Here is a 45,571-nt window from a genome sequence, read left to right as displayed (position 1 = left end):
CTCGCCGTACTTGTCGCGGGCGCTCTCGCCCGCGTAGACGCGCATCCACGCGATCGACCGGCCCGTGGCCTCGGCGGCCGCGTCCAGTACCTTCTGGGCGGCCGGTCCCACGTCCGACCCGATCCCGTCGCCGTAAATGATCGGGATAATCGGGTTCTCCGGCACCGTCAGCTCTCCCGTCTCCTCGTCCGCCAGCTCGATCGCCTCGCCGTCCGCAGGGACGTCGACCTTCTCGTAGCTCATGAACGTGCGTGCGTTGTCGGACCCGCGTAAAGTGCCTGCCGCTTTGCCGCTTGGCGCTCGAGCGCCGGAATCGGCGGGCTTTGCCGGCCTTACGCGGGGACCGGCCTCGAGGGCGACCCGCCGTCACACGGGGCACACCGCCACGTCGAACAGCGACCGCCATCGGTAGCGCCGGCCGCCCCAGACGAACGTCCGCCGCGCCAGCGCGTACGCGAGGAAGACCGGCGAGACGAGCGCCGAGGGTCCCGCGAGCAGGAACGTCGTCCGGCGGATCCCGAACCGGGCGTACACCGCGGCCGAGGTCGCGGTGACGAGCGTCACGCCGACCACCGGCGCGAACAGGCACAGCGCGGCGAACGCGACCGCCAGGGCGACGTTGAACGCCGCCGCGCGCGGGGCGTGGAACCGTACGATCCGGAAGAACCGGACGAACCGCTCCAGCGATCCGCGGAGCGACCCGCCGCAGGGGACGGTCCGCGTCCGGTCCGCGGCGGTCACGTCGACGTACTCGGAGAGGGTCCCGTCGTCGCTGACGGTCCGCCGGAGGTCCGCGAGGAGCGCCGCCGCCGCGCCGTCGGCGGTCGCGGCGGCGTCGGAGACCGACCCCGGGCGGTCGAGGTCGGCGCGCTCGAAGACGACCGCGCCGCCCCAGGCGATCCCCCCGGCCGACACCGCTGCGGTCCCGCCGATCGCGTACGCGGGCTCGAACAGGCGGGCGAGGGGGTCTTCCCCGACGAAGACCGGAACCTCCGTCGTCGGTCCCTGTCGCTCGTAGTCGGCGTCGAGCGTCGCGAGCCAGTCGTCTGGATGCGCGAAGTCGTCGTCAGTCCAGACGATCCGGTCGTGTTCGGCCGCCTCCATCCCCGCGGCGATGGCGTTCGCCTTCCCGGAGCAGCCCTCGGGCTCGCCGGCGGGGACGATCCGGACGCCCTCCGGCGTCGCTCCCCGGCGGTCGGCGACCGGGTCGTCGGCGGTGTCGCAGATCACGAGCAGCTCGTCGCGGGCGCCGAGCTGTCCGGCCACCTCGTCGCAGGCGTCGGCCCAGCGCACGGTCGGGAGGAGGACGGAGGTCGGCGTGCGGTCCTGATCCGTGCTGGTCACGTCGCTCGGTTCGCGCGCGGGACTGATAAGTGGTCACACGGCCGTCCGAGCGCTCCCGCTCGCCGACCGTCGGACGCCCCGATCTTCACCGGCACTCGCGCGTCCCGATCTCCCTGACCCGGACCTTCTCCCGGACCCGGACCTCGCCGCTCCCCGTGACATCGACCTCGACCGACGCGAGCGTCATCGACGCCGTCTCCTCGCCCGAGAGATCCGCCGCGCGGTCACAGAGATACGCGAGCGTCGCGTCGACGCGCTCGGCGTCGATGCGCTCGGGCTCGTCGGCCGACAGCAGCGAGAGGTGTTTCCGCCAGCGGGCGGTGGGGTATCCCCGAGCGTCCGACGTGGGGCGGTCGGCCGCGACCGGGTCGCCGTACAGCGCGTCGACTCGGTCGCCGTCCGCGGTCGTCGCGGTCGCGAGCACGAGCGAATCGGTCGAGGGCGGCGAGGGCGCGAACATGTCCCAGTCGCTGTCGCCCGGGTCGGACACCGCGGCGACGGGCTCCGGCGCGGCGACGACGCCGAGTCCCATCGCGTTCCACGCGAGCAGCGAGACGAGGAGGAGCGCGGCGACGGCGGCGAGGGCGCGGGCGCGGGTCGGTCGGTCCGGGAGGAGTCGGGACGGCGGGTCGATCGCGGCCGGTCCCTCGCTCAGCGACCCTGAGATCCCCGCGACCGCCGACCGGAACCGTCCGGCTGTCGGCGCGGCCAACGACTCGGTCCGGTCCCAGACGAACGGTGGGAAGAAGGGTAACAGACCGATCGCCGACACCGCGGAGAAGACGCCGATCTGGAGCGTGAACGCCATCGAGAGGTGGGCGGCGACGAGGGTTCCGGCCAGCGCCGCCCGGAGCCGCCCGGCGGCCGCGACGAGCAGCGGCGAGGCGACGAGCAGCCCGAGCCAGCCGTAGGTAGCGGCCGCCATCAGGGCCGGGCTCTCCGGCATGAGCCCCCCGAGTGGGCCGTGGAGGTACGTGAGTCGGAACACCCGCTCGACCGCCTCGCCCGCGGGCCACGCCTCGCCGCGGAGCTTCACGACCGCGTTCGAGACGTACACCCCGACGACGACGGACAGCAAGAGCGCCGAGGCGGGGCCGGCGAAGCGGGCGTTTCTGGGCGGGCTCCCGTCGTCTCGCGGCGCCCCGCGCCGCCTGACCGCGTCCGCCGACCAGCGCGCCCCGAGCGGGCACAGCAGGCCGGCGCCGAGCAGCTGCCAGAGCAGCGTGTCGCCGGCGTTGAGCACGAACGGGTTCCGCGCCTGCAGCGACGCGAGCAGGGCCAGCGAGACCGCGGCCGAGACCCGGGTCCGGTAGCCGACCGCGAGCGCGACCGCGGCGACCGCGGCGACGACGAACAGCACCCCGGCCGCCCACGCCTCGCCGGAGAGCGCGTACAGCGAGAACCGCGCGAGCGGGTACGACTCAGCGAGGAGGTCCCGCGGGAGTACGCCGGCGTCGGTGTAGAAGGCCGTCAGGTTCCGGGCGCGCAGCGCGAGGTCGACGAGGAGGACGGCGCCGAGCGCGAATCGGAACGCCGCGAGCGCGCGCGGGTCGACGCCGATCCGAGGCCGGAGCGCGGCGCGGAGGCGATCGGCGGCCGGGAGGCCGCCAACTGCCGGCCCGGAGTCGACGGCGGCGTCTCGGCGTTCGGCCACGATGGTGACGACTCCCCGAGCGGCGACGATAGGTCTTGCGGCGGCGCGGCGGGGTTGCGCGGCGGGGAGGAGGACGGAGGGAAGGCCCTCGCCACGGCTTTCCGGGCGCTTATTGGGGCGCCGCGAGACCCTCGCGTATGCGCGTTATCGCTCACGGCGGCGCCGGCGGGCGCCCGGACGAGCCGGCCCCCAGACAGGAAACGCTCGACGAGGCGACCCGGCGCGGCGTCGACGCCGAGACGCCCCTCGCCGCGGTCGAGGCGGCGCTCGGCGTCCTCGAATCGGACCCGCGGTTCAACGCCGGCGTCGGCGGCGCGGTGCAGTCCGACGGGGTCGTCCGCACCGACGCGGGCGTGATGACCTCGGATCGGGAGGTCGGCGCGGCCTGCTCGATGCCCGGCGTCGAACACGCGGCGAGCGTCGCCCGGGTCGTCCACGCCGAGACGCCGCACATCTTCGTCTCTGGCGAGCACGCGGTCGAACTCGCTCACGAGTTCGGGATCGAGACGGAGGTCGACCTCCTCACCGACGAGAAACGGGAGCGCTACGAGGCCGAGGACCCGCCGCAGGGCGGGCCCCGCGAGCACCTCGACTGGCTCGCGACGCGGTTCGGGTCCGGCGACGATCAGGCGGGGGAGCGCTCAGAAGGTGAAGCGCCCGACCACGACACCGTCGGCGCGGTCGCGACCGACGGCGAGACGTTCGCCGCGGCGACCTCCACGGGCGGGCGCTCGTTCGCGCTCGCGGGGCGCGTCGGCGACGTGCCGCAGGTCGGGTCGGGGTTCTTCTGTACCGAGGCCGGCGGCGCGAGCGCGACGGGCGCCGGCGAGGACATCGCCCGCGTGACGCTGTCGCGGCGGGCAGTGGGGTATCTCGAGGACGGGCTCGAGGCGCAGGCGGCGGCCGACCGAGCGATCGACGAGTTCGAGGCGATCACCGGCTCGGGGGCGGGCGTGATCGTGCTCGGGGCGGACGGCGCCGGGAGCGCGTTCAATACGGACGGAATGCAGACGAGCATCGCTTATAAGTGAACGGCGTGATCCCTTCCGGCAAATCGGGAGGTTAACCCTCCGATTTCGCTTATAAACCGCTGATCGGCACGAACGCCTCCGAAGCCCCAGCCGCGAGGGCGGCGCACGCTCGCTGCGGTCCTCATTCAGTCGCTAACGCTCCCTCGTTGCGGTTCTTGCGTCGTCATCAAAACGCTTCGCGTTCTGATTGGCTCACGAGAGCCCCGCTCTCGTGAACGCCTGCGCCGCCCTCGCGGCTGCCCCTTCGAATCCCGCCCCGCAACCGCACCTCACACCTCCCCAGCCTCGTCGGTCGGCGCTTAAAAAGCGCCGACCGACTCCCTCGCGCGTGCGGTTCGCGGGCCGCTGGCCCGCTCACCGGCACGCGCCGACGTGAAAGATCGGTCGAGCGTCGTCGTTCGATATAAAACGATCCGGTCGGTCACTCGTCGTCTCCCGTGTTTCGCCCTACCGCCCGCAGAGGCGAGGATACAAATCCGCCCGCCGTCTTCCTCGGGTATGGTCACGTTCCTCGCCGGCGGCACGGGGACGCCGAAGCTCCTCGAGGGGGCGACCCGCGTGTGGGACCCCGACGAGATCGCGGTCGTCGCCAACACGGGCGACGACGTCGAGCTCGGCGGCCACCTCGTCTGCCCCGACGTCGACACCGTGCTGTTCGCCGGCGGCGGCGTCCTCGACCGCGAGACGTGGTGGGGGATCGCGGACGACACGACGGCGACCCACGAGGAGCTCCGCCGGCTCGCCGAGGCGGTCGGACGCGGGACCGTGCCCCGGTACCTCGACGACGAGGCGCAGACGGCGGGCCGCGAGATCGCCCGCTGGCGGCGGTTCTCGGGCGTCGGCGAGTTCATGGAGATCGGCGACCGCGACCGCGCGGTCCACGTCACGCGCACGAGCCTGCTCGACGAGGGGCACACCCTCACCGAGGCCGTTCGGACGCTCGCGGACGCCTTTGACCTCGACGTCGACCTCCTCCCGATGTCCGACGACCCGGTCGCGACGCTGATCCACACCGAGTCGGGGGAGACGATTCACTTCCAGGAGTACTGGATCGCGCGCCGGGGCGAGCCCGCGGTCGCCGACGTGGAGTTCCGGGGCGCGGACGACTCGGAGCCGACGCCCGCCGTCGAGGACGCGCTCGCCGAGCCGGTCGTCGTCGGCCCCTCTAACCCCGTGACGAGCGTCGGCCCGATGCTCGCGCTCCCGGGCGTCGAGGCGGCGCTGGCGTCGACCCCCGTGGTCGCCGTCTCGCCGTTCGTCGGCGACGAGGTGTTCTCCGGGCCCGCCGCCGACCTGATGGACGGCGTGGGGAAGGAGCCCTCGACCGCGGGCGTCGCCGACGCCTACCCGTTCGCGGACGCGTTCGTCCTCGACGACGACGACCCGACCGAGCTGCCCGGCCGACACGTCGAGCGCACCGACACCCGCATCGACGACGCCGACGACGCCGAGCGCGTCGCTCGGGCGTGCGAGCGGGCGCTGGGGGCGGTGGAGGCAGTGGCGGACCCGGAGGAGATCCGATGAGCGAGCGCGATCCCTTCCTCGTCGCGGCCAGCCTCAGCGGCGCGGCCGACGCCGACTGGGCGCGGGCCGCAGCCCCGTACGTCGACGCCGCAGTCCTCGGCGGGATCGCGCTCGACCCGGCCAGTCGGGCCGCGGCGCGCGACCTCGTCGCCCGCGACCGCTCGGAGTTCCTCCCCGCGGACCCGCTCGCGTGGATCGACCGTCAGCTCGGTCGGCTCGCCGACACCCCTCTCCGCCCCGGCGTCAACGTCCGGAGCGCGACCGTCGGTCCCGTTCGCGAGGCGGCGCGGGTCTGCGCCGAGCGCGGCGCGGTCTGCGAGGTGAATGCGCACTGCCGACAGCCGGAGCTTCGCGCGGTCGGCTGCGGCGAGTCGCTCCTCCGGGACGCCGACCGGCTGGCCGAGTACGTGAGCGCCGCCGCCGAGACCGGCGCGACGACGAGCGTGAAGGTCCGCGCGGAGGTCCCGGGCGTCGACCTCGCCGCCGTCGCGGACGCGGTCGCGGACGCGGGCGCCGACTGGCTCCACGTCGACGCGATGGACTCCGAGGCGGTCGTCTCGGAGCTGACCGGCGGCAGGGAGCGTCGGGAGGCCGAACGCCCCCGCGACGGTCTCACCGTGATCGCCAACAACGGCGTGCGGGGGAGAGCGACCGTCGCTGAGTACGCCGCGTACGGCGCGGACGCCGTGAGCGTGGGGCGGCCGAGCGAGCGCCCGGCCGCCCTCTCTCGGGTCGCCGACGCGGTGGCGGCGTGGCGAGAGGGAGAGCTGCCCGGTTCTGGCGGCGCGGAGCCGCCGGAGGCGCCGCCGTGAAATCGAACCCCGTCGACGACGCGACGCTCGCGCTCCTGCTGGAGGTGGCCGGAACCCCGAAACCCGGGAACGTCGACCGGCACCGCGACCTCGACGACCTCCGGTTCGAAGCGTTCCTCGGCGGGGCGGTCGGCGCCCGCGAGGGGCTGGAGCTGGCCGCCGACGGGGTGACCGGAATCGGTCGCGCCTTCGAGCGCGGCGTCGCGGGGATGGCGGAACGGGCCGGGACGAACACCCAGTTCGGCTGTCTGCTCCTGCTCGTGCCCCTCCTCCGAGCGACGGTCGCGAGAGGAGTCGATGACGGGCTCTCTCGGGAAGCCGCCGACCGGGCGGCCCGAGCGACGACCGTCGACGACGCGGTCGCGTTCTACCGCGCCTTCGAGCACGTCGACGTCGCGGTGGCGGACCCGCCGGCGGACGCCGCCGACCTCGACGTGCGACGGGGGAGCGACGCGGCCCCCGCGCTTCGCGAGCGGGGCACGACCCTGCGGGACGTGATGGCGCTCTCCGCGGATCCCGCGGACGCCGGCGGTTCCGAGGACGCTGACAGAGTCCCCGACCGCAACGCGCGGGAGTGGGTCGAGGGGTTCCCGCGGACGTTCCGCGCGGCCGAGTGGATCCGGAGCGACGAGGGGCCGCTGACCGACCGCGCGGCCCGGGCGTACCTCGGCCTGCTCGCGGCCGAGCCCGACACCCTTGTCGCGGCGAATCACGGCCCGGAGACGGCCCGCGAGGCCAGCGAGCGGGCGGCCGCGGTGTTGGGCGGAGCTGACGGGAACCCCGACGCGCTCGTCGGGCTCGACGGAATCGACGCCGCGGCGGTCCACGGCGCCGACCTCGACGACGCCGAGGGGCTGGCGACCGCCTTCGTCGACGAGGGGATCAACCCCGGGACGACCGCCGACCTCACGTGCGCGGCGCTGTACGTGGCACTTCGCCAGGGAGCCGAATCGGAGGGGGCGCCGTGAGCGGGAGCGACCGCGAGGACGGTTCCGACGCCGTCCCCGAAGGGTGGCCCGTCGCCCTCCGCGGCGTCACCGAGTCGGTCGTGACGACGCTCGGGCCGAACGACCGCTGGAACGTCGCGGCGCTCGGACTCCACGCGCCGGACGACCCGGACGAGCCGGTCACCGCGCGGACGTACGGGCGCACTCGGACGTGGCGGAACTTCGCCGAGCGCGGCGGCGGCGTCGTCCAGTTCACGACCGACCCACGGACGTTCGTCGACGCCGCGCTGACGGTCCGCGAGGTCGACGAGCCGGTGCTCCCGACCGCCGACGCGTGGGTCGAGGTGACCGTCGAGGAGGTCGGGAGCGAGACCGACGACGACACGACGATCCGGACGTGGGCGCTCGACCCGGTCGAGGGCGCGGTCGTGAGGGAGTGCGTCCCGACGGTCAACCGCGGGTTCGGCGCGGTCGTCGACGCGACGGTGGCCGCCTCGCGGCTGGGCGTACCCGGATTCGACACGGACGAGCTCTTGGACCGGCTGCGGTACTTCGCGGACGTGGTCGAGCGGTGCGGCGGCCCCGCCGAGCGCGAGGCGTTCGCCGCGATCGACGAGGTGACCGGGTGGCGGGAGCGGGCGGACGAGCGGTGACGAAACCGAGCGCCCCCGACGCGAACGCGCCTGCGGCCCGCTCGCGGCGTAACGAACCCTTTTAGTTCGGGCCGGCGGTATCGCTCGGTATGGCCATCAAGCCCAAGTACATCAAGCAGCTCGGGAACGTCCTGCTTGAGCGGTACCCCGACTCGTTCAACACGGACTTCGAGACGAACAAGGAGAGCGTCACCGCGCTGACGACCGTCGAGTCGAAGGGCGTCCGCAACCGGATCGCCGGCTACGTCACGCAGAAGAAGTCGCAGGCGGCACAGAAGGCGTAAGCGGGTTCGAGTTCTCCGCCGATTCGCTCCGTCACCGTCGAGCCGCGGCGTCGGCGGTCGGCGTCGGCGGTCGTCGACCGTTCGTCTCCGGTCGGTCGTTCGCCTCCCCACGTTTATTCCCGAAGCCGCGGCCACCTCGTCGCGATGGACGCGCTGGTCCGACCGGTCGTCGACCCGGGGTTCGCGGCGGCGGCGCTGGCGTTTTTGTGCGGGGGCGTCGCGCTCGGGACCGCGAGCGGGCTCGTCCCGGGGCTCCACGCCAACAACTTCGCGCTGCTTCTGGCCGGGCTCGCCCCCTCGGTGTCGGCCGACCCGCTGCTCGTCGGCGTCGCGATGCTCGGCGCAGGCGTGGTCCACTCCTTCCTCGACATCGTGCCCGCGCTCGCGCTCGGCGTTCCCGACGCCGCCACGGCCGTCGCCGCGCTCCCGGGCCATCGACTCGTGATCGCGGGGCGCGGTCGCGAGGCGGTCCGGCTCTCCGCGGTCGGATCGGGGCTGGCGGTCGCGCTCGCGGTCCCCCTCGCGGTGCCGATCACGTGGGTCATGGTCCGCGGCTACCCCGTCGTCAGACAACACCTCCCGCTGCTTCTGGGCGGCGTCGTCGCCTTCCTCGTCCTCACCGAGTCGTCGAGGCGGGCCGCGCTCGGCGGGCTCGTCGCGTTCCTCGCGAGCGCCGCGCTCGGCCTCGCGACCTTCGATGTCGACCCGTCAGCCCCGCTAGACGCGGGCGGCGTCCTCGCGCCGCTGTTCGCCGGGCTGTTCGGCGCCCCGGTGCTCGTCGACGCGATGGGCGGCGGGGGCGTGCCGCCGCAGGCCGACGCCCGGATCGCGATGAGCCGCCGCGGACTCGGTCTCAGCGCGGGCGGCGGGTCGCTGGCGGGCGCGGTCGTCGGCTACGTGCCGGGCGTCTCCGCGGCCATCGCGGCGGTCGCGGCGCTGCCGGCGGTCCCGCGCGAGGAGGGCGACCGCGGGTTCGTCGTCGCCACGAGCGGGGCGAACACGGCGAACACGATCTTCGCGCTGTTCGCGCTCGTCGCGCTCGGGACGCCGCGGACGGGCGTGACCGTCGCGATCGACCGCGCCGAGGTCCCCTTCGCGCTCCCGATCCTGCTCGTCGCGGCCGCGACCGCCGCGGCGTGCGGGTTCGCGCTCGTCCTGCTGGTCGGCGACGCGTACCTCCGCATCGTCGGGAACGCGGACTACACGCGTCTCTCCGTGGGCGTGTTGGGGCTGCTCGCGGGGATCTCGTACGCGTTCGCGGGGGCGTTCGGCGTCGGCGTGTTCGTCGTTTCCGGGTCGCTGGGGCTCGTTCCGCCACGGGTCGGCGCGCGGCGGGTCCACCTGATGGGCGTGTTGATCGGCCCCCTCATCGTCGGGTGAGCCACGGTATCTCGTCGCAATCGGCCGTACGAAGGGCGAGGGCAAAGAACAACGGTTAAAAGTCGCGCGGTGGTGGTTTACTGTATGAGCGAGAGTGAAACGCAGGGCACCCGGCAGTGTGTCTCCTGTGGCATTCAGGTGGCCGGGATGAACGCCGCGCGGTTCTCCTGCCCCGACTGCGGGGAGACGATCCACCGGTGCGCCAAGTGCCGGAAGCAGAGCAACCTCTACGAGTGTCCCGACTGCGGCTTCCGAGGGCCCTAACCATGGGGGACGTCGCAGCCAAGATCAAGGTCATGCCGGACAGCCCCGAAGTGGACCTCGACGACCTGCAGGACCGACTGGAGGAGTCGCTCCCGCAGGGCGCGAAGATCCGCGGGTTCCAGCGCGACGACGTCGCGTTCGGCCTCGTCGCCCTCCTGCCCACCGTCATCGTTCCCGACGGCGCGGGCGGCACCGAGGCCGTCGAGGAGGCGTTCAACGAGGTCGACGGCGTCGAGTCCGTCGCGGTCGAGAACGTCGGTCGCCTCTAAGCGACTTCGTTCTCCCCGCGGACGACGCGAAAACGCATTTTCACGACCGACCCCGATCGGAGAGCCACGGCTCTCCGATCTGAGGACTGGTTCGCGACGCGAGCCTCACGCGAGGCGATCAGTGATCCACGCGGCGAGGTCGTCGCCCGGGATGAACCCCTCCGCGCGGCGCGCGACCGGCTCGCCGTCGACGAACAGCACGAACAGCGGGACGCTCCGCACGTCGAACCGCTCGACGAGCGGCGGGTCGTCGCGGGGGTTCACCGTGGCGGCGGCGAGGTCGAGTTCGCGGGCGACGTTGCCGAGGACGGGCTCCATGCTCGCGCAGATGCCGCAGCCGTCGGTGTAGAATTCGACGAGGGCGGCGTCACGATCGGCGACGAACGCGTCGAGCGCGTTCTCGTCAGCGAGAGACGCCGGCCGCCGGACGTCCGCGGAGGCGTCGTTCTCGGAGGCACCGCCGGCGGATCCGCGCGTCTCTGATCCAGTATTGGAGTTCATACACACTATTGCCGCCGAACGCTGATAAAGGCTCTCGTCGGAACCGCGTCGGAGGCGATCTCATCGGTCGAGGAGCCGTCGCAGTCGCCGGCGAACGATGTCGGCCGGCCACGAGCTCGTCGTCGTCTCGCGCGCGACGCCGAACGTCTCGACGGTCCGGCGGACCGTCGCGTCGGACGCGCCGCGCTGCTCCGCGAGGAACGCGTACGCCGCGATCTGGAGCTCGTACCGGCGTCGGGTCTCGCGGGTCGGCTCGGCCAGGGCGATCTTCACGTCGGTCACGAACCGGTCCCCGTCCGGGTACTCGACGACGAAGTCCGCCCGGCCGTGGATTTCGACCTCGAGGTCGCCGACCTCGGCCAGGCCGTCCAGCGGGCGTTCGACGGCGACCGCGGTCGCCGGGTCCGCGATCCGGTCCCACAGGTCGGAGTCGAGAAAGTCGCCGAGAACGGTCTCGAAGAACGCGAACATCCCCTCGCGTTCGGCCTCGCCGACGCGTTTCGGGAGCGCGGTCACGGCCTCGTCGAACGCCGCGCGTACCTGCGGTCCCGTCGTCCGGATCGCCCGCTCGTCGACGCCGCGAGCGACCAGCTCCGTGAGCGCGTCGTGGAGACACGTCCCCACCGACTCGGGGCCGAGCCGGTCGAATCGGAGCGGGAGGTCGTCGTCGACATCGTTCGCCGTCGTGTGCAGCGGCTCGTTCAGCAGGTGGGCGAGCGCGTACCGGTCCGCGTCCTCCGTCAGCGGGTACATCGTGCTGGGGCTCAGGAACCGGGGGATCCACGGGTCGAGCCGGTCGCGGCGCGGCGGGGAGACGGCGACGCGGTCGCGCCCGGTTTGAGGCGCTGGGTCGTCGCGGCCGGCAAACAGGTCCACGTCGTTGACGCCGATCTCGATCGCGTCTCGGTTCGGGTCTCGGTCCTGGCCCGCGTCGAGCCGCAGCTCGTAGGAGTCGCCGCCGTCGCGGGGGAACGCCAGCCCGTCGCGGAGCGCGTCGAGCCACCGGTCCCGCGGCCGGTCCTCGCCCCCGTCCGAGCGCGGAAGGGGCACGACGAGGTGGTCCCGGGCCCGCGTCAGCGCCACGTACAGCAGCCGCCACGCCTCGGCGCGCTCGTTCTCTGCCACGCGGCGGAGCCGCTCCGGGCCGACGAGGGCGTCGCGACCGGCGGACTCGGCGGACCCGGCAAGGGAATCGGCAACCGAGTCCCGCCAGCGGGCCGTCACCCAGCGGAGCCCGGCGTCGCGGCCCCAGCCGTCCCCGGCGCCGTACAGCCCGCCGTCGAACGGCGGGACGGCGATGTCCTCGGGCACGTCCGTGTCCGTCGGCGGGGCGAGCCCTGCGATCTCCCCCTGCGCGACGAATCGCCGAGTGTGGGGCCCGCGCGCCCAGACCTCGAAGGCGGGGTCGGCGACGACGACCACGTCGTCCTGGTCCCCCTTGGCCCGGTGAACCGTGCGGAACTCGACGTCGTAGTCGGCGCCGGCCGCGCTCGGCTGCGCCGGGCCGACGCTCGGGTCCTCGCGAAACGGCTCCGCGAGGTCGACCAGCTCGGCGGGTGAGAGACGGGCGTCACCCTCCCACTCGGCGACCGTCTCGACGAGCGCGTCCACGTTCGCGACCCGCTGGGCCGGCTCCGTCTCGTCGACGCACCCGTTGGGGTCGGCCCGCAGCGCGAGCGCCTCGATCACGTCCTCGACGTACGCGCTCGCCGGAAGCCGGTCGACGGCGTCGCGCCGGTCGCGGAGCCGGACGAGCCCGCGGACGACCCGTCGCTGCGCGTCCGAGAGGTCGGCCGAGTCGTCGTCGAGCGCCCGATCGAGGTCCCACGAGCCCGCCTCGAACGGGGCCGAGTCGAAGGTGCCGCTCAGCGGTGACTCGGTGAGTAGTTCCGCCGTGCGCTCCGGGGATCCGGGCGCGATCAGCCACTCGCAGACGGCGAGCACAGCCTCGACCGCGGGGGAGTCGAATAACGCGTCGGTCGCGGTGCGGACGCGGAGCTCCTCGGCGGCGAACGCCGCCTCGTACTCGGGCATCCGCGTCCCGCGGCGGAACAGCACCGTGACGCCGAGCGGGTCGCCGTCGGCGTCGCGGAAGGTCCCGTCGGCGAGTCCCCGCGAGACGTGGGTCGCGAGCACGTTCGCCTCCCCGGTCGCTCCGTCGGGATCCGCCCACGTCGCGGAGCCGGGACGGCCGACGCCGGCGAACGACGAGACGTGGACCGCGGGGGAATCGCCGTCGAAGTCAGCGTCGCCGTCGAGATCACGAGCCCCCTCGCGGGCCGCGTCCAACCGCGGGTACGAGGCGTCGAGGTCGCCGAGCCCCCCGCGGGCCGGGTCGGTGAACACCGGTTCCGCGATCGCGTTGATCCCCGCGGCGACATCGGGTGCGCACCGGTACGTGGCCGTCGCCGTCCGGTTCTCGTGAACGTCCCAGTCCACGCCGAGGTAGGTCCCCTCGGTCGTCGCGGCGGCGAACCACCGCGGGTCGGCGTGGCGCCACAGGTAGATGCCCTGACGCACGTCGCCGCAGGCGAACACGCGCGAGTCGTCGGTCACGACGTGGGAGAGTGCGGCGTGCTGGACGGCCGAGACGTCCTGCGCCTCGTCGATGACTAGGCTCCGGATCCGCGACCGGTACGTCCGGAGCACCCGGTCGCGGTGCGTGGCGTCGACCGCGCGGAGCGGATCCGGAACGTCCGGCCGCTCCTCCGGGTCGGCGAAGTACGCGTCCACGAGGTACGCCACGTCGGTGTGCGAGACGACGCCGCGCTCGCGGACCGCCTCGCGGTAACGAGCCCGATACGCCGAGAGGACGGCACAGAAGTCGTCGATGCGCGCGTCCCACGCGTCGTACAGCTCGCGGTCGGCGGCGAGCAGGCGCTCCCGGTCCGAGCCGGTCACCGCCTCGCGGACGCGGTCGGCGGCGCCCCCGTCTCTGGAGTCCTCGCCCTCGACGCTCTCGCTCTCGCCCTCGACGAACCGCGCGACCGACCGCGCGATGTCGTCGAACGAGTCGGGTTTCCCGTCGGGGTACACGGAGTCGCGCGTCCGCGTCAGCGCCGACCGGAACGCCTCGGTCGAGAGGCGTCGGTCGCGGCAGTACCGCAGCGCGTCCGCGAGCATCTCCTCGACGCCGGCGTCGTACTCGCCGTCGGGGTACGCGTCTTCCAGGCGGCGGAGCCGCCGGGCGTGGTCCGACTCGCCGCGGAGCGACTCGTAGCAGTCGCGGTGGACGCGCCGCAGGAGCGCGTCGTTCCCGACCGACGGCACCTCGTCGAAGCCGATGTCGGCGGCGAACTCCCGGAATATCCCGCGCAGGAACCCGTCTATCGTGCCCGCGTAGGGCGCCTGTCGCACGCGCTGCTGGAGGTATCGCAGCTCCGCCTCGCTGACCTCGGCCGCGGCGGGGACGAGGTCTCCCTCGACGATCGCCCGCAGCCGGTCGCAGATCGCCGGGACGATCTCGGCCGCCTCGTCGCGGTTGAACGAGACGACCGCGACGTGTTGCTCGGGGGTCCGATCCCCGGCCGCGTAGCGGCGGAGGAGGTCCTCGGCGGCGACGTGGTGGGCGACGACCGACTTGCCGGCGCCCGGAACGCAGTCGAGGGTGAACAGCCCGGCGTCGGACGCGACGTACGCGTCCCGGATCTCCCGCTGTGCGCCTCGTAGCCTGAGGGGGCCGTCGTCGCCGTCCTCGCCGTCATCAGCCATCGTCCCCCTCCGTGTCCCCGTCGACGATCGCCCGAAGTTCCGGCGGAAGCTCCGGATCCGTTCCGACCAGTCGCCGCCGGGACTCCTCGGAGACCCGCCGCGTCTCGACGTGGTCGAGCAGGGGGGACCGCGCTACGTCGTCGCCGCTCGGGGTCCGGGTGTGACGGGTGACGACGACGCAGTCCCCCGCCGTCCGGAGCGCGTCGACGAACTGGTCGCGGTCGCGGCCGCCGACCCACGCCGGCTGCGGCGCGAGCGCTCCCGTCGGGCCCTCGCCCCGGAGGACGGCCTCTCGGAACTCCGGGGGAAGCGCGGACTGCGACGGCCGCGGCCACTCCTCGGCCGTCAGCCCGACCGCGATCACGTACGGGACGTCGAGCGCCCAGAGATCGTTCGCCTCGAAGATGTCGAGCGCGCGGGCGTTCGAGTGCTCCCGCCGACCGGGCCGCTGCGTGGCGATGACGCGGGCGAGGTCGGCGGCGTCGGCCCACGAGCGCTCCAGCGTCCCCTCCGCGAGGCGGTCAGCGAACTTGTGGCGCAGCTGTCGGACGAGGGTGCGGACCCGCACGACAGCCCGCGCGTCGGTCTCGGTGTCGAGCAGCGCCGGCGAGTCGGCGGCCTTCGTCTCCGGGAGCCCGCGGTCGGCGTACCCCTCGATCGCCTCGCCGAGCACCGAGGCGACCGACGCCGGCTCCGGCTCCGGGGCGGCGTCGAGCCACCCGACGAACCGGCGGAACCGGTCGTCGACCCCGGCGCTCGAATCGATCGCCTCGGTCCACTCGGAAACCGGCCGCGCGCCCTCCGGGAGGGCCTCCCGAGCCCGGTGGACCGCCGCGGGTTCGATCGGCCACGCCGCGGACCCCGGATCGGCGGCGGAGGCGGCGGCCGGGGACCACCGGAGTTCGAGTGGGCGGAGGAGCGTCTCGCGGTCGACGGCGTCTCCGGCCAGCGCCTCGCACACCGACTCGACGAGGGCGTACGGCCGGGTTCGAGTCACGCGGAGCTGCGTCCAGAACACGGGCGCGATCTCGTGCTGGATCGCCGCCCGGAACAGCGGCTCCTCGTAGGAGTCGAGGTCCCGGACCGCGACCGCGACATCCCGGACCGGAACGCCTCGGTCCCGGAGCCCGGCCGCCGCCGCCATCGCACTGCGGGCCTCGTCGCGGCGGGTCGGGGAGGCGACCTCGATCACTGGTACGTCGGGCGCGTCGATCGTCGCCGAGAGCGCGAGCCGGTCGGCGCCCGTCATTCGGATGCCTCCGTGCCGGAGAGCGCCTCCGCTTCCGAGAGCGCCACCGTCCCGGGATCGTCGACGGCGAGGAGGTCCGGGACCCGGCGCCGGAGATACTCCCCGGTCCCCGCTCGGAAGTGGACGTGGACCTCGACGGGAGTGGCGGTCAACAGCGCGTTGACGAGGTCGGTGTGCGGGGCCGACAAACTGGAGAGCCCGAGGAGCGTGAGCCGCTCCGCGTTCGGGTGCGCCTCCGCCCACGCCGCCCCGTCCGTCGCGGCGATCGACCGCGTCGCGCGGCGCAGGAGCGCCGTCTCGGAGACGGCCTTCGCGGTCCGGTCCCGCAGCTCGCGCTCGACCGCGAGCGCGGCGTCGAGGAGCTCCCTCGCTTCGTCGTCGATCGGATCGTCGACCTCTCCCGCCGTCTTTCTCCACGCCGCGATCCGCTCCGGGTGGAAGTTGGTGATCGCCTCCGCCTCGGTCCGGATCTGCTCGACGCGCTGCGGATCGCGAGACGACGGCCCCGTCGGGAGGGAAAGGCCGGCCGGCGGGTCGTCCGGCGAGTCGGCCGGCTCGTCCCCGAGCATCGACCGGATCAGCGCGAGCCGATCGACGCGGTCCACGGCCGCGGTCGGGCGGCCCGCCGCCTCCAACACGCGGAGACAGATCTCGACTGGGTCCGCGAAGCGGAACGCGTCCGCCGGCAGCCGCGCCTCGCGGAGCCGGCGCTGGACGTTCCGCTGGTGGAGTTCGACCGGAGAGACGACGAGCTCGTTCGGGTGCGAGCGGGTTCGGGCCCGCTCGAACAGCCGTTCTTCGTCGCCGACGTGAAGCGTCAGCCGGTCCGGGAGTCCGTCGTCGCGTGTGCGCGTTCCTTCCATATCGAGGTCGACGATTCGTTGAGTCCGGGTACTGCGTCCACCTTCGAACCGTTGTCGGTCGCGTGATCGCCGATCCCTGACGCCGTCGACGACGGACCCTCTCACTCGGTGACAGCCGGCGTAGACAGTACGGGAGCGGAAGCGATCGATGACGGGAGTGAGCCGTGCAGAGCCGTGGGTACAACAGGATATTTAAGGAAATGTGAGTGACGGCAACGATCGCTTATAAACGAACAAGTGCAGTGGCGCGTGCCTGCGAGCGGCCGACAGGCCGCGAGTCAGCACGCGCGAGGGACGCGGCGAACGCGAGCGGCGAAGCCGCGAGCCGTGAGCCGCGAGGCTGGGGAGGCGTGAGGTGCGGTGCTATGCTGGCCGGGAGGGACTCAAAGGGGCAGTCGCGAGGCGGGCGCAGGTGACGTAAGGACCGCAAGGAGCGAACGTAGTGAGCGACTGCGGACCGCAGCGAGCGTGCGCCCGCCTCGCGACTGGGGCTTTGGAACCGTCCGTGTCGATCAGCTGTTTATAAACAACATCGTACAGCCGAGCGACTGAGGGGTTGGAAGTGCTCGCCGCAACGCTACTGACTGGTTATAAGGACCCGACAGCAACGCCACCCGGATACTTATAAACGCCCGAACCACCGCCTCGGTATCCCTACTCCCGCCGTTGATCAAGACCCGGCTTTCCGGTAGAACCCGATTTCACTGATCGGGACGGAACGACGGACCTCAGCGGACTACTCGTCGCTGTCGGCGGCGTCGAGATAGGTGATCGCGCCGCCGAGCAGCGCGAGGTTTTTCAGGAAGTTGATCTTGTTGTCGTGGCGCTCTTTCCCTTCCATCGTCCAGAAGTCGTGGATCGCGGGGGTGGTGCCGAGGAAGAACGTGACGAGCGCGCCGGCCGATACTCGGGGCAACTTCCAGAACACGACGCCGAGGTTGGCGACGAACAGCATCCCGGTAACGAACGGGACGAGCAGGTCCGGCATCGGCACGCCCTTCTCTTCGGCCACCTCGACCCGCTTGTCGTTGTTCTTGAACCCGTCCACCGCCATGTACGCGAGCACCCCGCCGTACAGCGCGCGGCCGATCGCCGACGGCGGATCGCCGCCCGCGGTCGCGTCGGCGGCCGACTCGGGCTCGTCGGCCGACTCCACGTCGCTCACGCCGACACCACCTCGATGCCGTCGGGATTCGCGGCGAGCCCGCCCCGGTACGATTCGCTATCCGTTCCGTCTAAGAGTATCATACACCCGTACGTGTGCCCGAGGTGGCTAAAGTTTTACCGGACCGTAAAACGCCTGTCGTCCGATTCGCCCGCGGATCGCGGCTCAGATCGGCGGGCCTACAGGTCGATCCCGGCCTCGTCGATCAGGCGCTCGCCGGAGGCGACGAACCGGTCGAACTCCTCGCGGACCTTCGGGTTCGTCAGTTCGCCGTCGCGCTTGACGACCTCGCCGTCGACGAGGACGGTGTCGATGTGCGAGGTGTCGGTCTGGAACACGACGGTCTCGACCGGCGAGTGCGAGGGGGCCGTCAGGAAGTCGTCCGCGTCGAAGCAGACGAGGTCGGCGCGCTTCCCGGGAGTGATCGTCCCGATCTCGTCTGCCAGTCCGAGCGCCTTCGCGCCCTCGATAGTGGCCATTTCGAGGGTGTCGCGCGCGGCGATGCTCACCTCGGTGACCTCCTCGTGGCCCTCTAAGACGGCCTGGTTGTCGAACATGCGCTGGAGCTGCATCCCGATCCGCATCTGGCTCCCCATGTCACCGCTGACGTTCGAGCAGACGTCGACGCCCCACGACGGGCGACCGCCCGCCTCGAGCACCTTCCCGGTGACGGGGATGCCGTGGCCCATCTGCATCTCGACCTCCGGCGTCGACGAGAAGGAGACCCCCTGCTCGACGGCGTGGTCGATGTCCTCCTGTGAGAAGTGGTTGCCGTGGGCGACGTTGACGTCGGGGCCGAGTTCGTATTCGAGACAGCCGAAGCCCTGGTAGTCGCCGCCGTACTCCGAGGACGGCCACAGCGCGGCGCCCATGTGGATCGTCGAGAGCGCCCCCAGATCGCGCGCCAGCTCCAGGTCGGCCAGGGCGGTCTCGTCGGTACAGAAGTCCGGGCCGCGGAGGCCGAGCGCGAGGCTGAGCAGGTCGTCGTCGCGGATCTTCCCCTCGTGGAGTGCGCGAATGTTCTCCTCGGGGAGCCCCACGTCGCTCTCGTACCACCACTTCGCCGAGTCGTCGCCCGGCGGCCCGTAGGTGTACACCGCACGCAGTCCGGCGTCTTTCAGCGCGTCGACGGCGCGTTCGCCGTGTTCGAGCGTGTTGGGGTACGACCAGTCCAGGGCCGTGGTGGTCCCCGTGTGGAGCTTCTCGAAGGCGCCGAAGAGGCCGCCGAGGTACATGTCCTCGGGCCGGTAGAGCCCGGTGATGTTGCCGAGCATGTGGTCGAAGTACTCGTTCATCAGCGACCAGTCGCCGGCGATGCCCCGGACCTGCGTCTGCGCGAGGTGAATGTGCGAGTCGACGAAGCCGGGGACGACGATCTGGCCGGACGCGTCGATGACCTCGGCGTTCTCGGTCGAGAGCCCGTGACCGACCTCGACGATCTCTCCGTCCTCGATCAGCACGTCCGCCTCCTCCAGATCGCCGATGTCGGGGTCGAGAGAGAGAACCGTCCCGTCCTGTATGATCTTTCGTGTCATGCGTGACTGTACTGTTTGACCATGAGGTTAAAAATTTACTGCATGGTAAAGTCGGGTCCGGAGGGATCGCTTATGTACCTCACCGCCGGAGGGGACCGTATGAGCGAATCCCGCGAGACGGTCTCCTCCAAGGACACCGAGGAGGTGATCATGGAGGCCACGTTCCGTGCGCTGAGCAAGCACGGGTACACGGACCTCCGGATGCGCGACATCGGCGAGGAGATGGACCTGACGCGGCAGGTGATCCACTACCACTTCGACGGCAAGTACGACCTGCTGTCCGCGTTCCTGGAGTACGTCATCGATCAGTACGAGGGGAGCGTGGAAGTGGACGAGACCGACGACCCCCGCGCCGAGCTCGACGCCCGGATCGACCAGTGTCTCTTCGGCCCCGAGTTCGAGGAGTTCGGCCACTGGGAGCGCATGAAGGTGTACCACGAGCTGTACACGCACGCGCAAAACGACGGTGACCACCGGGAGATCTTCGACGAGCACTACGACCGCGTCCGCGGGAGCATCGTCGACGTCGTCGAGGACGGGATCGAACAGGGGGTGTTCGAACCCGTCGACGCCGAGCGGATGGGACAGCTCATCACCGACGTCATCCACGCCGCCCGGGGCCGCCGGATGGCATTGGGGCACACGGACGCACCGGAGGAGGCCCGCGCGGCGATCGACGACTTCGTCCTCAGCTCGCTGTACGCCGACGACTGACGGCCTCCGATCGAAACGCCGGCCGCCGGGACCGTCCCCTACGAGAGCTGTTCGCCGACCAGCCGGTCCGCCTCGGCGAGGAACGCGTCGCGCTCGCCGACCGGGATCGTCGCGCCCGCGGCCACGTCGTGGCCGCCGCCGTCGCCGCCGACCGCCTGACTCGCCTCTCGCATCACCGCCGAGAGGTCGAGACCCCGCCGCACGAGGGCGTGGGATCCCCGCGAGGACACCTTCAGTTCCTCCGCGCTCTCCTCGGCGAACGCGATCACGGGCTTCGAGCGGTCGACCGCCGGCGAGCCGATCGCCATCCCGGCGACGATGCCGACGATCGTCTCGCGGATCCGCGAGCCGGCGTCGAACCACTGGAGGTGCTCCTCGTCGGTGACGCCCTCGGTTTTCACCCACTGGAGCCCCTCGGAGAGGTTCTTCCGGTGGTTGCGGAGGAGCCGGCGCGCCTCCGCGAGCGCGTCGCCGCGGTCGCCGAGACACACCGCCAGTCCCACGTCCGCCCGCTCGTACCGGGCGGTGGCGTTGAGGAGGGTGGAGAACTCGCTCACGTCCCGCAGCTCGGTGCCGGGCTCCTCGTCGACGAGGGTGTAGGAGGTGCCGACCAGCGCCTCGATCCGGTCGGCGGGAACGCCGGAGGCGACCGCGCGGCGCATCAGCGCGGACGCGAGGACCTGTCGCTCCTCGCCGTCGAGGTCGACCCAGCGCCGCCACTCCCCGTCGCGTTTCACGTCGATGTCGAGGTCGGACAGAAAGGAGATCGCGCCCGCCTCGTCGTTCGAGACGCCCGGGATCTTCACGTCGGAGGCATACTCCAACAGCTTCGGCAGAGGCCGGGTCTGTCTGCCGTACAGGTCGAGGTCCGTCCGCGTCTCGATGACGCCGGCGTCGACGCCGTCGGCGACGACCGCCTCGTTGGCGCCGACGAGCCCGCCGTCGGAGTCCTGCATGTCGCCGACGGCGCCGACGACCGCCAGCGCGGCGAGGTCGCGGTTGTCGCCGTCCGACCCCTCCAGCGCGCGGGCGAGGACGTAGCTCGCGCCCGCTCCGGACAGCTCGCTCGCCCCGTTTATCCCCTCCAGCAGTGGGTTGAGGTGGAACTCCGTCTCGCGGTCGGCCGGCTGGTGGTGGTCGGCGATCACGGGGACGAAGTCGCCCCGGTCCTCGTGCTCGCCGATCACGTCGAGCTGACCGGAGCCGAAGTCGGTGAACAGCACCACGTCGAACTCGCGGGCCGCGATCCCGGCGATCGACTCGGCGTCGAGCTGTTTCTCGAAGACGACCTCGTGGTCGATCCCGGCCCGTTCGAGCGCCGTCGACGCGATCGCGCCGCTGGTGAGTCCGTCGGCGTCGATGTGGGACGCGAGCAGCACGCGGTCCGCGGCGCGGAGCCGGTCGGCGCAGGCGCTCGCGCGCGCGGCGAGTTCCGGCACGGGGGGATCGGCGACAGCCATTACCGAGCGTTGGCTCGCGATCGGGGATAAACTCACGCTTCGGTCGGCCAGGGACGACGGCGTCCGGGTCGCCATCGCCGCTTCGACACAGGCAGGGGCATCACTTGCCGTAACTGACGGTTATAGATATTTGTAGATATATGCACTACACACATGACACGTGGGTTCAACACCCGGAGTCTCCACGCCGGCGCCGCGGCCGACCCGGCGACCGGGTCGCGCGCGACCCCGATCCACCAGACGACCTCCTTCGTCTTCGACGACGCGGACACGGCGGCGGAGATGTACGCGCTCCGGGCGGAGGGCCACATCTACTCCCGGCTCTCCAACCCGACCGTGAGCGTCTTAGAGGACCGCATCGCCGACCTGTCGGGCGGCTCCGACGCCGTCGCGACCGGCTCGGGGATGGCCGCCCTCGACGCGATCGCCACCGTGCTCGCGAGCGCGGGCGACAACGTCGTCGCCAGCTCCGAGATGTACGGCGGGACGGCCGCGTACCTCACGAGCATCGCGAGCCGCCGCGGGGTCGAGGCGCGGCTCGTCGACACGCTCGACTACGAGGCGTACGCGGACGTGATCGACGAGGACACCGCGTTCGTCCACGTCGAGACGGTCGCGAACCCCTCGCTCGTCACGCCCGACTTCGAGCGGCTCGCGGAGATCGCTCACGAGCACGCGGTCCCGCTCGTGGTCGACAACACGTTCGCGACCCCCTACCTCTGCCGGCCGTTCGAACACGGCGCGGACATCGTCTGGGAGTCGACGACGAAGTGGATCACGGGCAACGGCACCACCGTCGGTGGCGTCGTCGTCGACGGCGGGCGGTTCCCGTGGGACCACCCCGACGCCGACTACGACGAGCTCGACGGTCAGTCGCCGGCCTATCCGATCGACTTCGTCGAGCAGTTCGGCGACGCCGCCTTCGCCAACGTCGCCCGCCAGCGCGGGGTGCGACCGACCGGCGGCCAGCAGTCCCCCTTCGACGCGTGGCAGACGATCCAGGGGCTCAACACGCTCCCGCTCCGGATGGAGCGCCACTGCGAGAACGCCCGGGCCGTCGCCGAGTTCCTCCGGGACGACGACCGCGTCGACTGGGTGGCGTACCCCGGCTTCGAGGACCACCAGAGCCACGACAACGCCGCCGAGTACCTCGACGGCTACGGCGGCATGGTCACGTTCGGCGTCGACGGCGGCTTCGAGGCCGCCAAGACGTTCTGCGAGGCGGTCGACCTGACGAGCTTCCTCGCGAACATCGGCGACGCGAAGACGCTGGTCATCCACCCGGCCTCGACCACCCACGCGCAGATGGACGAGACCCAACAGCGCCTCGCCGGCGTCTACCCGGAGATGCTCCGGCTCTCCGTCGGTATCGAGGACGCCGCCGACGTGATAGCCGACCTCGATCGGGGGCTCGCGGCCGGCGAGCGCGCCGCGGACGAGTCCGGCGGGAGCGGCCCCGCCGCGAGCGCCTCCGACGCGACCGACCCGGGGGTGTGACGCCGTGAGCACCGTCCCGGCGGACCACGGCGTCGCCTCGCTCGGCGAGTTCGTCTTCGAGTGCGGCCAGTCGGTCCCGGACCTGGAGGTCGCCTACGAGACCCACGGCGAGTTCGACGGCGACAACGTGGTGTTGGTGTGTCACGCCCTCACCGGCAGCCAGAACGTCGCTCGGTCCCCCGAGCCCGAGCGCGAGGAAGGGACCCGCGGCGCCGGGCAGGCCGGGCAGGCCCGCGCGTGGTGGGACGACATCGTCGGGCCGGGGAAGGCGATCGACACCACCGAGTACTACGTCGTCTGCGCGAACGTCCCCGGCTCCTGTTACGGCACCACGGGCCCGGCGAGCGAGCGCCCCGCCGACCTCGATCACCCCGACGCCCCCGACCACGACCGGTGGGGGACCGCGTTCCCGCCGGTGCAGGTCGAGGACTGGGCGCGCGCGCAGCGCCGCCTGCTGGACCACCTCGGCGTGGGGCGGCTCCGCGCCGTCGTCGGCGGGAGCGTCGGCGGGATGAACGCCTTGGAGTGGGCGAAGCGCTACCCGGACGACGTCGACCGCGTGGTCGCCATCGCGACGGCCGGCCGCCTCGACGCGCAGTGTCTGGCGCTCGACGCGGTCGCCCGGCGGGCGATCCGCGCGGACCCGAACTGGAACGGGGGGAACTACTACGGCGAGGGGCGCCCCGGCCCCGACGAGGGGCTCGCCCTGGCCCGTCAGATCGGCCACATCATGTACCTCTCGAAGGCGTCGATGGAGCGCAAGTTCGGGCGGCGCTCGGCGGGCCGCGACTCGCTGACCCGCGAGGAGGGCGACCTCGGGCTTCCGCCGGAGCCGACGGCGGCCTTCTTCCCGTACCGGGAGGTGGAGTCGTACCTCGACTACCAGGCGGAGGGGTTCAGCGACCGGTTCGACGCGAACAGCTACCTCTACCTCACGCGCGCGATGGACGAGTACGACCTCTCCGCGGGCCACGGCACCGACGCCGACGCGCTCGCGGCCTTCGAGGGCGAGGCGCTCCTGTTGAGCTTCACCGCCGACTGGCACTTCACCGTCGAGCAGTCGTCGTCGCTCGCCGACGCGTTCCGCGCCGGCGACGCGCCGGTCGCGCACCACGTGATCGACTCCGACCACGGCCACGACGCGTTCCTCGTCGAACCCGAGCACGTCGGCCCGCCGCTCCGCGACTTCCTCGCGGAGGGCACCGCCGGCCGCGCGGTCTCCGACGGCGGGGGCGGGGGCGACGAGTCCGCCCGACCCGAACCCGACCACGCGCCGGTCCACGCGAGCCTGTTTCGGGGGTGACCCGTCGGCTGTTCGAGGATTGACCGTCGGCTTTCCGCCGAAGGCACTCCCACTCTCCGTCTCGGAAACGCCGCGATCGTTCTCCAAAATTTATCACGATCGACCATGAGAACGTTCATGGTACGCGCTCGCGTGGTGTGAGAGGTATGCCCGGCGGACACTCCCAGACGCTCCGACCGTTCCTGTGGCGCGCCGAACGACTGTATCCGGACACCGAGATCGTCTCCCGGACTCACGAGGGACGCACGCGACACACCTATTCAGAGTACGCCGACCGCACGGCCCGGCTCGCGAACGCCTTAGCGGAGCACGGGATCGAGCGCGGCGACCGGGTCGCGACGTTCTGCTGGAACCACACCCGGCACTTCGAGACGTACTTCGGCGTCCCGAACACCGGCGCGCAGCTCCACACGATCAACCCGCTCCTGCCGGACGAGCACATCCGGTACATCGTCGACGACGCCGACGACGAAATCGTCTTCGTCGACCCGTCGCTGGCGCCGAAACTCGCCGGCGCCGCCGAGGGGGCCGCGGAGTTCGAGGGCGTCGACTTCGTCGTCATGGGCTCCGAGGAGATCGACGCGCTCGACGCGACCCCCTACGAGGAGTTCGTCGCGGGACAGCCGACCGACTACGACTGGCCCGACCTCAACGGCGACCGGCCCGCCGGACTCTGTTACACCTCCGGCACGACGGGGAAGCCGAAGGGCGTCGAGTACACCCACTCGATGCTGTGGAGCCACACGATGGCCTCCCAGACGCCCCAGGGGATCCCGATGGAGGACTCCGACGTGATCATGCCCGTCGTCCCCATGTTCCACGTGAACGCGTGGGGGATGCCGTTCACCGCGACCGCGGCGGGCGCGAAACACGTCTACCCCGGGCCATCGCCGGAGCCGGCCGACCTCGCCGCCCTCATCGAGGAGGAGGGCGTGACGGTCTCCGCGGGCGTGCCGACGGTGTGGCTCGGCCTGCGCGAGTACATCGAGGAGGGGAACGACGTGGACCTCTCGACGCTCGACACCGTCATCGTCGGCGGCGCGGCCGCGCCGCAGGCGCTGATCGAGTGGTACGACGACCGCGGCGTCGAGGTGCTCCACGCGTGGGGGATGACCGAGCTGTCGCCGATCGGCACCGTCTCGCACCTCAAGAGCGACCTTCGGGACGCCGACTACGAGACGCAGGTGAACAAGCGGGCGAAACAGGGGCTCGTCGCCCCCGGACTGGAGTTCGAGGTGATCGACGAGAACGGCGAGGAAGTGCCGTGGAACGGCGAGGACTTCGGTGAGCTCCGCGTCCGCGGCCCGTGGGTCACGAAGGAGTACTTCAAGCGCCCGGAGGCCAACGAGGGGGAGTTCGTCGACGGCTGGCTGAAGACGGGCGACGTGGTCACCGTCGACGAGGACGGCTACATGCAGCTCGTCGACCGGACGAAAGACGTGATCAAATCGGGGGGCGAGTGGATATCCAGCGTCGAGTTGGAGAACGCGATCATGGCCTACGACGGCGTCAGCGAGGCGGCCGTGGTCGGCGTACCCCACGAGCGCTGGCAGGAACGCCCCGTGGCGTTCGTCGTCGTCGCCGAGGGGGTCGACCGCGAGGAACTCGTCGACCGGATCGAGACCGGGCTCCGCGAGGAGTACCCGAAGTGGTGGGTGCCTGACGCGGTGGAGTTCATCGACGAGGTGCCCAAGACCGCCACCGGGAAGTTCTCGAAGAAGGACCTCCGGGAGCGATACGCCGACCAGTCGCTGGTCGAGGGGTCGGTGCCGGAGTCGGACGCGCCAGACGGGGAGTAGGCGCCCGCCGCCGGACCGGCGGCTCAGTCGTCGCGGTCGCCGACGACCCACTTGTGCGAGTAGCTCTCGCCGCAGGTGCAGTGGGCGTACGCGTGGACCACGTCGCCCTCGGCGTAGAGGCCGCCGACCTCGTCGTTTTGCGCCTCCGCGAACGCGAAGACGAACCGGACCGCGTGCTCGTCGTCGGGGGCCTCCTCGGCGAAGGGACAGGCCCCGCCGTCGAGGGTGCGGGCGATCTCGCCCTCCGCGCCCATCGCCGTCTTCGCGAACTCCATGGCGCCCATGCCCGTGCCGGCCTCGAACGCGGACCGACCCGTCTCGCCGTCGAGGATCAGCCGGACGCCGCCGTCCGTCTCGGTGCCGACGTTGCGGAGCCGGGAGTCGTCGTCGAGGTACGCGTCGCTCAGGTAGAAGACCACGTCGTCGAGCCGCTCGCCCGCGAGGAACTCGTCGAGGTTGCTCATGCCGGCCCGAGGCGCGTGAGCGGTAAAAGGCGTGCGAGTCGGCTCCGGGGTGAGTCGACGGCCAACCGATGCCGACGCGGCTGGAATCGGGGTAAGTGTTAATACGTACCACTGAGATCCGTCGCGTGATGAGTGCGCAGACCCCATCCGGAGACCGGCTCGCCGAGTGGGCGGAGCTGGTCGACGAGGACGTGCCGGAGGAGCTCCGAGAGGAGTGTTCCGGCGAGCGATAACTTTCACCCCGCTTCGCGAAGGCTTTAGGCCGGTGCCGGCCAAGGGCCGCCGATGGCGACCGAGGCCGCCGGTATCGACAGACCCCTGCTCGTCGACGACTTCCTCCAGGAGCGTCGCTACCAGCTCCAGCTGGCGGACGCCGCCGCCGACGAACACACCCTCGTCTGTCTCCCGACCGGCCTCGGCAAGACGACGGTCAGCCTGCTCGTCACCGCCGAACGGCTCCACGAGGCGGGCGGGAAGGCCCTCTTTCTGGCCCCTACCAAGCCCCTCGTTCAGCAGCACGCGGATTTCTACCGCGAGGCGCTGGAGATTCCGGACGACGAGATCGTCGTGTTCACCGGCGACGTGAAGCCGGACGACCGCGCCGCGCTGTGGGACGACGCCCGGATCGTGATCGCGACCCCGCAGGTCGTCGAGAACGACCTCGTCGGCAACCGGATCTCGCTGCGCGACGTGACGCACTGCACCTTCGACGAGTGCCACCGCGCGACCGGCGACTACGCGTACGTGTACATCGCGGAGCGCTACCACGCCGACGCGGCCGACCCGCTCGTCACGGGGATGTCCGCCTCGCCGGGCGGCGACACCGAGGAGATCGAGACGGTCTGTGAGAACCTCGGGCTGGTCAACGTCGAGGTGATGACCGAGGAGGACGCCGACGTCGACGAGTACACCCACGACACCGACGTGCAGTGGGAGCAGGTCACCCTCCCCGACGAGGTGCTGGCGATCCGCGACGCGCTCAACGAGGTGATCACCGACCGGCTGGAGAAGCTGAAGTCGCTGGGCGTGACGAACACGACGAACCCCGACCTCTCGCAGAAGGACCTCAACAAGATGCGGGGGCAGCTGAAACAGATGATGGACAACGACCAGTCGGAGGGGTACAAGGGGATGAGCACCCACGCCGAGGTGATGAAGCTCCGGCGCGCGACCGAGCTGGTCGAGACCCAGTCGGTCGAGTCCGTCCGGCGCTACTTCGAGCGCCAGCGCGAGGCGGCCAGGTCGTCGGGCGCGTCGAAGGCGAGCCAGCGGATGGTCGCGGACCCCAAAGTCCGAGAGGCGATGCGGAAGGCGGAGTCGTTCGACGGGCTCCACCCGAAGTTCTCGAAGGCCCGGATCCTGCTGGCGGAGACCCTCGGAATCAACGAGGGCGAGCGCGCCATCCTGTTCACGGAGTCGCGCGACACCGCGGAGGCGCTCGTGGAGTTCCTCTCGGCCAGCTTCGACGTGCGCAAGTTCGTCGGGCAGGGCGACAAGGACGGCTCCGACGGGATGACGCAGAAACAGCAGCAGGAAACGCTCGACGAGTTCAAGGCCGGCGAGTTCGAGGTGCTCGTCTCCACGAGCGTCGCCGAGGAGGGGCTCGACGTGCCCGAGGTCGACCTCGTCTGTTTCTACGAGCCCGTCCCGACCGCGATCCGCTCGATCCAGCGTAAGGGGCGGACCGGCCGGCAGGCCGAGGGGAAGGTGGTCGTCCTGATGGCCGAGGACACCCGCGACGAGGCGTTCTTCTGGATCTCGCGGCGCCGCGAGAAGAAGATGGCCAGCCAGCTCGCCGAGCTGAAGGAGGCCACCGACGACATCGAGGAGACCGTCGGCAACGACGGGCAGGCGGGACTCGACGCGTTCTCGGGGGGATCTTCGGGGAAGGGTTCCGAGCCGGAAGCCGACGATGGCGCGGGCGAACGCGTCGACAGCGACGACGATGTCGATGACGGCGAGAACGCCGACGCCGGACTCACCGACTTCGCCGAGGAAGCGCGAGCCGGCGAGGAGGGCGCCGGCGAGAGCAAGGCGACCGACGGGGAGGAGGCGACCGAGGAGGGTGCGAGAGCCGACGACGACGCCGTCGTCGCCACCGCCGGCGTCGACAAGGGCGTCGAGGTCGTCGTCGACCAGCGCGAGCTCGACTCCTCGATCGCGAAGGACCTCTCGACGCGCGACGGGCTCGTCACCCGGCTGGAGACGCTCGCGGTCGGCGACTACGTCCTCTCCGACCGGGTCGCGGTCGAGCGCAAGTCGGCGGCGGACTTCGTCGACTCGATGCTCGACTCGGACCGGTCGATGTTCGAGCAGATCGGCGAGCTCTCGCGGGCGTACGCCCGTCCCGTGATGGTCGTCGAGGGGACGAACCTCTACGGCCAGCGCGACATCGACCCCAACGCGATCCGCGGCGCGCTCGCGTCGCTCGCGGTCGACTTCGACGTGAGCGTCCTCCGGACCGAGGGCGAAGACGACACCACCGAGCTGCTCGCGACGATCGCCAAGCGCGAGCAGGAGACGCGCGACCGCGAGGTGAGCGTCCACGGCGAGAAGACGACGAAGACCCGCGCGGAACAGCAGGAGTACGTCGTCTCCTCCATCGCCGACATCGGGCCGGTCACGGCGCGCACCCTTCTCGAACACTTCGGCACCGTGGAGGCGGTGATGACCGCGCCCGAGGACGACTTGCTGGAGGTCGACGGCGTGGGCCCGGTGACCGCCGAGCGCATCCGCGAGGTCGTCGGGAGCGAGTACGAGTGACGCGCCGCTGCGGCCGACTCGCCGCACGGCCCGACTACTCGACCCCGCTCACCAGCGTCACGACCCACTGCCCGAGGTCGTACTCCGATCTGACCTCCACGCGCGTCACCCACTTCACCCACTGGAAGCCGCGGCGGTCGGGGGCGACGAGCCGGGCGGGCGCGCCGTGGCCGTGCGAGAGCCGCTCGCCGCCGACGTGCGTCGCGAGCAGCGCGTCCCGGGCCTCGTCGATCGGCAGGCTCCATCGGTAGCCGGTGACCGAGGTGAACCGGACGTAGGCGGGGTCGCGGTCGGTCGGGCCGGCGTCGATGCCCGCTCCGGACTCGACGCCGCCGGCCGCGTCCAACAAGTCGCCGACCCGGATCCCGCCCCACTCTTGGACCGTGTACCAGCCGCTGGTGCAGTCGAGCAGGGCCTCCGTCTCGTGGCCCGCCGCGAGCTCGGCGGCGGTCAGCTCGACGGGGTCGCGCACGAGCCCTCCGACCCGCAGCCGGTAGTCGTCGCGGTCGATCGGGTCGGGGTCGTCGGCGACCCACGAGGTGATCGGGAAGGCGGCGTTCCCCTCGCCCCCTCGCGGCTGCGAGCCGGTGAACCGCCGGTCGGCGCCGGCGGTGTCGAGGGCGTCGTTGACCCCCTGTTGGAGCCGGTACGCCGCGCCGCCGGCGGCCAGCAGGACCGTGTACCGGAGCGCGGTCCGGCGGCGCTCGAAGTCGACGCGGCGCGGGAGCCGGAACCGGGTCGTCGCGTGCGCGGCCACGAGCGGGACCAGGGCGAGCCCGAAGCCGACGTGGACGGAGAGCAGGGTCCAGTAGGAGATGCGCACGTCGAGCCCGAACACCCACGCGATCCCGGTCGCGAGCGCACCCAGCGCGGCGAGGAGCGTGAGGACGGAGAGCGCGGTCGACCGCCGCCAGCGACCGGGATCGGTGAGCTGGCGGCGGACCCGCGCGAGCTTCCACGCGAGCAGCGTGACGATCCCGACGCCGAGCGCTCGATGGAGCCAGAAGAGGGGCCACCCCTCGGGAACCCCCACGGTGAAGGAGACGAGCCCCGTCGCGGCCTCCGCGACGACGAACGCGAACAGCGACCAGTCGACCGCTCGCGGCGGCGGCTCGAAGCGGTCGAGGGCGGCGCGGAGGCGGTCTCCGAGTGCTGGTCGCGTCCCCATCTCGACCGTGCTACGTGCTAGCGAGACAAAAGCGTCGTCACGGTTCGTCGCTCGGCGCTACAGCTCGTAGGTTTCCCCGTCGACCGCGAGCGGCTCCTCGAACGCCTCGTCGGGCGGGTAGTAGTGCGCGAGGTGGACGAGCCGGGTGCGGTCCGCGCCGAGCTCGTCGGCGAGCGCGAGCGCGCCCTCGCGGGTCATGTGCTTCGTGCCGAACGTGCGCGGAACGCCGTCGGGCCCCTCGTGGCGCCCGCCGATCGGGTGGTGATCGCAGAGCGACGCGGGGACGATGGCGTCGGCGAGCAGGAGGTCGGGATCGGACAGCGCCTCCCGGGAGCGCTCCGGCACGTCGTAGCTCGTGTCTCCCGTGAGCGACAGTTTGCCGCCCGTCTCCGGGTCCTCGATGACGACGCCGTAACACAGGAGCGGCGGGTGGTCGACGGGGACGAACCGGACCCGTAGCCCGCACGTCTCGAAGGGCTCGAACGGGTCGCGGGAGTGGACGCCGATCCGGTCTTCGAGGTAGTCGTACTTGTCGCGGATCGTCTCGGCGACGCTCTCGTCGGTCGCGGGGTCGGTCTCCGACGGGGCGTGGACCGGGAGCCCGTCGACCAGCCGGTAGACGTTGCCGAGTCCGTCGAGGTGATCGAAGTGGATGTGCGTCACGAGCCCGGCGTCCGGCAGCGACACGTCGTTGTCGAGGAACTGGCTCCGGAAGTCGGGGCTGAAGTCGACGAGCAGCGACTCGCCCGTGCGCTCGTTCGCGACGTGGACCGAGAACCGCGAGCGCGACACCCCGCGCTCGCGCGCCGCGGCGCAGGTGTCGCAGTCGCAGCCGACCGTCGGCGTCCCGGTGGTGTCGCCGGTGCCGAGGAGGGTGACCCGCATCTCGGTTCGAGGTCGACGGCCCACCGACTTAGCGTCCGCGGTCACCCCCGGACTCTGGCGGCGTCCTCCTCGCGCCCCGATTTATAAGCCCGTCAGGCGCGACGCCCCGGTATGCACGACGCTCGCGATCTCGTCCTCGCGCGGCTCCCGTCGGGGGTCCCGGTCCGCACGACCGTCCACGTCTACGGCGAGGGCCGTCTCGTCGACGGGCCGGACGGCCCCGAACTCGACGCGCCCGCCGACGGCGGCCCCGTCGTCTACGCGCAGGCGGCCCAACACGGCCGGGAGGTGAACGGGACCGCGGTGCTCCGCCGACTCCACGAGCGGCTCACGGGATCCGGCGGTGACGCAACCGATGTGGGGCCCGAAGGGGACCTCGGCGACGGCGGTCTCGCGGGCACCCTCGTGACGGTTCCCGTCGCCGACCCGCTCACCTTCGACCGCGTCTCGTACACCACGCCGGAGTCGCTCGACGCGATCCACTCGAACATGAACCGCTGCTGGCCCGGCGACGCCGACGGGACCCTCCACGAGCGGATGGCGGCCCGGCTGTGGCGGTTCGCGGGCGCGGCGGACGCGGTCGTCGACCTCCACACCGGGTCGCCCGCGATGCTCACCCACACGGTGTACATGCGCGACGACGCGGCCTGCCGGGGGCTCGCGGAGGCGTTCGGCACCGACCTCCTGCTCGCGGAGGCCGCGGGCGAGGAGGCGGACGCGGAGTGGGCGGAGCGCGGCTTCGCGGGAAAGCTCCGGGTCGCCGCCACCCGCGAGGGGATCCCGACGGTCACCCCCGAGCTCGCGCACAGCCGCGAGGTCGTCCCGGAGGCGGTCGACGCCGGCGTCGACGGAATGGTCGGCGTGCTCCGGCACGAGGGGCTCCTGCCGGGCGAGCCGGCGCCGTGGAGCGGGACGGTCGCGCGGAACCACCTCGGGCGCGTCGAGGCCGCGGACTCCGGACTGTTCACGCCGGAGCGCGGGCTGTCGGTCGGCGACGAGGTCGCGGCGGGCGACCGGCTCGGCGTCGTCCACGACCCGACCACCTTCGAGCCGCTCCAGACCGCCGCGGCCGACCGCGACGGGATCGTCTACTCGATCGCCCGCGAGGCGACCGTCACCGCGGGCGCGACGCTCGTGGGGGTGGCAGAGCGGCTGGAGGAGTGACACGCGGCTGGGGGAGTGACACGCGACTGAAGGAGACACCCGGCGGACCGCGGCGGCGCCCGCGCTACGGCTGTCGCACTCGGATCGTCCCCGTCGCGTCGACGGTGACGAACAGCCGGTCGCGCACCTCGCGGCCGTGGACCGCGTCGCCGGCGCGCTCGCCGATCGTCTTCATCAGGTCGGGCGCGGTCTGGTTCACCTTCACGCCGGCCTCGTCGCAGGCGTCGTACACGCGCTTCGGCGCGTCGTAGAGGTCGGTCCCGGCCTCGATCTCGACGCGGACCGGGGCGGCGAGCGCCTCCGCGAACGCGACCGTCTCGCGGGCGCTCGCCACGTTGTCGCGGGCGCTGGCCTCGACGCTGGAGACGTTCGCGCGCGACGTGCCCAGCCGGTCAGCGATGTCGGACTGCCGGAGCCCCCGCTCGCGGAGGGCGAGCACCTCGGCCTGCCGGCGGGTGAGGACGCTCTCGTCCGCGTCGAACCCCGCGCGCTCCAACAGCGCGTCGGCGTCGACGTCGTCGGGGTCGGGCTCGGAATCGGAATCGGAATTGGAATCGGATCCAGGGCCCCCGTCGTCTGCGACCATACGTGTCGTCAGGAGGTGCGCGCTCAAAAAACGGAGGTTTCGGCGACGGTCGGAGCCGAGCGGAGCGAAACGGAGCGGGCGAAGCGACGAGGCCGAAGCGAGGAAAGCGAAACGGGGAGAGCGGACGGCGTCGGCGGCGGATCGGTAGCGTCCGGACTGTCCGTGGGGTGGGGCCGCCCCCGGGACGCGACCTACTTGCCCCAGAAGTTCTCGCGGCTGCCGAGCCGCTCGCGGTCGGGGCGGTCGCGGCGCCGGTCGCCCTCGCCGTCCTCGTCGTCCTCGTCGTCTTCGCCGCCTTCCCCGTCGGAGCCGCCGGCGTCGTCGCCGTCGTCGTCCGCTTCTTCCTCCGGATCGTCGGGGAGGCGCTCGACGACGTCCTGCGCGGTCGCGTGGCTCGACTTCACCCGGTGGATCCGCACCTCCGCGCGCGCCGGCGGGAGTAGGCCGTCGACGAGGACGATGAACCCGTCGTCGGTGCGACCGACGCCGGCGCCGCTCTCGTGGATGTCGTCGACCTCGACGACGACCTCCTCGCCGGGCTGGACCGGCTGCTGTTTCAGCTCGTAGATGGGCATGTCGTAGTGGTTACACCACTCCGCGCCGCCCTTGTTGCCGTAGTGTTGACACCCCATCCCCTCGATTCGTTCGTCGAAACTGGGGCAGTCGTCGGCGAGTGGACAGTCCGCCATACCGTAGGGGAGACCGGCCGCCGTTGTAAACGTTTTCGACTGGCCGGGCGAAATTTTGGCGTATCGGCGTCTCATCCGGGTGAACGGCGGCTGGTTCGGCTCTCCGCGCTCCGATCAGCGCCGGATCACAGGAACTCCCGGACCTCCGAGTACCACATGTCGTGGTGGTCGACCGCGCCGACCGCGTCCGCGACATCGACCGCAATCGCGTGCCAGCAGCGCTCGGAGGGGTCCTCGGCGTCGAGGTTGTAGGTCGCGTCGGCGCAGTTGCACTCCCCGTCTTCGACCACGTACTCGTCGTCGTGGCCGACGACGACGGTGAAGTCCCGGTAGCGCTTCACGCGTCCCTCCCCGACCGCCTCGATGGCGCGCTTCCCGCGGTCGCCGTGCTCGTCGACGACGGCCGCGGCGATCGGGCCGGTGAGCTCCCCGGCCTCCGCGATCGCCGCCCGCCAGTCGTCGACCGGCTCCATGCGGGCACGTTCTCGGGCGGTCGGTTAAATCCCGTCGGTCACCCCGGACCGACCGCGGGGCGTCTCGTGGGCTTTCGGGAGGACTTCCGGGAGAGCTTTCGGGGCGTGGTTTCAAGCCGCCTCGCCCCGTCGACGAGCTATGGCCGAAACGTGTCCGCACCTGGCGTATCGGACCGAGGGCGACGGGAAGTCGTTCGACACCGCCCGCGCGTTCTGTACCGTAACGGAGTCGTTCGTCCAGCCCATGCGCGCCGACGTCTGTAACGCGCGGTACGGGCTCGATCCGGCGGCGGACTGCGAGTTCTACGTCGATCCGGGTGCGTCCGACGGGAGCGAGACCGCCGACCGATGACCTACGACGACTACCTCGACGGGAAGCCGGCGATCATCACCGCGGCGCTGACCGGGGGCGTCCACGGGAAGGAGGCCCATCCGGACCTCCCGGAGACCCCCGAGGAGATCGCCGCCGCCGCGGCCGCCTGCGAGGACGCGGGCGCGAGCGTTCTCCACCTGCACGCGCGCCGCGACAACGGCGAGCGCGCCTTCTCGGTCGAGCGCTTCCAGGCGGTCGCCGACGCGGTCCGCGAGGCGACCGACGAGGCGGTGCTCCAGCATTCGACCGGCGGAACCGCGGCGCCCGACGCCCTCCGGCACGAGCCCCTGCGGACCGACCCCGCCCCGGAGATGGCGTCGCTCGACATGGGGCCGCTCAACCGGTACGAACGGCTCACCTCGGAGAACACCCGCGGGCTGGTGGCGTCGCTGCACGCGGAGATGCGGGAGCGGTCGATCAAGCCCGAACTGGAGGTGTTCAACGACGGGCACCTCAACGAGTCGCTCGCGATCCTGGAGGACCTGGAGGATCCGCCGTACCTGAACTTCCTGTTCGGCGGCGGCACAACGTCGCCGCCGCACCCGCGGAACCTGCTCAACCGGGTCGAGGCGCTCCCCGAGGGCGTCGAGTTCAACGTGATCGGGTTCGGGCCCCACCAGCTCCCGATGACGACGCAGTCGCTACTTCTCGGCGGACACGTCCGGGTCGGACTGGAGGACAACAGGTACTACGAGAAGGGGGAGCTGGCGACCAACGAGCGGCTCGTCGCGCGGGCCGCGCGGCTCGCCGAGGAGCTGGGCCGACCGGTGGCGACGCCCGGGGAGACGCGGGAGCTGTTGGGGTTGCGGGGTCGGTAGTCGCGCCGTTCTCTCCCGGACGTTCGATCGGCGGGGAGCGCCCCGATCGGCGACGTGTTTTTATACGTCGGGTGAGGGTGATACGGCAACACGATGCCACGCGAACAGTACCAAACGAAACTGGAGGGGCTCCGCGACGACGTGCTCTACATGAGCGAGCTCGTCGCGGAACGGCTCCGGATGGGCCTCGACGCCTTAGAGCGGCAGGACGCCGAGCTGGGCGATGAGGTCATCACCGGCGACGCCGAGATCAACGACCTGTACCTCGAACTGGAGGGGAAGTGCACGGACCTCATCGCCCTTCAGCAGCCGGTCGCGGGCGACCTGCGGTTCATCGCGGCGTCGTTCAAGATCATCACCGACCTCGAGCGGATCGCCGACCTCGCGACGAACCTCGGCGGGTACGCCAAGCGGGCCGACCGGGAGGTGTTCCCCGACGTGGACGTCCAGCGCATCGGCGACGACACGCTGGCGATGCTCGACGACGCGATGGCGGCCTACGCCGAGTCGGATCCGGAGCGCTGTTTCGCGGTCGCGGAGGCGGACGACGAGGTCGACGCGGCCTGCGAGGCGGCGAGCGACCTCGTCGTGCGCGACCTGATCGAGCGCGACGAGCTGCGCGACGATGAGGACGTGGAGGGGACGATGCAGAACGTCTCGCGGCTCCTGCTCACGATCCGCGACCTCGAACGCGTCGGCGACCACGCCGTCAACATCGCGGCGCGCTCGCTGTACATGATCGAGAACGACGACGAGCTGTTGTACTGAGCCCCCCTCGTGACCACCTACACCACCGAGATCGACGTTCGGTTCCGCGACATCGACGCGATGGGCCACGTCAACAACGCCGTCTACGCCACCTACATCGAGCAGGCCCGCACGGCGTACTTCCGCGACGTGCTCGACGCCGACATCTCGCGGGCGTCGACCGTGCTGGCGTCGCTGTCGCTCGACTTCCGCCGACCGGTCGAGCTGGTCGACGGCAGCGTCACCGTCACGGTCGACGTGGCGGAGATCGGTCGGTCGAGCACGACGATGACCCACGAGGTCCGGACCGGGGACGACATCGTCGCGGAGGCCGAGGCGACGCTGGTGTCGCTCGATCCCGACTCCGGCGAACCGGCTCCGATCCCGGACGCGTACCGGTCCGAGATGGCGTCGTATCACGATCTCTGAGCGGCTTCGCGGAGCGGGGGCGGAGCGAGGCGGAGCGGACGGGGCGTCGACTGCCGGACGCACACCTTCTTGACGCCGGGGCCGGATCGATCGGTATGAGCGTTCGACTGTACGCCCTCGACGGGTGTCCGTGGTGCGAGAAGGCGGCAGAGGCGTTGGACGACGCCGGCGTGGAGTACGAGACCGAGTGGGTCGACGCGTTACACTCCGACCGCAACGAGGTCAAGCGAGTCAGCGGCCAGCGCGGCGTGCCCGTCCTCGTGGACGAGGAACGCGGCGTGACGATGGCTGAGAGCGCGAACATCGTCGAGTACGTGGAGAAGAGCCTCGCATGACCATCTACACCGGCCGCGGCGACGAGGGCGACACCGACCTCCGGGACATGAGCCGGGTGTCGAAGGCGAGCCCCCGGATCGAGGCGTACGGGACGGTCGACGAGGCGAACGCGCTGATCGGGACGGTGCGCCCGACCGGCCACGACGATCTCGACGACCTCTTAGAGACGGTTCAGAATCACCTCCACGTCGTGCAGGCGGACCTCGCGAATCCGGACCCCGATCCGGAGGACCCCGCGGTCGAGACCGCACACGTCGAGACGCTCGAGGAACAGATCGACGCGCTCGACGACGAACTGGAGCCGTTGCGGTCGTTCATCCTCCCCGGCGGGGGCGAGTCGGGCGCCAGACTCCACCACGCCCGCACGGTGACCCGACGCGCGGAACGGCGGGTCGTCGAACTGGCTCGGTCGGAGCCGATCAACGAGACGGTCGTCACCTACCTCAACCGGCTCTCCGACCTCCTGTTCACGCTCGGTCGCGTCGCGAACGCGCGCGACGGCGAGCCCGAGGAGTCGCCCACGTACTGATCCCGGCGTTTCGATTTCGTCGAAATTCTCAGTACGTGACAGCGTTTGACCCGGTTGGGGTCACTATCGGCGCAGCTGTGAGCAATCTCGGGACTGAGTATTGCACGTTGATCGAGTGGTTGTTTATAAGCCGGATTGGGGTGTTGCTGGCGGCTGTTTATAAGTTCTAGACAGTGCGGTGAACGCCTCCAAAGCCCCAGCCGCGACGACTCGCGCGGCTTGCTGTGCTCCTCGCTCAGTCGCGTTGCTCCTTCGCTGCGGTGCTTATTGCGCCGTGCTTCGCCCTCGCGGCTGCCCCTTTGAGTCCCACCCAGCCCCGCACAGCACCGCACCTCACGCCTCCCCACCCTCGTCGGCGCGGCGCTTATAAGCGCCGCGCCGACTCCCTCGCGGGCTCCTCACGGTCGCCGGCGGCGACCGTTCGGAGGCGCGTCACCGCACCGGATTTATAAGCGATCGTCGCTGTCGCTCACGATCGGTTTAAATCCCGTTTCACTACCGACGATCTGCGAGATTCACTCCCGCCGTCGATCGATGGGCACTCTTCAGCGCCCGGCTGTTTCAGGGTGGTTTATATCTGAAGAAGAGAATTTCAACAGGGCCGACGTTCTCTCCTCTCTGCCGGCTCTCGCGGTGCGCAGCCGTGGCGTCGAACCGGTAACTGCGCGGCCAGGCCAATCTGTCCCCGCCTCACAGCCACAAAGGATATATCCGTCGCATACCAAAGGACAGATATGAGCAAACACTTCGAAGACGCACGGTACTACCTCGGTCGCGCGGCGGAACACGCGAAGGCGGGCGTGAAAGAGGAGCTGGAGCCGGTCGAAGCGCGAGTGAAAGACATCGTCGGCCGCGGCGAAGACGAGGAGCCCGAACCCTCGCGGCTGGACAAGCTCCAAGCGGACTTGAAGGAGCTCGAGGAGCGCGCGGAGGGCGAGGCCCGCGAGGCGGTGGCGTCGGCGCGAGAGCGCGTCGCCGAATACCGCGGCCGCGACGCCGCGAAGGCGGAGTAGCGAACCCGATCCGAGCGGGGCCACCGATTCGTACGGCCGACCCGCTACCCGCCTCTCGTAAAGTAACCCTTAAGTCCGGAGGTCGGATACGTCGACACGCGCGGGTTGGTGGTCTAGCCAGGTTATGACGGCTCCTTCACACGGAGCAGGTCGGCGGTTCGAATCCGCCCCAACCCATTACTGAAGGTTATTAATCTTCAGGAGGGACCCCTACGCCCTCATGCGATTTTGATTTTCAATCTCCTTCCGGCGTATGCTCCCCTGTCGTTTGTGTCCAAACTCCGGTACTGCGAGGGTTCACGTGAAAGGACAGGTGCCAGTCAGTAGAAACTTTCGGGTACTCACCCATAGCGTCGGCCTCACGTCTGCCGATATGAACCACAACCAACGGACTCGAATCGTTAGAAATAGCCGGTCGAGAAAGTCAGAGAAGGCCTACTCTACTTCACCGTTCTGGAGTAGATACCGACGTGCGCGCTGCGCCTCTTCCGACCGATTCTGAGAGAGGAGCTTCCCGATGTAGTGATAGACCCGCGCGACGGGTATCGTGACTTCCGAACCGGAGGGGCCAGCCACAGGCTCCTGCTCGATGACGGCCGTGATGTTCTCCTCCTCGTCCACGCGCACACGAGGGAAGTCCTCTGGCCTGTGATAGTCGGCGGCACCCTCGGGATGGTTCTTCCGACCTGCGACCTGTCCGAGGTGAATAAGAACACCCTGCTTGCCGACGAACGACGTGCCACAATAGGGACAGAGTCGCGCCACGCGTTCGGTGTCGCGCTCTTCGGGGTAGTTCATCTCGACGGGTTCCGACCCGACTGTTTCGAGGTCGTCGAACGAGATACCCGCCGGTACCTCTCCCTGCTCTCCGTGTCCGTTCCCGGCGGAGCGACGCACATGGAGATTAATACCGCGAGCCAATACCTCGTCTTCGCAGCCGTCCACCGGGCAGTTGACCGTCCGTTCGTCGTTTCGATGACCCTCGTCGTCGGTCATCGGTCGTCACCTCGGTAGCAACTGAAACACGGAAGTGCCTCCGCGTCTGGTCCCGGACACCACTCGGTACCACCTAAGCAGCGCGTGTTCTCGTTCTCGGTGAAGTCCTCGGCGACGACACCACCGTCCGTCTGAAGAACATCTGCGGCGGTCGTCCGTCCGGCGGTGCCATCACTCGATGAGGCCGGCGAAGTGGGCTCGTGCGACGTGGCGGCGTCGAGAACAGCTCGTCCACCGACTGTCGCCAGCGCAACCTTGTGTTTACAGTCCGGTTCTCGGTGGACATCCGCCGGACACTCACACTCCGCAGGGACGGGAAGACCGTCCCACTGCTCTATCCCAACTACGTACGAGTGCGCGGACTTCTCAACGCCGTAAGCGGCGTTGGTCACTCGAACTTGATACGGGCCTGCTACGCTGAACTCCCATGCTTCCCACGCGACACGCTTGGCAGTTTTTGAGGTGAAATCCAACTGTGTGACGACACGCTTTTCAGCGCCAGATTCGTTCGCTGTCATGGTCTTTGGCTCCACCGAAGACCACCCGTCCGGTGTGGCAGCACCGGGCGTTTTCACCGAACTACGCCCCGACGGGACGGGCCGTCTTCGTATTACTACCTTGAGCGGTATTAAAGATAAAAGTGACGATAGAAGTCTCAAAAGTTCGTACAGATTTAGTCACTACCTTAGAGGGTAATTGATTTTTATCTCCCTCTCGTAGCAGATGGTAATGAGCGATAACTCAACGCCCGGACGGAAGCCGCGTGTGACCGACGATGAACTTCTGGACGTGGTTCGTGGTTCGGATGACCCCGCCCTTTCGACCGCCGAAATCACCGAACAAATTCCAATTAAGCGCAGTGCTACCTACAAGCGACTGGACGCACTCCGCGAAGACGGCCGGCTCATCGGAAAGGAAATCGGCGGGCGAAATACAATCTGGTGGATTCCCGATGACCCCGTGGACAGTTAGTACATGAGCGAACCCCCGGTGGGGGTGAACTGTTGGTAACCCGGTGCGCGAAATTACTCTAAGTAAGTCAGAATTTTTAGCGAGTTGGCTGGCGCTCAAATTACAGCCTGAACTAATTTGAAAAGCGTGTGAGCATGGAGGGTAGGACCGTTGATACATTCTCAACTCCGCAATATTGAAGATAAATTATACTTAGCGATTTATATCACTTTTATAAAATACCTAGATGACCCAAGTCGACTATACAGTCGGTTCAGCTGAACTGATGAGTAGTTGGGACCGATGAGCCGGCGCAACCCCAGCACGCGGGCGGCTTGGGCGAAAGTGACCGAACAGTGGTCTCCCATTCAAGGGGATACCCAGTGGGCGGCCATTCAGTAAGGGGGGAAAATACAAAAGGGGGGCTACAACATAAGGGGTTGCCATTTGGAGGGGAAATCCAATTGAGTGGCTACTCAGTGGGTTTTTGCCTGATGATTCTCCGAATAGTGTAGTAACCCTCTATACTAAACCCGCTAAAACCCCGCTAAAACCCGCGGCGTCATCGAGTAATGGAACCGTTTAGGCTTAAGCGTTCAAGACTAATGCGTTGGGTTTAGAGGGGTATCCGTTCATGGGTATCTGTTGTGGACGGCGTTCGAGTGCGTCCACCCGAATTCCGGGTCCGCCCCACCCAGTGAGACGCTCTGAGAGGCAACAGCAAGCGCCAGAAGCCATTTGAAAGAGCTGGGAATGGTTTCCATTATCTTGCCTGAAAAAAGTCTGTAAGCGTACCTGCTATCGATTAGTGACTCTGCTGAGAGCATAATGTCATATACATTATTTTATTTGCTGTCCGCCATGTCTACTGGGTCCAATATATCAACATTTGTTCATTTTTATTCTGTCAACGTCTTTCCTCGGGGCCAAATCATCTACCCTTTACACACCCTCACAAAGGCAAATCAGTAGAAGGAGACCAATCCAGAATCGAATATATCCTGCCAACTGTCATATATCTTCGTGGCTAAATGTGAGTTTGGTACTGTTCTTCTCAAGCCACTGAATGTGTTCTTGATAGTCTGGACAATATTCTCGAACATGATTCCAGAACTCTTGTCCGTGATTCTGCTCAAGTAGATGAACCAGTTCATGAATGATAACGTAGTTTATGACTTCAGGCGGTGCCATCATCAGTCGCCAGTTCAGCCCAAGTGTACCAGTTGTCGAACAAGAACCCCACTTCGTACGCTGGTTTCGGACCTCAATTTTGTCGTACTCTACGCCCATTTCCTCAGCAAAGTAATTAGCCCGTTCCTCAAAGCGCTCTCGTGCTTTCCGTCTATACAGCGTTTCGAGTGCCCGCTTCACCGATGTCTTCTCTACATGATGACGGGCCAAGCGAAACATCCCTTCGTCGACACACGATGAGGGGCGGCGTTCAATAGTGACTTCATACTCTGAACCGAGATACGGGAATGTTTCACCCTCCTCGTAGTTTCGCTCGGGAATTTCCTCCCGGTATGCGTCGTACTTCTGCTTGCTCTCAACCACCCACACGGCGTTCTCTCTCAGCAGGTCTTCAGGCGAGGTTTGGTCGAACTTAGGGATGACGACTGTTACCCCATGAATATCCACATCGATACGCGGCTCTGCTGCGCCGTCACTCCGTCGAACGTCATACCGAACGGATTCACCTAATAGGTCAACTTGCCGTCGTTGGGTCTCAGCCATTGTTCTGGATGAGGTAGTTCCGAACTTCGTCTACGAAGTCGTCGTCATCCTGAATGAGATGACCGAGGTCGTGTTCGACTACCAGTACATCCAACAGTATTCGTTCGATTTCCGCGATGGTCTGCTGGTTCGTTTTCCAACCGTTGTAGCTCCGGTCGACACGCTCTCCGAACCGTGATACAATCGCCTCTGCGACAGCCTCGGCCTGCTCATCGGACTCAATGGCGTCGGGGACCTCCTCGGTTAGGTGAGTGTAGATAGCAAACTCGGCAGCACCCATCCCCTCCTCATCGGCTTCGCGCTCAACATTCAGTGCCTCCTTTTCAACAGATTTCAGGGCCTCAACTGCCTCGGGGTCACCAATCTCCTCTCCTTGCCAGCGCTCGACGATGTCTGTTACCCGCTCACTCAGACGTTTGTAGCGCGGGTTCTGATTCTCCCGCGGATGGAGGTGTTCACGAGTTGCGTGAGCAATCTGTGACGCTTTGACACCGGGGTTATCCAGCCCCTCAACGTCTTCGAGGTACTCTTCCCCGAGCTTGTACGTGGGGAAGTCGCGCTTGATGTCCCCGATTTCGACGTGGTCGTTGATTATCTCGCGTGTCTTCTCACGCATTTCCTCTTCGGGGTCGTCCTCGCCCGAGGTTGTCCGTTTGAACGCGACGTGAATCCGACTCAGCCACTTGTAGTCGCGCTCAATACCTTCACTCACGAGTCGTCCGTCGGGAGCGACAGCCTCGTAGAGGTTCTGGAGTCGCCGGAAGTTCTGTTTGAACTCGCGGCGTTCGGGGTGCGTACTGACACGCTCGACGGCTTGGTACGTCGCTTCCTGCGTGTCGTCCTTGTCGATGCCATCGAAGATGTCCATCACCCGCTCAACCTGCTCCACGAGTTCGTCGTAGAGTTCGTCCTTGTCGCGCGCAGCGTAGGCTTTCGTCTCGTCGTCGTAATCAAGCGCCTCGTCAATATTCTCGAAGACTCCTTGGAAGTCTACAATCTCGCCGTTCTCCTTACCGTCGGCGGGACGGTTGGTCCGAGCGATAGCTTGGAGGAGACTGTGATTCTTGAGATTTCGGTCAAGATATATCGTCTTGAGTATCGGTGCGTCGAAGCCCGTGAGAAGCATATTGTGGACGACGAGGAGCTTCGGATTCTCTTCTTCTTTGAACGCCCCGACGATGCTATCGCGCTCCTCTGAGTCTGTGTGAAACTGCTTGATGAGGTCGGAGTCATCCTTCGTAGATGTGTAGAGAACTTCCACGGCCTCCTCGCCCATCTGCTCCTGTAACCGCTCACCGTACATCGCCGCCGACCGTCGGCTCGGGGTGACAACCATCCCCTTCCAGCCGTTCGGCGAAAGGTGTTCGTTGTAGTGAGTATTGATTTCAGCGACCGCACAGGCTACTCGGGGTTCGAGTTCAGCCATAGTCCGGCTGGTGACGTTTTCCTTGATGAACTCTCGTTTCTCGTCGGTCGTCATCCCGCGGAACTCCTGCTCGAACTCCTCGTCAAGGCCGGCCTCATCGATGTCCCACTCCATCTCATGACGGAGGGTGAAGTACACAGGGAGAATTAGGCCATCGTCAATGCCCTGCTTGACCGAGTAGCGGTGGAGGTACTTTTCGCCCTCGGGAGAGAACTCGTCGAACGTATTCCGGTCCTCTGGCCGTTCCCCCTCACGGACGGGAGTACCGGTGAATCCGAAGTGGGAATAGTTCGTGAACGCAGCCTTGATTCGGCTCCCAAGGTCGGCCTCCATGAAGCGGTGCGCCTCGTCGCTCATCAGAATAACCTCGTCGTTCCCCTGTACGTCGGGGTCGACGTCTTCGAACTTCTGGATAGTCGTGAGGACGAGCTGACTGCTACCCTCTTCGATGAGGCGCTGGAGATGCTCGATACTCTCGGCCTCTATCCATCGCTCCAGTGAGAGGTTCGAGAGCTGGTTGCGCATTTGCGAGTTCAGCTTGTCCGTATCCACGATGACGAAGACCTGCGGGTTCCGGGCAACTGTTGGTCGTGAGAGAAGATTCTCGGCGGCATACAGCATCGTGAAGGACTTCCCCGACCCTTGTGTGTGCCAGATGAGGCCGCGTTTGTGGACGCCCTCGTGGACTCTATCGAGGATGCGATTGACTGCGTAATACTGCGAATAGCGCGGGATAATTTTCGCGTCTCCTCCGGCTCGACGCTCGTAGAAAACGAAGTGCTTGACGAGGTCGAGAAGGGTGTCGGGATTACACAGCGCCTTGACCGCCTGCTTCATCGCATTGTCGTCCTCAAACGCTTCCGGGGCGTCGTTCCACGGTTCGTAGAACTCCTTAGGCGCACCCACAGCTCCGTATCGTAGCTCCATCGTGTCGGCGGCGACGTTGAACAGACCGGGAATGAAGAGCCTCGGAGCGTCGTCCTCGTAGTCTTGGAGGTCGCTAACGGCGTCGTGCCAGTCGTTATCCTGCGCGAGACTTTTCAGCTCCATCGTCACGAGTGGAATCCCGTTGACGAATAGGTTCACGTCGGGCCGAATAGTCGTCTCGCGAGAGACAGAGAACTGATTGACCGCGTGGAAGCGGTTATTCTCTGGATTCTCGTGGTCGATGAGGTCTACAATGACGGTGTCTGTTGCGCCGTTCTCGCGTTGAACGCTGAACTTCTTTCCTTTAGTGAGTAACTGATGGAATGCGCGATTGCCGTCCATCAAGTGTTCCGTGTCGAGGTCGCGCTTCAACGAGGAGATGAATTTGTCTACGTTATCCTCGGTTACGTCCTCGTTCAACGCGACGACCTGCTCCGTAAGGAGGTTCCAGTAGGCGATTTCGTGACTGTCGCGTTTGTAGGCATCATCGAGAACGCCAGCACCTCGCCCGCCGTCTAACCCGTGTGTCTCCCATCCGACGCCGTCGAGCCACGACAGAAGCGACCGCTCGACGCCGCCCTCGGATGGGATACTAACCATATTTAGCGATTTCCTCAGGAACCTCTATGTTAGTGTTGGTCGTCCGGACTGTTCCCGACAGGAGGTCTTGTGTTAAACCGCGTTTGAGGCGTTGGAGCGATTCCTTGTAGCGCTCATTATTAGCGATTTCAGCATCCTGGCTTCGGAGTATTTTGGCAATTACTTTCTGCTCCTCAAGTGGTGGAAGTGGGATTTTTTGCTCTTTAATTGTTCCGAGATTCAGCGTCTTCATAGTTGAGCCTGGAGATTTTAGATGCCACACTTTCTCCATCACCGACCAGTTCATTAACTGTTCGTACGTGTTTAGCCCCAGCTGATTTCGTCACTGTCTCGTAGGAGGTGGCCTATGACAGACACATGGTCTGTCAGCAGAGAGTGAGTCTGTTTCCACAGGGATGGTCTCCGAGGACCGGAGACCATCCCGTTGGCTCTGCTGGTGTCAATTCGAGGTGGGAGTAGTGAACGAGGACGATCTCACCAAGGACGAACTCCTCTCACGCTTTCTCCAGATGGAGGAGCGAATCAACGAGCTGGAAGAGAA

Annotated in this window: 43 protein-coding genes and 1 tRNA gene; 24 read left to right on the top strand and 20 right to left on the bottom strand. The window is 68.8% G+C overall.

Annotation, left to right across the window (positions count from 1 at the left end; translation table 11 throughout):
- The 3 genes from CK500_RS16250 to CK500_RS16240 all read right to left on the bottom strand — a co-directional run.
- On the bottom strand, nt 1-243 hold a 243-nt coding region (locus CK500_RS16250), incomplete at its 3' end, for an isocitrate/isopropylmalate family dehydrogenase (RefSeq protein WP_269843945.1).
- Between the two features lie 123 nt (nt 244-366).
- Nucleotides 367-1,344: a glycosyltransferase gene (locus CK500_RS16245; protein WP_095638229.1), complete on the bottom strand. Its 978-nt coding sequence runs from the start codon at nt 1,342-1,344 to the stop codon at nt 367-369.
- Nucleotides 1,345-1,429: 85 nt separating this feature from the next.
- Nucleotides 1,430-2,998 carry an HTTM domain-containing protein gene (locus CK500_RS16240; RefSeq protein ID WP_095638228.1) on the bottom strand — a complete coding sequence of 523 codons (1,569 nt, stop codon included), beginning with the start codon at nt 2,996-2,998 and terminating at the stop codon, nt 1,430-1,432.
- A 137-nt stretch (nt 2,999-3,135) separates the two neighbouring features.
- Here CK500_RS16240 and CK500_RS16235 point away from each other — a divergent pair, with 137 nt between their 5' ends.
- The 9 genes from CK500_RS16235 to CK500_RS16195 all read left to right on the top strand — a co-directional run bounded on the left by CK500_RS16235 (nt 3,136) and on the right by CK500_RS16195 (nt 10,162).
- Nucleotides 3,136-4,029 (top strand): isoaspartyl peptidase/L-asparaginase, encoded by an 894-nt coding sequence (locus tag CK500_RS16235; RefSeq protein ID WP_095638227.1) that lies wholly within the window; start codon nt 3,136-3,138, stop codon nt 4,027-4,029.
- Between the two features lie 498 nt (nt 4,030-4,527).
- Nucleotides 4,528-5,553, top strand: coding sequence for a 2-phospho-L-lactate transferase (gene cofD, locus CK500_RS16230; protein WP_095638226.1), 1,026 nt, complete (start codon nt 4,528-4,530; stop codon nt 5,551-5,553).
- The gene (locus tag CK500_RS16225; RefSeq protein WP_095638225.1) at nt 5,550-6,365 is read left to right on the top strand and encodes a tRNA-dihydrouridine synthase; all 816 of its coding nucleotides are present in this window, start codon (nt 5,550-5,552) and stop codon (nt 6,363-6,365) included. Before cofD ends, CK500_RS16225 begins: the two co-directional genes overlap by 4 nt.
- Nucleotides 6,362-7,333, top strand: a complete 972-nt coding sequence (locus CK500_RS16220; protein WP_095638224.1) for a triphosphoribosyl-dephospho-CoA synthase — start codon at nt 6,362-6,364, stop codon at nt 7,331-7,333. The genes CK500_RS16225 and CK500_RS16220 overlap by 4 nt, the downstream gene beginning before the upstream one ends.
- Entirely contained in the window at nt 7,330-7,965 is a 636-nt protein-coding gene (locus tag CK500_RS16215; RefSeq protein ID WP_095638223.1) for a DUF447 domain-containing protein, read from the top strand. Before CK500_RS16220 ends, CK500_RS16215 begins: the two co-directional genes overlap by 4 nt.
- A gap of 89 nt (nt 7,966-8,054) precedes the next feature.
- On the top strand, nt 8,055-8,249 hold the full coding sequence (locus CK500_RS16210; RefSeq protein WP_094525791.1) for a 30S ribosomal protein S17e: 195 nt from the start codon (nt 8,055-8,057) through the stop codon (nt 8,247-8,249).
- A gap of 144 nt (nt 8,250-8,393) precedes the next feature.
- The gene (locus CK500_RS16205; RefSeq protein WP_095638222.1) at nt 8,394-9,629 is read left to right on the top strand and encodes a tripartite tricarboxylate transporter permease; all 1,236 of its coding nucleotides are present in this window, start codon (nt 8,394-8,396) and stop codon (nt 9,627-9,629) included.
- 84 nt (nt 9,630-9,713) lie between these two features.
- Complete coding sequence (locus CK500_RS16200; RefSeq protein ID WP_004047107.1) at nt 9,714-9,893, top strand: HVO_2753 family zinc finger protein; 180 nt, start codon at nt 9,714-9,716, stop codon at nt 9,891-9,893.
- A gap of 2 nt (nt 9,894-9,895) precedes the next feature.
- Nucleotides 9,896-10,162 (top strand): elongation factor 1-beta, encoded by a 267-nt coding sequence (locus tag CK500_RS16195; protein ID WP_095638221.1) that lies wholly within the window; start codon nt 9,896-9,898, stop codon nt 10,160-10,162.
- A gap of 105 nt (nt 10,163-10,267) precedes the next feature.
- Here the strand turns inward: CK500_RS16195 and CK500_RS16190 are convergent, their stop codons facing one another.
- The 6 genes from CK500_RS16190 to CK500_RS16165 all read right to left on the bottom strand — a co-directional run bounded on the left by CK500_RS16190 (nt 10,268) and on the right by CK500_RS16165 (nt 19,186).
- On the bottom strand, nt 10,268-10,663 hold the full coding sequence (locus CK500_RS16190; RefSeq protein ID WP_095638220.1) for a thioredoxin family protein: 396 nt from the start codon (nt 10,661-10,663) through the stop codon (nt 10,268-10,270).
- A gap of 60 nt (nt 10,664-10,723) precedes the next feature.
- On the bottom strand, nt 10,724-14,374 hold the full coding sequence (locus CK500_RS16185) for a UvrD-helicase domain-containing protein (protein WP_095638219.1): 3,651 nt from the start codon (nt 14,372-14,374) through the stop codon (nt 10,724-10,726).
- Nucleotides 14,367-15,623 carry a PD-(D/E)XK nuclease family protein gene (locus tag CK500_RS16180; RefSeq protein WP_095638218.1) on the bottom strand — a complete coding sequence of 419 codons (1,257 nt, stop codon included), beginning with the start codon at nt 15,621-15,623 and terminating at the stop codon, nt 14,367-14,369. The genes CK500_RS16185 and CK500_RS16180 overlap by 8 nt, the downstream gene beginning before the upstream one ends.
- Nucleotides 15,620-16,486, bottom strand: coding sequence for a hypothetical protein (locus CK500_RS17510; RefSeq protein ID WP_198951601.1), 867 nt, complete (start codon nt 16,484-16,486; stop codon nt 15,620-15,622). Before CK500_RS17510 ends, CK500_RS16180 begins: the two co-directional genes overlap by 4 nt.
- A gap of 736 nt (nt 16,487-17,222) precedes the next feature.
- Nucleotides 17,223-17,642: a DoxX family protein gene (locus CK500_RS16170; RefSeq protein ID WP_095638230.1), complete on the bottom strand. Its 420-nt coding sequence runs from the start codon at nt 17,640-17,642 to the stop codon at nt 17,223-17,225.
- Nucleotides 17,643-17,830: 188 nt separating this feature from the next.
- Nucleotides 17,831-19,186: an amidohydrolase family protein gene (locus CK500_RS16165; protein ID WP_095638217.1), complete on the bottom strand. Its 1,356-nt coding sequence runs from the start codon at nt 19,184-19,186 to the stop codon at nt 17,831-17,833.
- Between the two features lie 99 nt (nt 19,187-19,285).
- On the opposite strand from CK500_RS16165, the gene CK500_RS16160 reads away from it, so the two are divergent.
- A complete protein-coding gene (locus CK500_RS16160) occupies nt 19,286-19,900 on the top strand; it encodes a TetR/AcrR family transcriptional regulator (protein WP_095638216.1) in 615 nt (204 codons plus the stop codon).
- A gap of 38 nt (nt 19,901-19,938) precedes the next feature.
- Here the strand turns inward: CK500_RS16160 and CK500_RS16155 are convergent, their stop codons facing one another.
- Nucleotides 19,939-21,360 (bottom strand): single-stranded-DNA-specific exonuclease RecJ, encoded by a 1,422-nt coding sequence (locus CK500_RS16155; RefSeq protein WP_095638215.1) that lies wholly within the window; start codon nt 21,358-21,360, stop codon nt 19,939-19,941.
- Between the two features lie 153 nt (nt 21,361-21,513).
- Here CK500_RS16155 and CK500_RS16150 point away from each other — a divergent pair, with 153 nt between their 5' ends.
- From CK500_RS16150 to CK500_RS16140, 3 genes are all read left to right on the top strand, one after another.
- Nucleotides 21,514-22,857: an O-acetylhomoserine aminocarboxypropyltransferase/cysteine synthase family protein gene (locus CK500_RS16150; RefSeq protein WP_095638214.1), complete on the top strand. Its 1,344-nt coding sequence runs from the start codon at nt 21,514-21,516 to the stop codon at nt 22,855-22,857.
- Nucleotides 22,858-22,861: 4 nt separating this feature from the next.
- Entirely contained in the window at nt 22,862-24,160 is a 1,299-nt protein-coding gene (metX, locus tag CK500_RS16145) for a homoserine O-acetyltransferase MetX (protein ID WP_095638213.1), read from the top strand.
- Nucleotides 24,161-24,306: 146 nt separating this feature from the next.
- A complete protein-coding gene (locus CK500_RS16140; protein WP_095638212.1) occupies nt 24,307-25,959 on the top strand; it encodes a long-chain fatty acid--CoA ligase in 1,653 nt (550 codons plus the stop codon).
- Between the two features lie 23 nt (nt 25,960-25,982).
- On the opposite strand, the gene CK500_RS16135 is transcribed toward CK500_RS16140, so the two are convergent.
- A complete protein-coding gene (locus CK500_RS16135; RefSeq protein WP_095638211.1) occupies nt 25,983-26,423 on the bottom strand; it encodes a DUF5807 family protein in 441 nt (146 codons plus the stop codon).
- 285 nt (nt 26,424-26,708) lie between these two features.
- On the opposite strand from CK500_RS16135, the gene CK500_RS16130 reads away from it, so the two are divergent.
- Nucleotides 26,709-29,186: a DEAD/DEAH box helicase gene (locus tag CK500_RS16130; RefSeq protein ID WP_095638210.1), complete on the top strand. Its 2,478-nt coding sequence runs from the start codon at nt 26,709-26,711 to the stop codon at nt 29,184-29,186.
- 34 nt (nt 29,187-29,220) lie between these two features.
- Here CK500_RS16130 and CK500_RS16125 read toward each other — a convergent pair whose 3' ends face one another.
- Nucleotides 29,221-30,354: a molybdopterin-dependent oxidoreductase gene (locus CK500_RS16125; RefSeq protein ID WP_095638209.1), complete on the bottom strand. Its 1,134-nt coding sequence runs from the start codon at nt 30,352-30,354 to the stop codon at nt 29,221-29,223.
- A gap of 57 nt (nt 30,355-30,411) precedes the next feature.
- Nucleotides 30,412-31,239, bottom strand: coding sequence for an MBL fold metallo-hydrolase (locus tag CK500_RS16120; protein ID WP_095638208.1), 828 nt, complete (start codon nt 31,237-31,239; stop codon nt 30,412-30,414).
- A 111-nt stretch (nt 31,240-31,350) separates the two neighbouring features.
- Here CK500_RS16120 and CK500_RS16115 point away from each other — a divergent pair, with 111 nt between their 5' ends.
- A complete protein-coding gene (locus CK500_RS16115) occupies nt 31,351-32,403 on the top strand; it encodes a succinylglutamate desuccinylase/aspartoacylase family protein (protein ID WP_095638207.1) in 1,053 nt (350 codons plus the stop codon).
- Nucleotides 32,404-32,467: 64 nt separating this feature from the next.
- Here the strand turns inward: CK500_RS16115 and CK500_RS16110 are convergent, their stop codons facing one another.
- The 3 genes from CK500_RS16110 to CK500_RS16100 all read right to left on the bottom strand — a co-directional run bounded on the left by CK500_RS16110 (nt 32,468) and on the right by CK500_RS16100 (nt 34,151).
- Nucleotides 32,468-32,989 (bottom strand): Tfx family DNA-binding protein, encoded by a 522-nt coding sequence (locus CK500_RS16110; RefSeq protein WP_095638206.1) that lies wholly within the window; start codon nt 32,987-32,989, stop codon nt 32,468-32,470.
- Nucleotides 32,990-33,180: 191 nt separating this feature from the next.
- Complete coding sequence (locus tag CK500_RS16105; protein ID WP_095638205.1) at nt 33,181-33,678, bottom strand: TRAM domain-containing protein; 498 nt, start codon at nt 33,676-33,678, stop codon at nt 33,181-33,183.
- A 125-nt stretch (nt 33,679-33,803) separates the two neighbouring features.
- Nucleotides 33,804-34,151: a hypothetical protein gene (locus CK500_RS16100; protein ID WP_095638204.1), complete on the bottom strand. Its 348-nt coding sequence runs from the start codon at nt 34,149-34,151 to the stop codon at nt 33,804-33,806.
- Nucleotides 34,152-34,290: 139 nt separating this feature from the next.
- Between CK500_RS16100 and CK500_RS16095 the strand changes: the two genes are divergently transcribed.
- From CK500_RS16095 to CK500_RS16060, 8 genes are all read left to right on the top strand, one after another.
- A complete protein-coding gene (locus CK500_RS16095; RefSeq protein WP_095638203.1) occupies nt 34,291-34,503 on the top strand; it encodes a hypothetical protein in 213 nt (70 codons plus the stop codon).
- Nucleotides 34,500-35,342 (top strand): BKACE family enzyme, encoded by an 843-nt coding sequence (locus tag CK500_RS16090; protein WP_095638202.1) that lies wholly within the window; start codon nt 34,500-34,502, stop codon nt 35,340-35,342. The genes CK500_RS16095 and CK500_RS16090 overlap by 4 nt, the downstream gene beginning before the upstream one ends.
- 93 nt (nt 35,343-35,435) lie before the next feature.
- Nucleotides 35,436-36,110, top strand: coding sequence for a phosphate signaling complex protein PhoU (phoU, locus tag CK500_RS16085; RefSeq protein ID WP_095638201.1), 675 nt, complete (start codon nt 35,436-35,438; stop codon nt 36,108-36,110).
- A gap of 9 nt (nt 36,111-36,119) precedes the next feature.
- Nucleotides 36,120-36,518, top strand: coding sequence for an acyl-CoA thioesterase (locus CK500_RS16080; RefSeq protein ID WP_095638200.1), 399 nt, complete (start codon nt 36,120-36,122; stop codon nt 36,516-36,518).
- Between the two features lie 95 nt (nt 36,519-36,613).
- On the top strand, nt 36,614-36,853 hold the full coding sequence (locus CK500_RS16075; RefSeq protein ID WP_095638199.1) for a glutaredoxin family protein: 240 nt from the start codon (nt 36,614-36,616) through the stop codon (nt 36,851-36,853).
- The gene (locus tag CK500_RS16070; RefSeq protein WP_095638198.1) at nt 36,850-37,383 is read left to right on the top strand and encodes a cob(I)yrinic acid a,c-diamide adenosyltransferase; all 534 of its coding nucleotides are present in this window, start codon (nt 36,850-36,852) and stop codon (nt 37,381-37,383) included. The genes CK500_RS16075 and CK500_RS16070 overlap by 4 nt, the downstream gene beginning before the upstream one ends.
- Nucleotides 37,384-38,117: 734 nt before the next feature.
- Nucleotides 38,118-38,396: a DUF7553 family protein gene (locus tag CK500_RS16065; protein ID WP_095638197.1), complete on the top strand. Its 279-nt coding sequence runs from the start codon at nt 38,118-38,120 to the stop codon at nt 38,394-38,396.
- Nucleotides 38,397-38,498: 102 nt separating this feature from the next.
- A tRNA-Val gene (locus CK500_RS16060) sits at nt 38,499-38,573 on the top strand.
- A 258-nt stretch (nt 38,574-38,831) separates the two neighbouring features.
- On the opposite strand, the gene CK500_RS16055 is transcribed toward CK500_RS16060, so the two are convergent.
- A complete protein-coding gene (locus CK500_RS16055) occupies nt 38,832-39,392 on the bottom strand; it encodes a hypothetical protein (RefSeq protein ID WP_095638196.1) in 561 nt (186 codons plus the stop codon).
- A 729-nt stretch (nt 39,393-40,121) separates the two neighbouring features.
- On the opposite strand from CK500_RS16055, the gene CK500_RS16045 reads away from it, so the two are divergent.
- Nucleotides 40,122-40,364: a hypothetical protein gene (locus tag CK500_RS16045; protein WP_095638194.1), complete on the top strand. Its 243-nt coding sequence runs from the start codon at nt 40,122-40,124 to the stop codon at nt 40,362-40,364.
- 990 nt (nt 40,365-41,354) lie between these two features.
- Here the strand turns inward: CK500_RS16045 and CK500_RS16040 are convergent.
- From CK500_RS16040 to CK500_RS16030, 3 genes are read right to left on the bottom strand one after another with little or no spacing between them, the layout of a single operon-like run.
- Nucleotides 41,355-42,077, bottom strand: coding sequence for a M48 family metallopeptidase (locus tag CK500_RS16040; RefSeq protein ID WP_095638193.1), 723 nt, complete (start codon nt 42,075-42,077; stop codon nt 41,355-41,357).
- Nucleotides 42,070-45,030, bottom strand: coding sequence for a type I restriction endonuclease subunit R (locus CK500_RS16035; protein WP_095638192.1), 2,961 nt, complete (start codon nt 45,028-45,030; stop codon nt 42,070-42,072). Before CK500_RS16035 ends, CK500_RS16040 begins: the two co-directional genes overlap by 8 nt.
- Nucleotides 45,023-45,301, bottom strand: a complete 279-nt coding sequence (locus tag CK500_RS16030) for a restriction endonuclease subunit S (protein WP_158224054.1) — start codon at nt 45,299-45,301, stop codon at nt 45,023-45,025. Before CK500_RS16030 ends, CK500_RS16035 begins: the two co-directional genes overlap by 8 nt.
- Nucleotides 45,302-45,571: the final 270 nt, after the last annotated feature.

It is taken from the genome of Halorubrum salipaludis, assembly GCF_002286985.1.
GTDB lineage: Archaea > Halobacteriota > Halobacteria > Halobacteriales > Haloferacaceae > Halorubrum > Halorubrum salipaludis.
Note: the sequence above shows the minus strand (reverse complement) of the source record. Positions and strands in the feature narration are given on the sequence as shown.

What these genes read in the sequence shown, in the direction of transcription:
- CK500_RS16235 (WP_095638227.1), top strand. Translation starts at nt 3,136, where the DNA reads ATGCGCGTTATCGCTCACGGCGGCGCCGGCGGGCGCCCGGACGAGCCG.
- cofD (WP_095638226.1), top strand. Translation starts at nt 4,528, where the DNA reads ATGGTCACGTTCCTCGCCGGCGGCACGGGGACGCCGAAGCTCCTCGAG.
- CK500_RS16225 (WP_095638225.1), top strand. Translation starts at nt 5,550, where the DNA reads ATGAGCGAGCGCGATCCCTTCCTCGTCGCGGCCAGCCTCAGCGGCGCG.
- CK500_RS16210 (WP_094525791.1), top strand. Translation starts at nt 8,055, where the DNA reads ATGGCCATCAAGCCCAAGTACATCAAGCAGCTCGGGAACGTCCTGCTT.
- CK500_RS16205 (WP_095638222.1), top strand. Translation starts at nt 8,394, where the DNA reads ATGGACGCGCTGGTCCGACCGGTCGTCGACCCGGGGTTCGCGGCGGCG.
- CK500_RS16200 (WP_004047107.1), top strand. Translation starts at nt 9,714, where the DNA reads ATGAGCGAGAGTGAAACGCAGGGCACCCGGCAGTGTGTCTCCTGTGGC.
- CK500_RS16195 (WP_095638221.1), top strand. Translation starts at nt 9,896, where the DNA reads ATGGGGGACGTCGCAGCCAAGATCAAGGTCATGCCGGACAGCCCCGAA.
- CK500_RS16190 (WP_095638220.1), bottom strand. Translation starts at nt 10,663, where the DNA reads ATGAACTCCAATACTGGATCAGAGACGCGCGGATCCGCCGGCGGTGCC.
- CK500_RS16185 (WP_095638219.1), bottom strand. Translation starts at nt 14,374, where the DNA reads ATGGCTGATGACGGCGAGGACGGCGACGACGGCCCCCTCAGGCTACGA.
- CK500_RS16180 (WP_095638218.1), bottom strand. Translation starts at nt 15,623, where the DNA reads ATGACGGGCGCCGACCGGCTCGCGCTCTCGGCGACGATCGACGCGCCC.
- CK500_RS17510 (WP_198951601.1), bottom strand. Translation starts at nt 16,486, where the DNA reads ATGGAAGGAACGCGCACACGCGACGACGGACTCCCGGACCGGCTGACG.
- CK500_RS16165 (WP_095638217.1), bottom strand. Translation starts at nt 19,186, where the DNA reads ATGACACGAAAGATCATACAGGACGGGACGGTTCTCTCTCTCGACCCC.
- CK500_RS16160 (WP_095638216.1), top strand. Translation starts at nt 19,286, where the DNA reads ATGAGCGAATCCCGCGAGACGGTCTCCTCCAAGGACACCGAGGAGGTG.
- CK500_RS16155 (WP_095638215.1), bottom strand. Translation starts at nt 21,360, where the DNA reads ATGGCTGTCGCCGATCCCCCCGTGCCGGAACTCGCCGCGCGCGCGAGC.
- CK500_RS16150 (WP_095638214.1), top strand. Translation starts at nt 21,514, where the DNA reads ATGACACGTGGGTTCAACACCCGGAGTCTCCACGCCGGCGCCGCGGCC.
- CK500_RS16140 (WP_095638212.1), top strand. Translation starts at nt 24,307, where the DNA reads ATGCCCGGCGGACACTCCCAGACGCTCCGACCGTTCCTGTGGCGCGCC.
- CK500_RS16135 (WP_095638211.1), bottom strand. Translation starts at nt 26,423, where the DNA reads ATGAGCAACCTCGACGAGTTCCTCGCGGGCGAGCGGCTCGACGACGTG.
- CK500_RS16130 (WP_095638210.1), top strand. Translation starts at nt 26,709, where the DNA reads ATGGCGACCGAGGCCGCCGGTATCGACAGACCCCTGCTCGTCGACGAC.
- CK500_RS16125 (WP_095638209.1), bottom strand. Translation starts at nt 30,354, where the DNA reads ATGGGGACGCGACCAGCACTCGGAGACCGCCTCCGCGCCGCCCTCGAC.
- CK500_RS16120 (WP_095638208.1), bottom strand. Translation starts at nt 31,239, where the DNA reads ATGCGGGTCACCCTCCTCGGCACCGGCGACACCACCGGGACGCCGACG.
- CK500_RS16115 (WP_095638207.1), top strand. Translation starts at nt 31,351, where the DNA reads ATGCACGACGCTCGCGATCTCGTCCTCGCGCGGCTCCCGTCGGGGGTC.
- CK500_RS16110 (WP_095638206.1), bottom strand. Translation starts at nt 32,989, where the DNA reads ATGGTCGCAGACGACGGGGGCCCTGGATCCGATTCCAATTCCGATTCC.
- CK500_RS16105 (WP_095638205.1), bottom strand. Translation starts at nt 33,678, where the DNA reads ATGGCGGACTGTCCACTCGCCGACGACTGCCCCAGTTTCGACGAACGA.
- CK500_RS16100 (WP_095638204.1), bottom strand. Translation starts at nt 34,151, where the DNA reads ATGGAGCCGGTCGACGACTGGCGGGCGGCGATCGCGGAGGCCGGGGAG.
- CK500_RS16095 (WP_095638203.1), top strand. Translation starts at nt 34,291, where the DNA reads ATGGCCGAAACGTGTCCGCACCTGGCGTATCGGACCGAGGGCGACGGG.
- CK500_RS16090 (WP_095638202.1), top strand. Translation starts at nt 34,500, where the DNA reads ATGACCTACGACGACTACCTCGACGGGAAGCCGGCGATCATCACCGCG.
- phoU (WP_095638201.1), top strand. Translation starts at nt 35,436, where the DNA reads ATGCCACGCGAACAGTACCAAACGAAACTGGAGGGGCTCCGCGACGAC.
- CK500_RS16075 (WP_095638199.1), top strand. Translation starts at nt 36,614, where the DNA reads ATGAGCGTTCGACTGTACGCCCTCGACGGGTGTCCGTGGTGCGAGAAG.
- CK500_RS16070 (WP_095638198.1), top strand. Translation starts at nt 36,850, where the DNA reads ATGACCATCTACACCGGCCGCGGCGACGAGGGCGACACCGACCTCCGG.
- CK500_RS16065 (WP_095638197.1), top strand. Translation starts at nt 38,118, where the DNA reads ATGAGCAAACACTTCGAAGACGCACGGTACTACCTCGGTCGCGCGGCG.
- CK500_RS16055 (WP_095638196.1), bottom strand. Translation starts at nt 39,392, where the DNA reads ATGACCGACGACGAGGGTCATCGAAACGACGAACGGACGGTCAACTGC.
- CK500_RS16045 (WP_095638194.1), top strand. Translation starts at nt 40,122, where the DNA reads ATGAGCGATAACTCAACGCCCGGACGGAAGCCGCGTGTGACCGACGAT.
- CK500_RS16040 (WP_095638193.1), bottom strand. Translation starts at nt 42,077, where the DNA reads ATGGCTGAGACCCAACGACGGCAAGTTGACCTATTAGGTGAATCCGTT.
- CK500_RS16035 (WP_095638192.1), bottom strand. Translation starts at nt 45,030, where the DNA reads ATGGTTAGTATCCCATCCGAGGGCGGCGTCGAGCGGTCGCTTCTGTCG.
- CK500_RS16030 (WP_158224054.1), bottom strand. Translation starts at nt 45,301, where the DNA reads ATGGAGAAAGTGTGGCATCTAAAATCTCCAGGCTCAACTATGAAGACG.